Source organism: Streptomyces sparsogenes (genome assembly GCF_001704635.1).
GTDB classification, from domain to species: domain Bacteria; phylum Actinomycetota; class Actinomycetes; order Streptomycetales; family Streptomycetaceae; genus Streptomyces; species Streptomyces sparsogenes.
Genome location: NZ_MAXF01000038.1, coordinates 230,092 through 285,648 on the forward strand (window position 1 = coordinate 230,092; position 55,557 = coordinate 285,648).

A 55,557-nucleotide genomic window follows, 5' to 3' on the forward strand; every position below is an offset into this window, starting at 1 on the left:
GCCCGCGGTCCGGGACAGCGCCCCGGCGGTGGCGACCCCGGCGAGCAGCGGCAGCCACCCCCACCGCTCGGCCGGCACCCCGGCGGCGCCGGGCCGCAGCAGCACCGAGAAGAACAGCCCGGAGCGGGGCGGGGCGGTCCAGGCGCGGTCCAGCCGGCCGCGCCCGGCGGTCTGCTCCTCCGCGATGAGCACCACGCCCTCCGGGGCCCCGGCGGTCGCCCGGGCGACCAGGTCGGTGTTGGTGGAGCCGGTCGCCAGCACCACGTCCAGCTCCGTCCACAGCCCGCCGGGGCGCACCAGGGCGCGCCGCAGCGCGGCGGCGACCAGCGGGGGTCGTTCCAGGTCGGACCAGCGGCCGCCCGGGCCATTCGGGGTTCCCGGGCTCCCCGGGGTGTCAGAAGACGCCATAGGGGCCAGCCTAGGGTCAGGAGGTGTGGCCAACGACGCAGTGCCCACAGACAGTCGCGCCGATACGCTACGTGCCGGTAGCCCAGCCGGCGCACATTCCCGATCCCGCCCGGCAAGCCCCCGCTTCCGGGCCCGATTCCCAGCCCCCGAGGACGAGCAGGAGCCGCATCCCGATGTCCGAGCCTGAGATCTCCTCCGAGATTCCCAATCGTCACACCACCGCGGGCAAGCTCGCGGACCTTCAGCGCCGCATCGACGAGGCCACACACGCGGGCTCGGCGCGAGCGGTGGAGAAGCAGCACGCCAAGGGCAAGCTGACCGCGCGCGAGCGCATCGGCCTGCTCCTCGACGAGGGCTCGTTCACCGAACTCGACGAATTCGCGCGCCACCGCTCGACCAACTTCGGGATCGAGAAGAACCGCCCCTACGGCGACGGGGTGGTGACCGGCTACGGCACGGTGGACGGCCGCCCGGTCTGCGTCTACTCCCAGGACTTCACGATCTTCGGCGGCTCACTCGGCGAGGTCTACGGCGAGAAGATCGTCAAGGTCATGGACTTCGCCCTGAAGACCGGCTGCCCGATCATCGGCATCAACGACGGCGGAGGCGCCCGGATCCAGGAGGGCGTGGTCGCCCTCGGCCTGTTCGCCGAGATCTTCCGCCGCAACGTCCACGCCTCGGGCGTCGTCCCGCAGATCAGCCTGATCGTCGGACCCTGCGCGGGCGGTGCCGTCTACTCCCCCGCCATCACCGACTTCACGGTCATGGTCGACCAGACCTCCCACATGTTCATCACCGGACCCGATGTGATCAAGACGGTCACCGGCGAGGACGTGGGCTTCGAGGCCCTGGGCGGCGCCCGGACCCACAACACCACCTCCGGTGTCGCCCACTACATGGCCGCCGACGAGAAGGACGCCTTCGAATACGTCAAGGCCCTGCTGTCCTACCTCCCCTCCAACAACCTCTCCGAGCCCCCGGCCTTCCCCGACGAGGCCGACCTGGAAGTCTCGGACGAGGACCGGGAGCTGGACACCCTCATCCCGGACTCCGCCAACCAGCCGTACGACATGCACAAGGCCATCGAGCACGTGCTGGACGACGGGGAGTTCCTGGAGACCCAGCCGCTGTTCGCGCCGAACATCATCACCGGCTTCGGCCGGGTCGAGGGCCACCCGGTAGGCGTGGTCGCCAACCAGCCGCTCCAGTTCGCCGGCTGCCTGGACATCGACGCCTCCGAGAAGGCCGCCCGCTTCGTGCGCACCTGCGACGCCTTCAACATCCCGGTGCTCACCTTCGTCGACGTGCCCGGCTTCCTGCCCGGCACCGACCAGGAGTACAACGGCATCATCCGCCGCGGCGCCAAACTGATCTTCGCCTACGCGGAGGCCACCGTCCCACTGATCACGGTCATCACCCGCAAGGCCTTCGGCGGCGCCTACGACGTCATGGGCTCCAAACACCTGGGCGCCGACCTCAACCTCGCCTGGCCCACCGCACAGATCGCCGTCATGGGCGCCCAGGGCGCGGTCAACATCCTCCACCGCCGCACGATCGCGGCCGCCGAAGACCCCGAGGCCACCCGCGCCGAGCTGATCACCGACTACGAGGACACCCTCCTGAACCCCTACATCGCCGCCGAACGCGGCTACGTCGACGCGGTGATCATGCCCTCCGACACCCGCCGCCACATCGTCCGCGGCCTGCGCGCGCTCCGCAACAAGCGCGAGAGCCTCCCCCCGAAGAAGCACGGCAACATCCCGCTGTAGGGATCCGCGCGCGGCATCCCCGCGCCCTCCCACCCCTCTCCAGGAAGGGCTGTTTCCATGATCAAGATCGTACGGGGCAATCCGACCCCAGAGGAGCTGGCCGCCGCCCTGGCGGTGGTCCAAGCCCGCGCGGCGGCCGCCGCGGCCGCCGCGCAGGGCGAGGGAGCGCCACCGGAGTGGTCCGACCCGGCCCGCACCGTCCCCGCCCGCCGGGTCCCGCCCCCGGGGCCCAGAGCGTGGCGTACGACCTACTGGCCGAGCTGAGGCGCTGCCGGCCGGGCTGAGGCGCTACTGACCGGGCCGAGGCGCGCGGCGGCTTGGGTACCGGCCGAGCCGTAGCAGCCTCACCCAAGTCCCCGTTTACAGGAAAATAGTCCCTTCCGCCCGTGGCGCCTGAGTACGCGTACTCAGGCGCCACGGCCCGGGTGCGGCGCAGGATCGACCGCATGCTGTGGTCCGACCCGCCTGATGAGCCGCCCGACGAGCTGCGGCGGGCCCAGGACATGCTCCGCCGCGCGGGCACGGTGCTCGCGGTCGCGACCCTGACCCTCATGCTGCTGCTGAGCCTGCGTCCGTGACCGTCCGTGACCCGGACGCCGATGCCGCCGGCCCTGACGCCGCCGCTGAGCCCGCGTCCCTGACCTGAGCCCGCGTCCCTGACCTGCGCAAGGGTGGGGTGGGGGCCAGGCCCGCCGCCTACCCTGGGCGCATGACTGACACCCAGCGCGCACTCATCCTCGCCTCCGCCTCACCCGCCCGCCGGTCCCTGCTGCGCCAGGCCGGGCTGGCCTTCGAAGTGATCGTCAGCGGTGTGGACGAGGACGCCCTGAGCGCCGAGACGCCCGCCGAGCTGGCGCGCGTGCTGGCCGAGGCCAAGGCGGCCGCCGTGGCCGCGCTTCCGGAGGCGGCCGGGGCCCTGGTCCTCGGCTGTGACTCGGTCCTGGAACTCGACGGCCAGCCGCTCGGCAAGCCCGCCGACGCCGAGGAGGCCACCGCCCGCTGGAAGTCCATGCGCGGCCGCTCCGGCGTCCTGCGGACCGGGCACTGCCTCATCGACACGGCGACCGGCGGCCGCACCTCCGCCACCGCCTCCACCACGGTCCACTTCGGCGAGCCGAGCGACGCCGAGATCGCGGCGTACGTCGCCAGCGGCGAACCCCTGCACGTGGCGGGCGCGTTCACGCTCGACGGCCGCTCGGCGCCCTTTATCGACGGCATCGAGGGCGACGCGGGGAACGTCATCGGACTGTCCCTGCCGCTGCTGCGCCGGCTCCTGGCCGAGCTGGGCGTGGGCATCACCGACCTGTGGGCCGACGCGGGGCGCTGACCGCGGCCCGTCGGCCGATGCCGGGCGCCGGACCGGGCCCCTCAGGCCGGATGCCGGGCGCCGACCGCTGACCTGGGCCCGGAGGCCGATGGCCCCTCAGGCCGGACGCGGCGCGTCCCCGCCCTGGGCCCCCGTGGCGCCCGGGGCGGCGCCGCTCTCGGCCGCGACCGGCGACTCGTCGTACACCAGCAGGCTCCACACGATCAGGCCGAGCACCACCATCAGGACCGCGAAAGCGGTCCAGCCCACCAGGCCGACCGAGAAGGCGCCCACCAGCCCGTGCCCCACCGCGCAGGTGATCAGCAGAATGCGGGCCAGGCGCCCGGGGGCGCGGTCGCGCACGGCGGCGCGCAGCAGCACCAGGCCGCACAGCAGCAGATAGAGGCCGAAGAGCCCGCCCGCGACCCAGGTGCCGATCGACATCGCGTCCGGGTCGAGCCCGCCCAGGGACATCCGCTGCCGGTCGACCACCAGCCCCAGGATCCAGTTGAGCAGCGCGATTCCGGCCGCCTCCACGATCAGCGCCACGGCCGTCACCACGGCCACGGGTCTGCGCGCCACCCCGCCCACCCCTTCCGCTGCGCCGGCTCGGGTGCCGTTCCCCCCGAGAAGGTTCGACCTCACGAACGCTACTAACGGGTAAGCCCCCCGACAAGGGTTCGGGAACGCACTCGTACGACCGGAACGCCGCGGCAAAGTTTCCGTCCCCCGTTCGTAGGGATTCCACAAAGAAACGCGGAGGAGCGCCGCTCGGGGAACTGACCCACCCGACTGCCGCGCGATTCGCCCTCCGGCCCGAAAAACCGGGCGTACCGTGGAACGACGGGGGAGTCGGCTGTCTCTTAACGGCAGGGTTCACGCTCCGTGTGGTCAAGCTCACGCCCGAGTTGTTCTCGGCGTGCGGTGTCGCCAGTACCTAAACTCGGCTTGTTTCAAGGAGGGAGCCATCGTGCGCAAGGTGCTCATCGCCAATCGTGGCGAAATCGCGGTCCGCGTTGCCCGTGCCTGTCGGGATGCCGGGATCGCGAGTGTTGCGGTCTATGCCGATCCGGACCGGGACGCGGTGCATGTGCGCGCGGCCGACGAAGCCTACGCGCTGGGCGGTGACACACCAGCGGCCAGCTACCTCGACCAGGCCAAGGTCCTGGCCGCCGCCGCCGAGTCCGGCGCGGACGCCGTCCACCCCGGCTACGGCTTCCTGTCCGAGAACGCCGACTTCGCCCAGGCCGTCCTGGACGCGGGCCTGACCTGGATCGGCCCCCCGCCCGCCGCGATCCGCGACCTCGGGGACAAGGTCGCCGCCCGCCACATCGCCCAGCGCGCCGGCGCCCCCCTGGTCGCCGGCACCCCCGACCCCGTCTCCGGCGCCGACGAAGTCCTCGCCTTCGCCCAGCAGCACGGCCTCCCCATCGCCATCAAAGCCGCCTTCGGCGGCGGCGGCCGCGGCCTGAAAGTCGCCCGCACCCTCGAAGAAGTCCCCGAACTCTACGACTCCGCCGTCCGCGAGGCCGTCGCCGCCTTCGGCCGCGGCGAATGCTTCGTCGAGCGCTACCTCGACAAACCCCGCCACGTCGAGACCCAGTGCCTGGCGGACACCCACGGCAACGTGGTCGTCGTCTCCACCCGCGACTGCTCCCTCCAGCGCCGCCACCAAAAACTCGTCGAAGAAGCCCCCGCCCCCTTCCTCACCGACGCACAGAACGCCGAACTGCGCCGCGCCTCCAAGGCCATCCTCAAGGAAGCCGGCTACGTCGGCGCCGGCACGGTCGAGTTCCTGGTGGGTACGGACGGCACGATCTCCTTCCTGGAGGTCAACACCCGCCTCCAGGTCGAGCACCCGGTCACCGAGGAAGTCACCGGCATCGACCTGGTCCGGGAGATGTTCCGCATCGCCGACGGCGAGCCCCTCGGCTACGACGACCCGCCCATGCGCGGACACTCCATCGAGTTCCGCATCAACGGCGAGGACCCGGGCCGCAACTTCCTCCCCGCCCCCGGCACCGTCACCACCTTCGCGCCCCCCAGCGGGCCGGGGGTGCGGCTGGACGCGGGCGTGGAGTCCGGGTCGGTGATCGGTCCGGCGTGGGACTCCCTGCTGGCCAAGCTCATCGTCACCGGCGCCACCCGCGCCCAGGCCCTCCAGCGCGCGGCGCGGGCGCTGGCGGAGTTCCAGGTCGAGGGCATGGCGACCGCGATCCCCTTCCACCGGGCCGTGGTCACCGACCCCGCCTTCACCAGCGAGCCGTTCACGGTCCACACCCGCTGGATCGAGACCGAGTTCACCAACACCATCCCCCCCTACACCCCCACCGGAGGCGGGGACGAGGCCGAGGAGGCCGCCCCGCGCGAGGTGGTGGTCGTCGAGGTCGGCGGCAAGCGCCTGGAGGTCTCCCTCCCCGCCTCCCTGGGCGTCGCGGCGGCCCCCGCGGGCGGCGGCGGTGCGGGGGCGAAGAAGCCCAAGCGCAAGGCGGCCCGGAAGTCCGGCTCCGCCGCCTCGGGCGACTCCCTGGCCTCCCCCATGCAGGGCACCATCGTCAAGATCGCCGTCGCCGAGGGCGACCAGGTCGCCGAAGGCGACCTCGTAGTGGTCCTGGAAGCGATGAAGATGGAACAGCCCATCAACGCCCACCGCTCCGGCACCGTCAAGGGCCTGACCGCCGAAGTCGGCGCCTCCATCACCGCCGGCGCCGTCATCTGCGACATCAAGGACTGAAACATCCAGGGCTGACGTCCCGGCACACCCAGCCTCCCGGGCCCCGGTCGAACCCTCGACCGGGGCCCGAGGCATCCGGTGGCCGCGCGGGCCGTCCAGGCGGCAGGATGTCACCTTCTCGGCCGGGAACGGCCGAGCTTGTGTGCTCGGTCGTCCACGCTTCGTCGCGCGGACAGCGCTGCGAGGTGTAAGCCGCATCCGCCTCAAGGAACGGCACCCCGGCCTTGCGAGCCTTGTTCGAACGGCTGAGCCGCCTCCATTCCCCGCCCGCAGGTTGGCCTTCAGCGCCGCATAGGCGTTGACAACGCGGTCTCGCGGAGCCGCAGCCTCCACCGCCGTCACACTTACGCCCCGGCTCGTAATGGCATGCTTGACCCACGGGCCACGAAGCCCACACGACACCACGGGAACCGTACGACCGACAGCGCAGGGAGGACCGCGATGGCGACCGAGACAGCCCCGGCGCACACCCCACCGCGCCCCATGCGCGCCGACGCGCGCCGCAATTACGAGCGGCTGCTGACCGAGGCCAGGGCCGCGTTCGTCCAGCACGGCACCGACGCGTCGCTGGAGGACATCGCGCGCCGGGCGGGGGTCGGGATCGGCACGCTCTACCGGCACTTCCCCAACCGCACCGCGCTGATGGGCGCCGTCTTCCGGCAAGAGGTGTGCGCGCTGCTGGCGCGCGCCCGCGAGCTGGCGAAGGCGCCGCAGCCGTGCCGTGCGCTGGTCGACTGGCTGCGGGAGATCATCGATTACGCGAGCACCTACCGCGGGCTCTCGCACGCGCTGTTGGCGGCCTCCGGGGACGAGAGCTCCTCGCTGTCCCAGGGGTGCGGTCTGCCGATGCGCGAGGCGGGCAGCGCGCTGCTCGCCCGCGCCCAGCAGTCCGGGAACGTACGGTCCGACGTCGGCATAGCCGATCTGATGCAGCTGACCAACGCCATCGCGCTGGCCGTGGAACAGTCGCCGGACGACCCGGAGTTGGCCGATCGGCTGCTGGCGCTGACCTTCACCGGCCTCAAGCCGCGCTGAGCCGCGCCGAGCCGCTCAACCCTCCGCCGACTCTGCCCCCGCCGGCTAAGCCCAGCCGGCGCCGGCTACGCCCCCCGCCGACTCCGCCCCGTCCCGGCCCGGCCTCCCCGCCCTCAGCGCCGCCGTGGCGCCAGGTCCGCGACCCGGCCCCCCGGCTCGGTCAGCGGCATCGAGCCGCGCAGCGTGGCGCCGGGCCCGGCGCCCGGCTGGTGCGGGTGGTTGCGGCGCGGACCCGGGAGCGGCAGCCCGTCCTCGCCGCCGCGCGCGGCGGACGGTCCGCCGAGCCGGGGCTGCTGCCGTCCCGGCCCGGCCGGGCCGCCCTCGCCGCCCGCCGGGCCCGCGCCCGCGCCCGGCCCGGCCACCGTGATCTGCACGCCCTGGTCGGCGAGGGCCTGCAGCTCGGTGAGGGCGCGGTCGTCGTGCGGGGGCGGCTCGTCGGTCACCAGACGGGTGATGACGTCCGTCGGCACCGTCTGGAACATGGTGTCGGTGCCCAGCTTGGTGTGGTCCGCGAGCACCACCACCTCCGCCGCCGCCTGGACCAGCGCGCGGTCGACGCTGGCGGACAGCATGTTGGACGTGGACAGGCCGCGCTCGGCGGTCAGCCCGCTGCCGGACAGGAAGGCCCGGCTGACCCGGAGCCCCTGGAGGGACTGCTCGGCGCCGCTGCCGACCAGCGCGTAGTTGGAGCCGCGCAGGGTGCCGCCGGTCATGACGACCTCCACGCGGTTGGCATGCGCCAGGGCCTGCGCGACGAGCAGGGAATTGGTGACCACGGTCAGACCCGGGACGCGCGCGAGCCGGCGGGCCAGCTCCTGCGTGGTGGTCCCGGCGCCGACCACGACGGCCTCGCCCTCGTCGACGAGACCGGCCGCGAGATCGGCGATCGCCGTCTTCTCCGCGGTCGCTAGATGGGATTTCTGCGGGAAGCCGGACTCCCTGGTGAATCCGCCCGGCAGCACCGCACCGCCGTGCCGGCGGTCGAGCAGTCCTTCTGCCTCCAGCGCCCGCACATCCCGCCGTACGGTCACTTCGGAGGTCTGGACGACGCGGGCGAGCTCGCGGAGCGACACCGCTCCGTTCGCACGCACCATTTCAAGGATCAATTGGCGACGTTCTGCAGCGAACACGAAACTGACAGTAACGCCAACGACCGTCTGGTTTCAGCAGCTTGCACCAATTAACAGATGTTGTTCGTCTGCGACCCCGCGAGATGGTATGGGGCGGTATGGGAAGCGATCTCCGTCCCCGCCTCCTATGCCTCTTCCTGCGTCTTCCGCGTGTGGAGCTGCCGCGCCACCTCGGCGATCGAGCCGGACAGGGACGGGTAGACCGTGAAGGCGCTCGCGATCTGCTCCACCGTCAGGTTGTTGTCGACCGCGAGCGAAATCGGGTGGATCAGCTCACTGGCGCGCGGCGCGACCACCACGCCGCCGACCACGATGCCGGTGCCCGGGCGGCAGAAGATCTTCACGAAGCCGTCCCGGATGCCCTGCATCTTCGCGCGCGGGTTGCGCAGCAGCGGCAGCTTCACCACCCGGGCGTCGATCTTCCCGCCGTCCACATCGGCCTGCGAGTAGCCGACCGTGGCGATCTCCGGGTCGGTGAAGACGTTCGCCGAGACGGTCTTCAGGTTGAGCGGGCCGACCGCGTCGCCGAGGAAGTGGTACATCGCGATCCGGCCCTGCATGGCCGCCACCGACGCCAGCGCCAGCACCCCGGTGCAGTCGCCCGCCGCGTACACGCCGGGGGCGCTGGTCCGGGAGACCTTGTCGGTCCAGATGTGCCCGGACTCCTTGAGCCGGACCCCGGCCTCCTCCAGGCCCATGTCGGCCGTGTTCGGTATGGAGCCGACGGCCATCAGACAGTGGGTGCCCGTGATCACCCGCCCGTCCTGGAGCGTCACCTCGACCCGGTCCCCGACCCGCTTGGCGGCCTGCGCCCGCGAGCGCGCCATCACGTTCATCCCGCGCCGCCGGAAGACGTCCTCCAGCACGGCCGCCGCGTCCGGGTCCTCGCCGGGCAGCACCCGGTCCCGGCTGGAGACCAGGGTGACCTTCGACCCCAGCGCCTGGTACGCGCCCGCGAACTCGGCGCCCGTGACACCGGAGCCGACCACGATCAGCTCCTCCGGGAGCTCCTCCAGGTCGTACACCTGGGTCCAGTTCAGGATGCGCTCCCCGTCCGGCAGCGCGTCCGGGATCTCCCTGGGGTGGGCCCCGGTGGCGACCAGCACGGCGTCCGCGACCAGCGTCTGCTCGGATCCGTCCGCCGCCCGGACGATCACCTTCCGTGACCCGTCGGGCGCCTGGGACGGCTCCAGCCGCCCGCGCCCGCGCATCACCCGCGCGCCCGCGCGGGTGACCGACGCGGTGATGTCATGGGACTGGGCCAGCGCCAGACGCTTCACCCGCCGATTGACTTTGCCCAGGTCAACGCCCACCACCCGGGCCTCCTGGGCCAGCGGCGGGGTGTCATCGGCCACGATGATCCCCAACTCCTCGTACGAAGAGTCGAAGGTCGTCATCACCTCAGCGGTGGCGATCAACGTCTTGGAGGGCACACAGTCGGTGAGCACCGACGCCCCGCCCAGACCGTCGCAGTCGACGACGGTCACCTCCGCACCGAGCTGAGCGGCGACCAGCGCCGCCTCATAGCCGCCGGGTCCGCCACCAATGATCACGATCCGAGTCACATGCTCCATTGTCCCGCACCCTCATCACATCACTCCTCCGGGGGGTTCCCGGCGCCCCGGAAACCTTCCCCCCTCACTCCCGTACCCTCAGAGCCATGTCGCTCTACGCCGCGTACGCCGGCAACCTCGACGCGCGGCTGATGTCCCGCCGCGCACCGCACTCCCCGCTGCGCGGCACGGGGTGGATCAACGGCTGGCGCCTGACCTTCGGGGGCGAGCAGATGGGCTGGGAGGGCGCCCTCGCCACCATCGTCGAGGCGCCGCGCTCCCAGGTCTTCGTCGCCCTGTACGACATCGCCCCCATGGACGAGGAGTCCATGGACCGCTGGGAGGGGGTCGGCCTGGACGTCTACCGCCGGATGCGGATCCGGGTCCACACCCTGGACGGCGACGAGGCGGCCTGGCTGTACGTGCTCAACGGCTACGAGGGCGGCCTCCCCTCCGCCCGCTACCTCGGCGAGATCGCGGACGCCGCCGAGTCCGCCGGGGCCCCGCACGACTACGTCATGGAACTGCGCAAGCGCCCCTGCTGAGCGCGGCCCGCCCCGGCCCCGCCGCCGTATCGCCCGCGCAGTTCGATCGCACCTTGGCAAAGAATCGAACGCTGCGCCCGGATACGTCTACGCGCGTAGGCAATCAGCGGCTAATCTCATCCGCGTGAACGCATCAGTTACCCGTCAGGGGGACCCCTACGCCGCCGCCGACGCCGCGGCCGCGCGCCTCCGCCAGCTCACCGGCGAAGAGATCCACGACGTCGCCCTGGTCCTCGGCTCGGGCTGGGTGCCCGCCACCGACGCCCTCGGCGCCCCGGAGCACGAGTTCCCGGTCACCGAGCTGCCCTCCTTCCCGCCGCCCGCCGTCGAGGGCCACGCGGGCAAGATCCGCTCGTACAAGATCAACGACAAGCGGGCGCTGGTCTTCCTCGGCCGCACGCACTACTACGAGGGCCGCGGTGTCGCCGCCGTCGCGCACGGCGTACGGACCGCCATCGCCGCCGGCTGCAAGACCGTAGTCCTCACCAACGGCTGCGGCGGCCTCCGCGAGGGCATGCGCCCCGGCCAGCCGGTGCTGATCAGCGACCACATCAACCTCACCGCCACCTCCCCGATCGTCGGCGCGAACTTCGTCGACCTCACGGACCTCTACTCGCCCCGGCTGCGCGAGCTGTGCCGACAGATCGACCCCACCCTGGAAGAGGGCGTCTACGCGCAGTTCCCCGGCCCGCACTACGAGACGCCCGCCGAGATCCACATGACCCGCGTCCTCGGCGCCGACCTCGTGGGCATGTCCACCGCCCTGGAGGCGATCGCCGCCCGCGAGGCGGGGGCCGAGGTCCTCGGCATCTCCCTGGTCACCAACCTCGCCGCCGGCATGACGGGCGAGCCCCTCAACCACGAGGAGGTCCTCCAGGCGGGCCGCGACTCGGCCGCGCGGATGGGCAGCCTCCTGGCGCAGGTCCTCGACCGCATCTGACCCCGACCGCCGATTCAGGGCTCGGCTCTCCCCCGGCCACCGCCGGGAGATGCCCCTGCGCCGGGCCCGAGCCGGGCGTCACGGCCGTTCGCCCGGGTACTCACTGAGCAGCCCTTCTCGGCGGCCACCCGGCGACGCCGAGGCGGCGTGGCCCTCCCGGCGACGCCGAGGCGGCGGGGCGCGGGCGCGCGGCAGCGCGGCTCGGCCTCGCTCCGCAACCGATACCCGCCCGTCCCCAGCCACCCCCCAGGAGGCCGCCCATGGCGCCCACCCCCGAGTCCGACCTCATCGCCGCAGCCAGCACCTGGATGGCCGAGGACCCCGACCCCGAGACCCGCCAAGAGCTGGCCGAGCTGCTGGAGGCGGCCGACGCGGGCGAGCCGGAGGCGCTCGACCGGCTGGCCGACCGGTTCTCCGGCACCCTGCAGTTCGGCACCGCCGGCCTGCGCGGGGAGCTGGGCGCCGGCCCGATGCGGATGAACCGCGCCGTGGTCGTCCGCGCCGCCGCCGGCCTCGCCGCGTACCTGACCAAGCAGGCGGGCGCCGGGGACGAGCCCGGCCTCGTCGTCATCGGCTACGACGCCCGCTACAAGAGCGCGGACTTCGCCCGCGACACCGCCGCCGTCATGACCGGCGCGGGCCTGCGGGCCGCGCTGCTGCCGCGCCCGCTCCCCACGCCCGTGCTCGCCTTCGCCATCCGCCACCTCGGCGCGGTCGCCGGGGTGGAGGTCACCGCCAGCCACAACCCGCCCCGCGACAACGGCTACAAGGTCTACCTCGGCGACGGCTCCCAGATCGTGCCGCCCGCCGACCACGACATCGCCGCCGAGATCGCCGCGATCGGCGGCCTCGACGACGTGCCCCGCCCGGACTCCGGCTGGGAGACCCTCGGCGACGAGGTCCTGGACGCCTACCTGGCCCGTACGGACGCCGTCCTCACCCCCGGCTCCCCGCGCGACGTGCGCGTCGTCTACACCCCGCTGCACGGCGTCGGCCGCGAGACCGTCACGGCCGCCTTCGCCCGCGCGGGCTTCCCGGCCCCCACGGTGGTCGCCGAGCAGGCCGACCCGGACCCGGCCTTCCCGACCGTCGCGTTCCCCAACCCCGAGGAGCCGGGCGCGATGGACCTCGCGTTCGCCACCGCGCGCGGCCTCGGCCCCGGCGGCGCGGACATCATCATCGCGAACGACCCCGACGCGGACCGCTGCGCCGTGGCCGTGCCGGCCCCCGAGGCCGCGCCGTCCTCCCCGTCCACCCCCACCGCCACGCGGTGGCGCATGCTCCGGGGCGACGAGGTCGGCGCACTCCTCGCCACCCACCTGATCCACAAGGCGGCCCGCGGCACCTTCGCGACCTCGATCGTCTCGTCGTCCCTGCTCTCCCGCATCGCGGACGCCGCCGGCCTCCCGTACGCCGAGACCCTGACCGGCTTCAAGTGGCTCGCCCGGGCCGGTGGCCTGCGCTACGCCTACGAGGAGGCGCTCGGCTACTGCGTCGATCCCGAGGGCGTGCGCGACAAGGACGGCATCACGGCCGCGCTGCTCGTCGCCGAGCTGACGGCCGAACTCAAGGAGCAGGGCCGCACCCTCGCCGACCTGCTCGACGACATCGCGCTGGAGCACGGGCTGCACGCCACCGACCAGCTGTCCGTACGCGTCGAGGACCTGTCCCTGATCGGCCAGGCCATGAAGCGGCTGCGCGAGCAGCCGCCCACCGAGCTGGCGGGCCTGGCCGTCGCGTCCGGCGAGGACCTCACGCGCGGTACGGAGGCGCTGCCCCCGACGGACGGCCTGCGCTACCACCTCTCCGGCCGCCCCGGCACAGCCCCCGGGACCGCCGTCCGGTCGGCCCGCGTGATCGTCCGCCCGAGCGGCACCGAGCCCAAGCTGAAGTGCTACCTGGAAGTGGTGGTCGAGGTCCCGGGCGCGGACGCGCTCGCGCCGGCGCGCGCGACGGCGGAGCAGGTCCTGGCGGCCGTCAAGGCGGACCTCGCGGCGGCGGCGGGGATCTGACACCCGAGTTGCGGTGAGTATCGGACGGCGACACGCCGACGCCACGGTGTGTCGCCGTCCGATACTCACCGCAAAGCTCCACCTCCCGGTTCGGGGGCCGGGCCGGGCCGGCCGCTGGTCAGGCGGTGTCCCAGCTCGGACAGGGCCAGGGCGAGCACGGCCACCACGGCACCGATCAGGCTGATCCGCCGGGCACCGAGGGTGCCGATGCCCACCGCCCCGATGACGCCGGAGAAGGCGATGGCGAGGTAGAGGAACGCCGCGTTGAGCGAGATGAGCAGCGGGGCCGAGGCGGGGTTCAGGGCGATGAGACGGGACTGCTGGGGCGCGGTGATGCCCCAGGCCGCGATGGCGTAGACGACCGTGATGGCGAGGGCGGCGGCGAACGAGCCGGTCGCGAGCGGGAGGACGGCGAGGCTGACCGCGAGCAGCGCGACGGCGCCCCCGACCACCAGGCGCGCGCCGAACCGGTCGGCCAGCGTCCCCGCGTAGAAGTTGCCGGCCGTGCCCGTCAGGCCGAAGGCGAACATGAGCACGGCCAGCCGCGTGCCGTCGCCGCCGGTGGCGGGGGCGAACACCTCGGCCATGTAGGTGTAGACGACGTACGCGGCGGTGAAGGCGACCAGCGTGGTGGCCAGGACGACGACCACGCGCCGGTCACCCAGCGGCGCGAGGCGCCGGCGCAGCCCGCCCGGGGCCGGGACCGACACCCGGGGGACGAGGGCGAGGACACCGATCAGGCCCAGGACGGTGAGCAGGGTGATGAACCACATCGTCGCGCGCCATCCGAGCGCGCTGCCCACGACGGTGCCGATCGGCGCGCCCAGCGCGGTCGCGGCGGTCAGTCCGGTGGTGACGGCGGCGATGGCCCGGCCGCGGCGCTCGGGGCCCACCAGCGCGGAGGCGGTGACGCCGGCCGCCGGGATGTACAGGCCGGCGCCGGAGGCGGCGACGACCTGGGCGATCAGGACCCCGGGGAAGCTCGGGGCGAGCCCCGTGCCGATGACGCCCAGCAGGTAGAGCAGGACGGACAGCTTGAGCACCCGGTGGCGGGGCCAGCCGGCGGTGAGGGTGGCCAGGACCGGCGACATCACGGCACAGGTCAGCGCGAAGACGGTGACGACCTGCCCCGCGGTGGTGGTGGAGACGCCCAGCGACTCGCTGAACTCGGGCAGCACGCCGGCGAGGACGAACTCGTCGGTGCCGATCGCGAAGGTGCCGAACCCGAGCACCAGGATGCTCCGCCGGTGCGATGTGTCCGGGCCCTCTCCCGGTGTGCCGGCCGAGCCCTCTCCCGGTATGCCGGCCGAGCCCTCTCCCGGTGTGCCGGCCGACGTGTCGCCCCCGCTCTCCGGGGCGGACGTGCGCGTCATGAACCCTCCTCGGTACCGATCGGTTCCATCCTGCGGGACGGTACTGATCGGTTCCGTCTTGCGTCAAGGGTGATTACCGTGGACGCATGGCAACGAACGCACGCGATCGCCTGCTCCAGGCGGCCGAGGACCTGTTCTACGCGGAAGGCATCCACGCGGTCGGCCTGGAGCGCCTGTTGGCCGTCTCCGGCGTCGGCCGGGCCTCGCTCTACCGGCACTTCTCGGGCAAGGACGAGCTGGTGACCGCCGTCCTCCAGCGGCGCGACGAGCACTGGCGGGCCTGGCTCGAGGCGCGGGTCGAGGCCCATGGCGGCGGCCCGCTCGCCGTCTTCGACGCGCTGGCCGAGGGCGCGGAGGAAGAAGGGTTCCACGGCTGCGCGTTCATCAACGCCATGGCCGAGACCGGCGACCCCGGCAGCGAGGTCCACCGGCTCGCCGCCGCCCACAAGCGCGGCGTCACCGCCTACGTGCACGGTCTGCTCACCCGGGCCGGCCACCCCCGGGCCGACGAGCTGGCGGACGAGTTCGCGCTGCTCATGGACGGGGCGATCGTCACCTCCATGCGCGAGCGGAGCGGCGAACCCGCCCGCCGGGCGCGACGGATGGCCGAGCGGCTGATGGCCTGACGCCCATGGCGGCGGTCGGCGAACAGCACGGCGGCCCGACAGGTCACCCAGCGCCCGGGCCGGGCTGTGGGTGGCTCATGCGATTATGCGGGCGGCTCTCGATCGCACTCGTGATCGAGCCACATCGGGCCATCGGCCATCGGCCATCAGGCCATCGAACGAGAACGGGAGTGTGGTGTGGGCGGGACTGGGGGCAGGACGAGTCGTCGGTGTCCGATGAGGAGTGGGAGCGGTTCCTCCGCGAAACGGTGAGGGACACGACCGGCGCCCCCGTGGAGCCGTCGGCACGCGCCCGCGAGGTGGCGCGACGGCTCCGGGAGCATCCCGGGCAGCCGGAGGGCTGGCGTACGTACTCCCCGGCCCGGCCCCGGCGCAGGAAGGTCTGGTACGTCACCGGGCTGGTGGCGCTCGTGGCCCTCCTCGTGGCGCTCTTCCCCCAGCAGATCGTCGGCTGGTTCGGCGGCGACGACGGCGGACAGGACGGGGCCCCGCTGGCCGCCGAGTCGGAAGCCCCGCGGAAGGCGCCGGACGCCGAGCCCGACCTGCGCCCCACCCTCGCCGAACCCTTCCGGGGCTCGCCCGCCGCCCGCTGGGCCGACGGCGCGGCGGGGATCACCGTGCCACCGGCCAAGGCGACCGGCTGGATGGACGCCGCCCAGGTCGAGCGGGCCCTGAAGCAGAGCCGGGACTTCCTGGTGGCGGCGGGGCTCGACTCCGACGTGCTGCGCGGCGAGCGCCCCACGAAGGCGATCGCGCTGCTGAACCCGCACCAGCAGGACGTCCAGGACTATCTCCGCACCGCCCTGTCGTCGAAGAAGCCCGACCCCGACACCGACCCGCTGCTGTTGTTCAGCCGCTTCCGGACGGAGCAGACCCGGCTGGTCGGTGACGTGGTCAAGACGCGCGGCCGGCTCACATACCGGGAGGGGAAGCGGGGGGCGGTCGAGGTGACGGCGGACGTCACCTTCGTGTACCCGGTCACCCCGGCGGCCGACAGCGGGCGGGACGCCGAGGTCCTCCGTACGATCGTGCGGCGCAAGGTGGTGATGAGCTGGGACGACCCGGCCAAGGTCATCACCGAGCCGGGCACGATGTCCCTCGTCTCGTACGCGCTCGACATGACCAACGGCGGCTGCTCCGGCCCGACCGGCTACTTCGTGCCACCCTTCGGCACGGCCGACGAGCAGCCCACCGACGAGGACCACCTCATCGATCCGTATGACCGCAGCAAGCCGGTCGACGCGAACGACGGCACGACGTCCCCGGACAACGACTGCGCGACCGCCACGCGCTCCTAGGTCAAGGAGCCCGACCACAGCAGAACGGCCCCCGCCGGGTGGCGGGGGCCGCGCTCTTCGGTGCCGCCGGGCACGTGAGACGGCGGGGAACCCGCCGCCCTTGACGGCCGAGACGAAGGACGACCAGGCCCCCGTCGGGAAGACCAGCGCGGGGCCGTGGGGATCCTTGCTGTCGCGGACGGGGACGGTACCGGCGGACGCGCATCCGGGTGCCCACTCGACGCATGCGCCGCCGTCGCCGTTGCTGTGGCTGGACTTGACCCACTCCGCGCGGGACAAGTCCGGGGTGCTGCTCATGGCGTCAATGCCTCCATGGGGACACAACTCCTCGGCCACGCCCGCGTGCTGCTCGGTGACCGCAAAGCGGACACCGGAGAACTCCGGTTCCTGGCGAACCGCCTGTGCGAGGCGCTGCGCGATGTGCTGCGCGTGGCGGAGAGCCGAGGCAGGCGCCTGCCCGCACCCGACGGGGACGGCCCCGCCGAGCCGGCCAGGGACTCGTCATGACCGGCTGGCGGATCAAGGCCGTCCCAGGGCGGGGCCTGCGGCGCACGGGCGAGGACGGGTTCGCGCTGCCGCTCCAGATCAGCAGCGGCAGGCAGCCTCGCGCCATCGCCGACCTGGAACTGACCCCCGCCGAGGCGGAACAACTGCACGCGGCCCTCTGCTACGCGCTCGGCGGCCAGCCCCCGCCCGCCGGTGCCCCGGAATGCCGTCAGGCGGTCCACTACCCGGGCGGCCGACAGCGGTACTGAACGAAGACAGCCGTCCGCTCCACGGGAAACCACGAGCGGGTGGCGCTCAGCCGCCCGTCCGGGACTGTCTGTGGGAAGCGTCCCGGGCGGGCCCACGCGACGACCGGCCTGCGTCTGCCGCAGCGGTGACGAGGGGCAGGGGTGATCGCGACGACGCCGGGCGAAGGTGTCACCTAGGAGACACCGAGCCCTTCCTGCCGAGGCGTACCGCCGTCGCCCGCGTCATCGGATGAGCTGCTCGCGGGGCCCAGCTCGTGCCCGCGGAAGGACAGCAGGAGCATCAGGACACTGCCGCAAGAGATCGCCCAGTCGGCGAGGTTCATCACGCTGAAGTCCCGGACCGCGATGAAGTCGACCACCGCGCCCCGCAGGTCCCCGGGGGAACGGAAGAGGCGGTCCGTGAGGTTGCCCAGCGCGCCGCCCAGCAGCAGTCCCAGCGAGATCGCCCACGGTGTGCTGGCCAACCGGCGGGACACCCGGACGATGGCGACGGCGACCGCCGCCGCTATCAGGGTGAACACGATGGTCGTCGCCTCGCCGAGGCCGAAGGCCGCGCCGGGGTTGCGCTGCACGCGCAGCTCCAGCCAGGTGCCGAGGACCGGGACGGGGGCGTGGCCCTCCAGACCCGCGACCACCGCCAGCTTGCTTCCCTGGTCGATGACGTACGCGATACCGGCGACCGCCCACAGCAGCCAAAGGCACCGTCGTTTGGCGGGTGTGCCGGTGTTGGGTGCCTCGCTTGTCGTCACGCTGGTCTCCTCGCCGTCCCGGTGTCACGCCAGCCTACGGCCGCCGGGAAAACCGCGACCGCTCAGGCGATCGCCAGCACCACCGCGAGCAGCACCGCCCCCGCCACCGCCGGCGCGATGACCTCGAACGCCCAGCGCACCTCGGGGGCGCCCTGCGCGCCCTCGCGCGTGGCGTTCGTCTCCGCGAGCGAGCGGAGTTCGCCGATGGTCCGGTCGGCCTGGGCGCGCCGCTCGTCGTCGGCGTCGGCGGCGACCTGGACGGAGGTGCGGCGGAAGGGGTCCTCGGTCGCCGCGCGCGCCTGGCGGCGGGTGGCCCGCTTGCGCTGGCGCAGCGACACCGGGATGGCCCAGAGCTGGTACTTCGCGCCGCCCGCGAGCACCTCGCTGGAGTAGCCCGCGCGGACGGCCTCCACCGAGGCCCAGGGCAGGGTGATCGTGCGGAAGGGATTGCGCACCCGCAGCCGGTCCGCGCCGGCGTACACCGCGGGCCGTACGGTGAAGGCGATCACCAGCGGCACCGCGAGCAGCAGCCCGGCGAGCGCCACCCAGGGCGTCCGCCCCTCGCCCTTGATCACCGCGTCGATCCCCAGCCAGGCGCCGATCGCGAGCAGCAGCACGCCGCCCGCGATGCCGCCCACCGAGCGGTAGACGCGGTCCGCGTACTCGGTCCCCTGGTCGGCGGTCCCCTGACCGCGCTGACCGGCGGTCCCCTGGTCGGGCTCGCGCGGGGCGGAGGAGTCGTGCGAGGAGTCGTCCGGGCTCGTCATGGGGCCGATTCTGCCGCACCGGCGCGGCGGCCCGGCGCTCCGGGACCGACCGCCCTCGGGGGTGACATTTGGCTACGCGCGTAGATATGCTCCCCTGGTGACCATGCCCACCACAGTTCCCGCATACGGCGCGGAAGCGGCCGAGCGGCTCGCGTCGATGGCGGACGTGACCGCCACCGACGGCGCGCTGCGCCGCTTCCTGCACGGCCTGCCGGGCGTCGACGCGGTCGGCCTCCAGGCCCGTGCCGCCGCCCTCGGCACCCGCTCGATCAAGACCACGGCGAAGGCGTACGCCATCGACCTGGCCATCTCCATGATCGACCTGACGACCCTGGAGGGCGCGGACACCCCGGGCAAGGTCCGGGCGCTGTGCGCCAAGGGGGTCAGCCCCGATCCGACCGACCGCTCCGTCCCCAAGGTCGCGGCGATCTGCGTCTACTCCGACATGGTCGCCACCGCCAAGCGGGCGCTGGCGGAGGCGGGCGGGTCCGAGGTCCATGTGGCCTCGGTCGCGACGGCCTTCCCCTCCGGCCGGGCGGCGCTCGCCGTCAAGCTCGCCGACACCCGGGAGGCCGTGGCCGCCGGGGCCGACGAGATTGACATGGTGATCGACCGCGGCGCCTTCCTGTCCGGCCGCTACCTCCAGGTCTTCGAGGAGATCCGGCAGGTCAAGGAGGCGTGCCGGCGTACGGACGGCAGCGGCACGGCCGCCCACCTCAAGGTCATCTTCGAGACCGGCGAGCTGGAGACCTACGACAACGTGCGCCGCGCCTCGTGGCTCGCGATGCTCGCGGGCGCCGACTTCATCAAGACCTCCACCGGCAAGGTCGCGGTCAACGCGACGCCCCCCGTCACCCTCCTCATGCTGGAGGCGGTCCGCGACTTCCGTGACACGACCGGGGTCCAGGTCGGGGTGAAGCCCGCGGGCGGCATCCGCACCTCCAAGGACGCCATCAAGTACCTGGTGCTGGTCAACGAGACACTGGGCGCGGACTGGCTGACCCCCGACTGGTTCCGCTTCGGCGCCTCCAGCCTCCTCAACGACCTGCTGATGCAGCGCCAGAAGCTGAGCACCGGACGGTACTCCGGTCCCGACTACGTGACGGTGGACTGAGGCTGCCATGACGAACCCCACGAACCCCACGAATCCCGCGAACCCCTTCGAGTACGCGCCCGCGCCCGAGTCCCGCTCCGTCGTCGAGATCGCCCCCTCCTACGGGCTCTTCATCGACGGCGAGTTCGCCGAGGCCGCCGACGGCAAGGTCTTCAAGACCGTCTCCCCCGCCACCGAGGAGTCGCTGTCCGAGGTCGCCCACGCGGGCGCCGAGGACGTGGACCGCGCGGTCAGGGCGGCCCGCAAGGCCTTCGGGAAGTGGTCCGCGCTGCCCGGCGCCGAGCGCGCCAAGTACCTCTTCCGCATCGCCCGCATCGTCCAGGAGCGCTCGCGCGAGCTGGCGGTCCTGGAGTCGCTGGACAACGGCAAGCCGATCCGCGAGTCACGCGACGTGGACCTGCCCCTGGTCGCCGCGCACTTCTTCTACTACGCGGGCTGGGCCGACAAGCTCGACTACGCCGGCTACGGCAGGGACCCCCGCCCGCTGGGCGTCGCGGGCCAGGTCATCCCGTGGAACTTCCCGCTCCTGATGCTCGCGTGGAAGATCGCCCCCGCCCTCGCCGCGGGCAACACGGTCGTCCTCAAACCCGCCGAGACGACCCCCCTGTCCGCCCTGTTCTTCGCGGACGTCTGCCGTCAGGCCGGGCTCCCCAGGGGCGTCGTCAACATCGTCACCGGCGACGGCTCGACGGGCGCCGAGCTGGTGGCCCACCCCGGCATCGACAAGGTCGCCTTCACCGGCTCCACCGAGGTCGGCAAGGCGATCGCCCGCACGGTCGCCGGTACGGAGAAGAAGGTCACCCTGGAGCTGGGCGGCAAGGCGGCCAACATCGTCTTCGACGACGCCCCCATCGACCAGGCCGTCGAGGGCATCGTGAGCGGCATCTTCTTCAACCAGGGCCACGTCTGCTGCGCGGGCTCCCGCCTCCTCGTCCAGGAGTCGATCCAGGACGAGCTGCTGGACGCGCTCAAGCGCCGGATGCGCACCCTCAGGGTCGGCGACCCGCTGGACAAGAACACCGACATCGGCGCGATCAACTCGGCCGAGCAGCTGGCCCGGATCCGTACCCTCGCCGACGCGGGCGAGGCGGAGGGCGCCGAGCGCTGGGCCCCGGAGTGCGCGCTGCCGTCCTCCGGCTACTGGTTCGCGCCCACGCTGTTCACCGGCGTCACCCAGGCCCACCGCATCGCGCGCGAGGAGATCTTCGGGCCGGTGCTGTCCGTCCTCACCTTCCGCACCCCACAGGAGGCGGTCGCCAAGGCGAACAACACCCCGTACGGGCTGTCCGCCGGCATCTGGACCGAGAAGGGCTCGCGCATCCTGTGGATGGCGAGCAGGCTCCGCGCGGGTGTGGTGTGGTCCAACACCTTCAACAAGTTCGACCCGGCCTCTCCGTTCGGCGGCTACAAGGAGTCCGGATACGGCCGCGAGGGCGGCCGCCACGGCCTGGAGGCGTACCTCGATGTCTGACGACCGCACTGAGCGCCTGAGCGTGCTCAAGACCTACAAGCTGTTCGTCGGGGGCAAGTTCCCCCGGTCCGAGAGCGGGCGGGTGTACGAGGTGACCGACCATAAGGGCAGCTGGCTCGCCAACGCGCCGCTCTCCTCCCGCAAGGACGCGCGCGACGCGGTCGTCGCCGCCCGCAAGGCGTTCGGCGGCTGGTCGGGGGCCACGGCCTACAACCGCGGCCAGATCCTCTACCGCGTCGCGGAGATGCTGGAGGGCCGCCGCGAGCAGTTCGCGCGGGAGGTCGCCGACGCGGAGGGGCTCGGCAAGTCCAAGGCCGCCGCCGTCGTGGACGCCGCGGTGGACCGCTGGGTGTGGTACGCGGGCTGGTCCGACAAGGTCGCCCAGATCGCCGGGGCGGCCAACCCGGTCGCGGGCCCGTACTTCAACCTCTCCACGCCCGAGCCGACCGGCGTGGTGGCCGTCCTGGCACCCCAGGAGTCGTCCTTCCTCGGCCTGGTCTCCGTGATCGCCCCGGCGATCGTCACCGGCAACACGACCGTGGTCGTGGCGAGCGAGCGCGCCCCGCTCCCGGCCCTGTCCCTCGGCGAGGTCCTGGCCACCTCCGACCTGCCGGGCGGCGTGGTCAACATCCTCTCCGGCCGCACCGCCGAGATCGCCGCCCCGCTCGCCGCCCACCAGGACGTCAACGCGATCGACCTGGCGGGCGCGGACCCGGAGCTGGCCCGCACGCTGGAGGAGGCGGCCGCGGACAACCTCAAGCGCGTGGTCCGTCCACAGCCTGTGGACTGGTCCGCCGACCCGGGCACGGGCCGGCTGCTGGCCTTCCTGGAGACGAAGACGGTCTGGCACCCGATGGGTGTGTGACCGTTCCGCCCTGCGGCGCCGCTCGTCGAGCGGCGCCGCAGGGGGCATCGGAGGACCCGGTCCCGGACGTCCGCGACGCGTCAGGGCTCGAGGTCGGCCACTCCCCTGCCGCTCGCGATGTCGAACGGCACCGAGGCCTGGTCGTGCGCGATCAGCCAATCGCCGTCGGTCTTCCGGAAGCAGAAGGTGGCCCGGACCCACATGCCGCTTGTCGCCGTCCCGTTCTCCAGCGTGCCGCCGAGCCGGCCGAAGCAGTGCCCGAACGCCACGTCTCCGCCCACGGTGACGGCCAGGTCGCGCACCTCGTAGCGCACCTCGCGGAAGAACGTGAACGCCCTCGCCCAGTTCTTCAGCTTCGCCTCGATCCCCACGTGTTGCAGCGGCGGTTCGACGTCGAAGGACACGACGTCCTCCGCGTAGAGCTTTCTCAGGCCCTCGAGGTCCTTGGCCCGGATCCGCTCGACGATGTTGTCGATCCGCTGCCGGATCGCGGCTTCGTCCACCTCGTGTTGCGCGGTCATGGCGCCCGTCCCTTCCGTTCCGTGTGGCGTTTCGGCCTCTCACCGGTACGACAACACAGCGGCCCGGAATGTGAGGGCGGGATGTCACAGCGGTTCCCCCGGGCCCGTCATGCCTCAAACTGGTGTCCCGTGAGCATCATTCCTCCCATAGCCGCCCGCGTCGTCCTGCTGTCCGGCCCCTCCGGCTCCGGAAAGTCGTCCCTGGCGGCCCGCACCGGCCTGCCCGTGCTCAACCTCGACGACTTCTACAAGGAGGGCGACGACCCCTCGCTGCCCCAGCTCCCGGGCGGGGCGGGGGCCGACTGGGACTCGCCGCTGTCCTGGGACGCGGACGCGGCGGTCGCGGCGATCGAGGCGCTGTGCCGTACGTCACGGGCGACGGTGCCGCTGTACGACATCGCCACCAGCGCCCGCGTCGGCGCCGAGCCGCTGGACATCGGCGGCACCCCGCTGTTCGTCGCCGAGGGGATCTTCGCCGCCGACATCATCGAGCGCTGCGGCGCGCTCGGCGTCCTCGCCGACGCCCTCTGCCTGCGCGGCCGCCCCTCCACCACCTTCCGCCGCCGGCTGCTGCGGGATCTGCGGGAGGGGCGCAAGTCCGCGCCGTATCTGCTGCGGCGGGGCTGGCGGCTGATGCGCGCGGAGCGCGGGATCGTGGCGCGGCAGACGGCGCTCGGGGCGTACCCGTGCGGGAGGGACGAGGCGCTGGGCCGGATCGCGGCCGCCGCGTGGGCCGGCCGGTTCAGCGCGAGGCCCGCGGAGTCGGCGCCGCGGAGCGCCTCGACCGGCGCCCCGTGAGCCGGGTCCCCGTCACCGTGTCGGCTTCTTCGAAAAGACGCAGTCCTTCTCGTGATCGACATTGATGATGTACCTCAGCCCCAGGCCGTCCCCGTCACGGATGAACTCCACCGGGTAATGGGTCCTCTTGTGTACGAGTTCCAGTTCCTCCCGGCCGTCGAGGTCCTCGGACAGGGCCCACCGGCCGCCTCCGGACAACCGCCGGAAGTCCTTGCCGTCGATGAGCTCGTACGCGAACTCGTCGAAGCGGAAGGTGCCGTCTTCCGCCACCTCGATCGTCCCCCCGCAGTCGCCCTTCCAGTGGCCGACCAGCTGGCCTTTGGTGACGGCTCCCTCATAGGGATCCACCGGTGCGCCGCACGCCGCGACCAGGGCCGGCACGAGTGCGGCGGAGGCCACCCACGATCTTCTGCGGTCGGACCCCATCGACGCCGGCTCCTTGCTCTGTGACGGCCGCGCTTCAGCCGCGACGCGACAGAGTACTTCGCCCCCGGCGGGCAGCGCGAAGCGGGCCCGGACAGACCCCCCGGCCATCCGGACCCGCTCGCTTCCCCCGTGTTCCCCCGTTCTTCCCCCGTGTTTCCCCCGTACGACCGACGCTCCCCCGAACGCCGGCGTCTGTGATCCCTCAGGCGACGAGCTCGCCGAAGGACTCCTCCTCGTCCCGGCCGAAGCTGAGGGCCTCGTCCTCGCGCAGCCGGCGCAGTGAGCGCCAGATGCTGCTCTTGACCGTTCCGACGCTGATGTTGAGTATGTCCGCGATCTCCGGGTCCGTCCGGCCCTCGTAGTAGCGCAGCACCAGCATGGTGCGCTGCAGCTCGGGCAGGCGCGCGAGGGCCTGCCACAGCACGGCGCGCAGCTCGGTGCCGCGCATCGCGTCGTGGTCGCCGGCCGTCTCCGGCAGCTCCTCCGTCGGGTACTCGTTGAGCTTGCGCCGGCGCCAGGCGCTGATGTGCAGGTTGGTCATCGTGCGGCGCAGGTAGCCGCCGACCGCCGCCTTGTCACTGATCCGGTTCCAGGCCCGGTAGGTCGAGAACAGCGCGCTCTGGAGCAGGTCCTCGGCCTCGAACCGGTCGCCGGTCAGGTGGTAGGCGGTGGCGTACAGGGAGGCGCGGCGCTCTTGCACGTAGGCGGTGAACTCCGCCTCCGACGCCTCGCACCGCTCCCCCGATGCCTCCCTGTACGAGCTTCCCCCGTTCCCCCCGTTTCCCCCGTTTTCTCCGCGGCCCCCGTGACCCCCGTGTCCCCCCTGGTCCGCGGAGCCCCCGGGGCCCTTGGCCCCGCCGGTGACCCCCGTGTACGCGTCAATGGCCACCATGTAAGGAGGCCGCTGACGCCCGGCGCCGCGAGCGCACCCCCGCCCGCTCACGGCACCGGACTTCTCGTTGCTCCGGCCGGCGTCGTGGAGGCGCGTGCGAATGACTGCGCTGGCATTCGTGAAGTGCAGTGTGTTCATCTCGCGCCCCCCGTCGGTGGAGCCTGCTCGGTTCGCTGGCTTCCCGGGCCGTCGTTCCTCCCGGTGCCCAAAAGACTGCCGGGCCAGTTTCATGGCCCTGTCCGCCGACTGTCACAGGCTCGTCACAGGGGCGGGGGGTGAGTGAACCTCCTGACGGCCTGACGGTCGAACTACAGGCCCCTTGTAGGCCAGAATGACCAACGTGCCTTTCCTTCTGCTGATCGAGGACGACGACGCCATCCGCACGGCCCTCGAACTCTCGCTGTCCCGCCAGGGCCACCGCGTGGCGACGGCGGCGAGCGGCGAGGACGGCCTGAAACTGCTGCGCGAGCAGCGGCCGGATCTGATCGTGCTGGATGTGATGCTGCCCGGCATCGACGGCTTCGAGGTGTGCCGCCGTATCCGGCGCACCGACCAGCTGCCGATCATCCTGCTGACCGCGCGGAGCGATGACATCGACGTCGTGGTCGGGCTGGAGTCGGGCGCGGACGACTATGTGGTCAAGCCCGTGCAGGGGCGGGTGCTGGACGCCCGTATCCGCGCGGTGCTGCGCCGCGGTGAGCGGGAGGCCAATGACTCGGCGTCCTTCGGGTCCCTGGTCATCGACCGGGCGGCCATGACCGTGACCAAGAACGGCGAGGATCTGCAGCTCACCCCCACTGAGCTGCGGCTGCTGCTGGAGCTGAGCCGCAGGCCGGGGCAGGCGCTGTCGCGGCAGCAGCTGCTGCGTCTGGTGTGGGAGCACGACTACCTCGGTGACTCCCGGCTGGTGGACGCGTGCGTACAGCGACTGCGCGCGAAGGTGGAGGACGTGCCGTCGTCCCCGACCCTGATCCGTACGGTGCGCGGGGTCGGATACCGGCTGGACGCGCCGCAGTGAACCCGGCGGTAGCCGGCGGAGGGAAGCCCGGCCGGGTGCGCGGCTGGGCCGCGGGGCTGTTGCGGTGGCTCAGCCTGAGGCTGCGGCTGATGCTCGTGTTCGGGCTCGTGGCGCTGGCGGCCGCCGTGTCCGCGTCGGCGATCGCGTACTGGCTGAATCGCGACGCGGTGCTCACCCGCACCCAGGACGCGGCGCTCGACGACTTCCGCAAGTCGCTCAAGGAGGCCACCGACCCGCTGCCCGCCGTGCCGACCTGTCCCGAATTGCAGGACGCCGCGGACCGGATGGCGGACAACACCCAGAAGTACGAGGTGCTGCTGATCGCCCGGACCGAGGGTGGCGGCCCGTGCACCGCGGCCTCCGCGGACGATCTGCTGACGCCGAGGACCGTGCCGGAGTCGCTGCGCAGCGCGGTCGACAGGAAACGCGCCGTCGCGGGCTCCAATACCTCCCCCTATCACCTCTACTGGCAGCGGATCACGGTGAAGGGCACCCCGTACCTGATCGGCGGCGCCCGGGTGAACGGCGGCGGGCCGACCGGCTACATGCTGAAGTCCCTGGAGAACGAGCGCCAGGACCTGAACTCCCTGGCCTGGTCCCTGGGCATCGCCACCGCCCTGGCGCTGATCGGCTCCGCGCTGCTCGCGCAGGCCGCCGCGGCCACGGTGCTGCGGCCGGTGCAGCGGCTCGGGGAGGCGGCGCACCGGCTGGGCGAGGGTCACCTCGACACCCGTCTCGAGGTCTCCGGCACCGACGAGCTGGCCAATCTCTCCCGTACCTTCAACCGGGCCGCGGAGCGTCTCGAGAAGCGGGTGGCGGAGCTCAGCGCGCGGGAGGCGGCCAGCCGCCGCTTCGTCGCGGACATGTCGCATGAGCTGCGTACCCCGCTCACCGCGATCACGGCGGTGACGGAGGTGCTGGAAGAGGAGACCGACGCGCTCGACCCGATGATCGCCCCGGCGGTGCAGCTCGTGGTGAGCGAGACCCGGCGGCTGAACGACCTGGTGGAGAACCTGATGGAGGTGACCCGCTTCGACGCGGGCACGGCACGGCTGGTGCTCGACGACGTGGATGTCGCGGACCAGGTGACGGCGTGCATCGACGCGCGGGCGTGGCTGGACGCGGTCGAGCTGGACGCGGAGCGGGGCATCGTGGCCCGGCTGGACCCCCGGCGGCTCGACGTCATCCTCGCCAACCTGATCGGGAACGCGCTCAAGCACGGCGGCTCGCCGGTCCGGGTCTCGGTGCGGCCGGTGGACGACGAGCTGCTGATCCAGGTCCGGGACCACGGCCCGGGCATTCCGAAGGACGTGCTTCCGCATGTCTTCGACCGCTTCTACAAGGCCAGCGCCTCCCGGCCCCGGTCGGAGGGCAGCGGCCTCGGCCTGTCGATCGCGCTGGAGAACGCGCACATCCACGGCGGCGAGATCACCGCGGACAACTCTCCGGACGGCGGCGCCGTCTTCACGCTGCGCCTGCCCATGGACGCCTCGCGGCTCAGCCAGCCGGATCAGGGGCCTGGCCAGGGTTCCGGTCAGGGCGCGGGCCAGGGCGGCGGCCAGGGTGCCGCGGGCCGGAGTGACGCCCGGGGCGAGGGCGAGGGCCGGGACGCCGGTCGGCGCGGCCCTGACGAGGGGAGCGAGCGATGAGGCGGCGAGCGGCGGGCGCGCTGCTCGGGGCGGTGGCGCTGCTGACCGCCGGCTGCGGCATCCGCGGCACGTCCGTGCCGGTGGACGCCGGACCGGCCCCCTCGCGCGCGTCCTGCCAGGCGCCCGAGCCGGGGCGGTCGGCCGAGGGCGCGGGCCGGGTCACCGTACGGGTCTATCTGCTGTGCACCTCGCGGCTCCTCTCGGTGAGCCGCGGCGCGCCGGCGACGGACGACAAGACGGCCCAGCGGCCGCTGGAGCGCGCCCGGGCCCTGCTGGAACAGCTGCAGCAGCCGCCGTCGGCGGCCGAGGAGGGGGCGGGGTTCACCACCGCGGTGGAGGACTGGGTGCGCGTCTCGGGCCCGGCCCAGGACGACCCGGATCACGCGCTGCGGCTGAACCGGCTGCCGGAGGAGCTGCAGTCCTACGCGCTCGCGCAGATCGTCTGCACCTACGCGGACACCCCCGTGGCGGACTCCAGGCACCGGGTGGTGCTCGGCGGCCCGGACGCGAAGCGGGACCCGCTCAAGACTTACGAGTGCACGGAGGAGATGCGCCGGCACCCCGAGATCGCGGTGAATTCCGGCGTTCTCGTGCCCTAGGTGTATTGACCCGCAGGGTTGTTCACGCGGCTGATCGGTGGGCGGCCGCCGGCGGACTCACCGGTAACCCGTTTGCCACCAGCGCGGCCGCGGCGGAACCACGACCCCCGCACCCGGCGTCCTGAGAGGCGTGCAGGGTCATGGTTCCGGCCGCCGCAGGGCCGCCTTCCGCTTCCGCGCCGCGGGCTTCGTCCTCCTCGTCGCACACCTGTCATACGTGTGCTGGCTGACCCTGCGCCCGCTGTCCGCGCCCTGGGTGACCGCCGTGACCCTCGAACCGCTCGCCACCATCCGCGCCGACCTGGCGCTCGGCCCCTGGGAGGCCGCCCGCAGCATCGGCGGGGGACTGCTGCTGCTCGCGCCGCTGGGGGTGCTGCTGCCGCTGGCGGGGGGCCGGGTGACGGTCTACCCGCTGGCCTCGTTCGCCCGGACGGTCTTCACCGGCGCGATGATCTCCCTGGCGATCGCGCTCGTACACAGCGAGCTGACCGGCCAGATCATGAACGTCGACACGGTGCTGCTCAACACGGCGGGCGTCGCGCTCGCGCACCTCGCGGTGGTCCCGGCCGTACGGAGCCGGCTGCGCCGGCGGGCGGACCGGAAGCGGACCGCCGCCCTCATGGCGAACGAGGGCCGACCGGAGGACTGGGACGAGGGCGCCCAGACCATGACCCCGTCCCTGTCCCGGGTCGGGGTCGCGCCGTAACGGAAGGCGGCTGGAGGAGCAAGCGGCCGCGAAGCGCCACAGGGGCCCGCACCCCCTCCGGGTGTGCGAGCCCCTTCGCCCGTGGGTACGCCCGCGGGGACGCCCGTGATGACCGGGCTCAGCCCAGCAGGCCGCTCGGCAGACCGGCCGGCAGACCGCCGGGCTTCAGGGCGCTCGGCTGGAGGGGCAGGTTGCCCAGCAGGCCCTTGTCGTTGGGGCCGGGCTGGCCCGGACGCGGGGCATGACCCGGCTGCCCGGCCCCGACGCCCATGCTGTGCGCGGGCCCGGCCGGGGCGTTGCCGACCGCGGCCGCGCTGCCGCCTCCGGCCATGACGGCGACCGCGCCGAGGGCAATGGCGCCGAGGGTCTTGATGGTTCCCTGCTTCATCAGAAATCTGTCCTTGAGACGGGGGCTTGACCGGTACGGCAACGTAGCGATGGATTTCCGCTCCCCGCAAACCCGGAAAAGCACTCACCGGCTGCCCACCGGCCGTTTATCACCGTCCGCGCGATCACTTGCCCTCGGCGCCGGACCCCCTGGTCACGGGGGATGCCGAGGCCATCCGACGGAACAGCCATTCGGACTTCAATTCGGCATATCCGGGCTTGATCACGTCATTGATCATCGCCAGACGTTCATCAAAAGGAATGAACGCTGATTTCATTGCATTGACCGTAAACCATTGCATGTCGTCGAGCGTGTAGTGGAACGTCGAAACGAGGTGCGCGAATTCGTCGCTCATGCTCGTGCCGCTCATCAGACGATTATCCGTATTCACGGTCGCCCGGAATTGCAGCCGGCGGAGCAGTCCGATGGGATGCTCGGCGTACGAGCGGGCGGCCCCGGTCTGGAGGTTGGAGGTCGGGCACAGCTCCAGCGGGATGCGCTTGTCCCGGACGTACGAGGCGAGCCGGCCGAGGGTCACGCTGCCGTCGTCGGCGACCTGGATGTCGTCGATGATGCGGACGCCGTGGCCGAGCCGGTCGGCGCCGCACCACTGGAGCGCCTGCCAGATGGAGGGCAGCCCGAAGGCCTCGCCCGCGTGGATCGTGAAGTGGTTGTTCTCCCGCTTCAGATACTCGAAGGCGTCGAGGTGGCGGGTGGGCGGGTAGCCCGCCTCGGCACCCGCGATGTCGAAGCCGACGACGCCGCGGTCGCGGAAGCCGTTGGCGAGTTCGGCGATCTCCAGCGCGCGGGCCGCGTGGCGCATCGCGGTGAGCAGGGCGCCGACGCGGATGCGGTGGCCGTTCTCCCCGGCCCGCCGCTCCCCCTCGCGGAAGCCCTCGTTGACCGCCTCGACGACCTGCTCCAGCGTCAGCCCCCGGGTCAGGTGCTGCTCGGGGGCGTAGCGCACCTCGGCGTAGACGACCCCGTCCGCGGCCAGGTCCTCGGCGCACTCGGCGGCGACCCGGAACAGCGCGTCGCGGGTCTGCATGACGCCGCAGGTGTGCGCGAAGGTCTCCAGGTAGCGCTCGAGCGAACCGGAGTCGGCGGCCTCCCGGAACCAGTCGCCGAGCTTCCGCGGATCGCTCTCCGGCAGCGCGTCATAGCCCGTCTCCCGGGCGAGTTCGGCGACGGTGGCGGGGCGCAGCCCGCCGTCGAGGTGGTCGTGCAGCAGCACCTTGGGGGCTCGGCGGATCTGCTCGGGGGTGGGTCGGTCGTGGTACTCGCTCGTCATCTGCGCACCATACCCCTACGCGCGTAGATCGTGTCGCCGCGCACCTCCGCCAACTGGCCTCGATAGATATGCAACAGTGACCCGCACGAGTGGTGGAGTACACCGCTCCTTCTGCGATTGTTCTGCCATGGCTCAGCAAGCGTTGCCCGAGCGGGGCGCCCGGTTGGGGCGGCCGAGAGGCGCGGCCGCCGCGCGAGAGACCGTCCACGGCGTGGTGTTGCTGCTCCCCGGCGGCCCGGAGACCGGCACGGGGCGGCCCTCCCGGCTGTCGGTGGCGACGATGCTGCCGCTGGCCCGGCGGCTGGTCCGGGCGGGCCGCGCCGAGGGGCTGACCGCCCATGCCGTCCACTACCGCCACCGCGGCTGGAACGGCGACGCGGCCCACCCGGCCGAGGACGCCGCCTGGGCGGTGGACGAGGTGGTGCGGCGCTACGGCGATGTGCCCGTCTGCCTCATCGGCCACGGCATGGGCGCCCGCGCCGCCCTGCGCGCCGCCGGCCACGAGGCCGTCGACGCGGTGGTCGCCCTGGCCCCCTGGCTGCCGGAGCCGGACGCCCAGCTCACCCCGGAGCCGGTGAAGCAGCTGGTCGGACGGCAGGTCCTCATCGCCCACGGCACCAACGACCAGCGCACCGACCCCGAGTTGTCCTACCGGCTCGCCGAACGGGCCAAGAAGATCAACCGCGACGTGTGCCGCTTCGAGGTGCACGCCGACGGCCACGGCCTCCACCACCACCGCTCCGAAGTACAGGCCCTGGCCGCCGACTTCCTGCTCGGCTCCCTCTTCGCCCACGGCTACTCCCGCCCCGTAGCCGACGCCCTCGCCGCCCCACCCCCGCTGGGCCTGCGCATGCCCCTGGCGGCGGGCTTCGGCTCGACGCTGCCGCGCTGAGGCCGGCCCCCGGCCGGACGCGGCCGGACGGGCCTCAGCGCGGGAGGAGTTGACCGCGGCGGCTCAGGAGGAAGCGTTTGAAGGCGGCGACCGGGGCGGTGTCGGGGTGGCCGTCGAGCCAGGCGACGCCGATTTCGCGGACGGCTCGGGGGGCGGTGACGGTGAGTTCGGCGACGCCGGGGCGGGGGACGGCGGGGGGTGGGAGGAGGGCGACGCCGAGGCCGGCGGCGACCAGGCCGCGGAGGGTCTCGGCCTCCTCGCCCTCGAAGGCGATCCTGGGTTTGAAGCCCGCCTCGGCGCACAGGGCGTCGGTGATGCGCCGCAGGCCGTAGCCCGGTTCGAGGGTGACGAACAGCTCGGAGGCGGCCTCGGCCAGTCTGATGCGCTTGCGGCCGGCGAGCCGGTGGTCGTCGGGGACGACCAGGCGGAGCCGCTGTTCGTCGAGGCGGCGGGCGACCAGGTCCGGGGCGTCGGGGACGGGGGAGGTGAGGCAGAGGTCGAGGTCGCCGGCGCGCATCCGCTCGATCATCGCCTCGCCGTAGTTCTGGACGAGTTGGAAGCGCACGCGCGGGTGGTCGACGCGGAAGGCGCGGATGAGACCGGGTACGGTCTCCGAGCCGAGGGTGTGGAGAAACCCGAAGGCGATCTTGCCGGCGGCCGGGTCGGCGTCGGCCCGTACGGACTCGGCGGCGCGCTCGACCTCGGCGAGGGCCCGTTCCACGGCGCGCAGGAAGGTGCGGCCGGCGGGGGTGAGGGCGACGGTGCGGCCGCGGCGGGCGAACAGCGCGACGCCGAGGTCCGCTTCGAGGCGTACCATCGCCCGGCTGAGCGTCGACTGGGGGACGCCGAGCCACTGCGCGGCCCGGGTGACGTGCTCGTGCTGGGCCACGGCCGCGAACTGGACGAGGCGGGGGGTCAGGGCCGCGGCCCAGGAGTCGGCCTCGAACTCGGCCATCACGCGGTCGGCGGGCGGCGAGCCTGGCGGGGGTGGTGGCGGTGGTGTCGGGCGGCCGGTTGTCACGGGAATGTCTTTTTCATTGCTGAGGCGTGACAACGATCTCGCTGACCTCGGCTGATGCGGCACAGCATCGATTATGGCAATTCCGTGCATTGGACGCATCAAAATGGGAGCACATACGGTCAAGACATGCCTCCTGCTGATACCGAGGCGTCCACCGGAACCCCTGTGGACGCCTGCGCCAAGACGCCGTCGACCCCCGCCGCTCCCGATCGGTTGAGCCCCGGGGACCCGGGCTTCGGCCGGATGAGGCTCGCTCTCTTCGCCGCCGGCCTCGCGACGTTCGCCCTTCTCTACTCCTCCCAGGCACTCCTCCCCGCGATCTCCGGCGACCTCCACGTATCGGCCGACCAGGCCAGCTGGACGGTCTCCGCCGCCACGCTCGCGCTGGCCCTCGCGGTTCTCCCGCTCAGCGCCGTGTCCGAGCGCTACGGCCGGTGCCGGACGATGACCGTCTCGCTCGCGGTCGCCGTCGCCGTCGGCCTCGCGGTGCCCTTCGCCCCGGACCTCGGCTGGCTGGTCGCGCTGCGCGCCGTCCAGGGCGCGGCGATCGCCGGCATTCCCGCCTCCGCGATGGCGTACCTCTCCGAGGAGGTGCGCCCCGCCGCCCTCATCGGCACCATCGGGCTGTTCGTGGCGGGCAACAGCGTCGGCGGCATGACCGGCCGGCTGCTCACCGGCTGGGTCGCCGACGGCTGGGGCTGGCGCGTCGCACTGGGCGCGGTCGGCGTCCTGTCGCTGGTGTGCGCGATCGCCTTCCGGCTGCTGCTGCCCAAGGCGCGCCACTTCACCCCGTCCGCGGTCAGCCCGCGGGCCCTGGCCCGCACGGTCGGCGGCCACCTGTCCGACCCGCTGCTGCGCCGGCTGTACGCGATCGGCGCGCTGTTCATGACCGTCTTCGGCGGTGTCTACACCGTCATCGGCTACCGCCTGGTCGCCGAGCCCTTCAACCTCTCGCAGTCCCTCGTCGGCTCGATCTTCCTGATCTACCTGGTCGGTACGGCCTCCTCCGCGGCGGCCGGAAAGCTGGTCGGCCGGCTGGGCCGGCGCGGGGCGCTGTACGTGGCGGTCACCACGACGACGGCCGGGCTGCTGCTGAGCCTCGGCGACTCGATCGCGGCGGTGCTGGTCGGCCTGGTGCTGATCACCGCGGGCTTCTTCGCGGGCCACGCCGTGGCCTCGTCCTCGGTCAGCCGGGCCGCCAAGACCGGGCGCGCCCAGGCCTCGGCGCTCTACCAGGCCACGTACTACGTCGGCAGCAGCGTGGGCGGCACCCTCGGCGCCCTCGCCTTCCACGCGGCCGGCTGGACCGGCACCGTCCTGCTCGGTCTGGTGGCCGTGGCCGGCGCGGCGGGGATCACGCTCTACGCGACGCGCAAGGCGCTGGCCGAGCGGCGCGCGGAGATCGTGGCGCGGTCGGCGCAGCAGGCCGGGCGGCGCACACAGTCCAACGAAACCACGCAAGGCATGCGCCGGCTGGCCGCCCGGGCGTAACGTCCCAGGCCAGGCCAGGCCAGGCCAGGCCGGATCCGGCCGGGTCAAGGCCAGGCCGGACCCGGCCGGACCAGGGCCGGACCCGGTCACACCCGGCCGCCCCCGGCCACATCCCGAGAGCCCGAAGGGGCCGCCCGCCAACTGTCCCGGCGGTGCGGCCCCTTCGCCCGTTCCCTCGACTACGGCGCGCTCACGGTGCGATGCGGTCCAGGACGATCGGGTCGGCCGTGAACTCCGTCCCCGGCGGCGCGTAGCTCACCGCCCCCGCGAGCGCCTCCAGCGCGTAGTCGAACTTCTCCGGCGTGTCCGTGTGCAGCGTCAGCAGCGGCTCGCCCTGCCGTACCCGCTCCCCCGGCTTGGCATGGATCTCCACGCCCGCGCCCGCCTGCACCGGGTCCTCCTTGCGGGCGCGGCCCGCGCCGAGGCGCCAGGCGGCGAGGCCGACCGCGTACGCGTCCAGGCCGGTCAGCACGCCGGTCGACTCGGCCGTCACCACATGGCGCTCGCGGGCGACGGGCAGCGGCGCGTCCGGGTCGCCGCCCTGCGCGGCGATCATGCGGCGCCAGTGGTCCATCGCGGAGCCGTCCGCGAGCGCCTTGGCCGGGTCGGCGTCCGGCAGGCCCGCCGCGTCCAGCATCTCCCGGGCGAGGGCGAGGGTGAGTTCGACGACATCGGCCGGGCCGCCGCCCGCCAGCACCTCCACCGACTCGCGGACCTCCAGCGCGTTGCCCGCCGTGCGGCCGAGCGGGGTGGCCATGCCGGTGAGCAGGGCGACCGTACGGACCCCGTGGTCGGTGCCAAGACCCACCATCGTGGCGGCCAGCTCCCGCGCCGAGGCCAGGTCCTTCATGAAGGCCCCCGAGCCGACCTTCACGTCCAGCACCAGCGAACCGGTGCCCTCGGCGATCTTCTTCGACATGATGCTGCTCGCGATGAGCGGGATCGACTCCACGGTCCCGGTCACATCGCGCAGCGCGTACAGCTTCCGGTCGGCGGGCGCGAGCCCCTCGCCCGCCGCGCAGATGACGCAGCCGACGTCCCCGAGCACCCGCAGCATCTCCTCGCCCGAGAGCTTCGCCCGCCAGCCGGGGATGGCCTCCAGCTTGTCGAGCGTGCCGCCGGTGTGGCCGAGGCCGCGCCCGGAGAGCTGCGGCACGGCCGCCCCGCAGGCGGCCACCAGCGGCGCCAGCGGCAGCGTGATCTTGTCGCCCACCCCGCCGGTCGAGTGCTTGTCGGCGGTCGGGCGCGGCAGGGAGGAGAAGTCCATGCGCTCGCCGGAGGCGATCATCGCGGCGGTCCAGCGGGCGATCTCCGCGCGGTCCATGCCCTGGAGGAAGATCGCCATCGCGAGCGCGGACATCTGCTCGTGGGCGACCTCCCCGCGCGTGTAGGCGTCGATGATCCAGTCGATCTGGGCGTCGGTGAGACGGCCGCCGTCGCGCTTGGCGCGGATGACGGAGATGGCGTCCATGGGGGATGCGGGCCTTTCGGGGATGCGGGCGCCGAAGCGCCCAGAGCAGCTCAGCGTTCCAGGTTGTCGCGCCCGAACGCGTCCGGGAGGAGTTCGGCGAGCGGGCGGATGCCCGAGGCGGTGTCCACCTGGAGTTCGGGGCCGCCGTGCTCCCACAGCAGCTGGCGGCAGCGGCCGCAGGGCATCAGCACCGCCCCGTCGCGGTCGCAGCAGGTGAAGGCGGTCAGACGGCCGCCGCCCGAGGCGAACAGGGCGGAGACCAGGCCGCACTCGGCACACAGCGCCACGCCGTACGCCGCGTTCTCCACATTGCAGCCGGTCACCGTGCGGCCGTCGTCGACCAGCGCGGCCGCGCCCACCGGGTAGTGGGAGTACGGGGCGTAGGCCCGGGACATCACGTCCCGGGCCCGCGCGCGCAGCGCTTCCCAGTCGACCGGCGCGCTCGCGGTCGGGGTCGCGCCCGTGTTCATCATCCGCCTCCCTTGTAGTACGGCTGCCCCGCCGCCTTGGGCGCACGCAGCCGCTGCGCGGACAGCGCCAGGACCAGCAGCGTGGCGATGTACGGGGCCGCCGTCACGAACTGGCTCGGCACCTCCTCGGTCAGCGAATACCAGACCAGCAGCAGCGCCGAGAACGCCGCGCCGATGACCCCGGCCAGGTACTTCTTCCGGTACAGCTGCCACAGCGCGACCAGTGCGAGCACGAACACCAGGAACAGCAGCAGCGCGTGGACGTTCGTACCGCCGGAGCGCAGGTTGAGGCTGTCGGTGTAGCCGAACAGGCCCGCGCCCATGGCGAGGCCGCCCGGCATCCAGTTACCGAAGATCATCGCGGCCAGGCCGATGTAGCCGCGGTTCCCGGTCTGGCCCTCCTGGTAGATGTTGGAGGCCACCTCGGCCAGGAAGACGCCGCCGAGCCCGGCGAACCCGCCCGAGATGATCACCGCCAGGTACTTGTAGCGGTAGACGTTGACGCCCAGCGACTCCGCCGCCACCGGGTTCTCCCCGCAGGACCGCAGCCGCAGGCCGAACGAGGTCCGCCACAGCACCCACCAGGTGAACGGCACCAGCAGCAGCGCCACCACGGTGAGCAGCGACAGCTCCGTCACCACACCGCCGACGAACCCCGCGAGGTCGGAGACGAGGAACCAGTGTTTGCCGTTGAGGGTCTTCATCGCGTCCGACAGCCCCGGCACGGTGATGTCGGTGATCGGATCGATGGTCGGGGACTGCCGGGCGCTCTTGGAGCCCTCGGCCTCCAGGAAGGTGAAGTTGGACAGATAGCGGGTGACGCCGACGGCGAGGATGTTGATCGCCACACCGGAGACGATGTGGTTGACGCCGAACGTCACGGTGATCACGGCGTGCAGCAGCCCGCCGAGCGCGCCGCCGAGGATGCCGAGCAGCACGCCGGTCCACGGCCCCCACTGGTATCCGGCCCAGGCGCCGAACCAGGTGCCGAGGATCATCATGCCCTCAAGGCCGATGTTGACCACCCCGGCCCGCTCGGCCCACAGGCCGCCGAGCCCCGCCAGGCCGATCGGGATGGCGAGCTCCAGCGCGCCCGAGACCTGGCCCACGGAGGTGATGTCGTCGGCGCCGGTGATCATCCGGACCACCGAGGCCAGGACCACGGCGCCCGCGACGATCAGCAGGACGACGGGCAGGGACAGCTTCTGGCGCACGGGCTTGCGCGGCTGCGGCTTGCCCGCAGCGGTTTGGGTCATGGTGGCCATTACGCGGGCACCTCCTCACGGGTCGTCGTGGCGCGGGCCGCGGCGGCGAGTTCCTCGCCGACCTTCCGCTGCTGGCGGCGCAGGCCGTACCGGCGAACGGTTTCGTAGGAGACGACCACGGAGATCACGATCAGGCCCTGCATGATCGTGGCGATCTCCTTCTCGTAGCCGTTGTAGTCCAGCGTCGAGGCCGTCTTGTCGAGGAACGCGATCAGCAGCGCGCCGAAGGCGATGCCGACCGCGTTGTTGCGGCCGAGGAGGGCGATGGTGATGCCCGTGAAGCCGATGCCGGTCTGGAAGTTCAGGCTGTAGGTGTGCGAGTCGCCGAGCAGCACCGGCATGCCCGCCAGGCCCGCCACCGCGCCGGAGATCAGCATGCTGGTGAGCACCATGCGCTTGGCGTCGACACCGCTGGCGGCCGCCGCGCTCTCGCTGGCGCCGGTCGCGCGCAGGTCGAAGCCGAACCGGGTGCGGTTCAGGACCAGCCAGTACGCCACCCCGCAGCCGATCGCGACGAACACGAAGCCGTAGACGTCACCGGCCACATCGCTGACGTGGATGCCCGGGAACCAGGAGGAGGAGGGCAGGTCACCGGTGGTGAGGTTGTTGCTGCCCTTGGGCTGCACGCCGAACTGCTCGGGCAGGATCAGATACGCGATCAGGCTGGTGGCGATCGCGTTGAGCATGATCGTGGAGACGACCTCGCTGACGCCGCGGGTGGTCTTCAGGATGCCCGCGATGCCCGCCCAGAAGGCGCCCACCAGCATGGCGACGATCACGATCAGCGCGATGTTCAGCGGGCCGGGCAGACCGGCGTTCGCGCCGACCAGGGCGGCGGCCATGGCCGCGAGCCGGTACTGGCCGTCCACGCCGATGTTGAACAGGTTCATCCGGAAGCCCACGGCCACCGCGAGGGCGGCCAGGTAGTACGAGCTCGCCTGGTTGATGATCAGCACCTGGACGTCGGCGTTGGCCGCGTACTCGAACATCAGCGTGTACGGCTCGAACGGGCTCTTGCCGGACGCGAGCAGCACCACGGAGGTCAGCACGACCGCCACGACCAGCGCCAGCACCGGGCCGGCCGCGGCCAGCAGCATCCGGTCGCGGCTGAACCGCTTGCCCCCGGCGGTCGCGCCGCCGGTCGCCTTGCCCGCGCCGTCCGTCCCGCTGGTCGCCCCGGCGGTCGTGCCGCCGGTCGCCGTGTCCGGCTTCGCCTCGTCGGTCTTCTTCATCGCGCCGCCCCCTCCTCGGCGAGGTGTTCCAGATGGCCCGTGGCCGCGCCGGTCATCGCCGAGCCCAACTCCTCGGGGGTGATGGTCGCCGGGTCCGCGTCCGCGACCAGCCGGCCGCGGTAGATGACCCGCAGGGTGTCGGACAGGCCGATCAGCTCGTCCAGGTCCGCGGAGATCAGCAGGACGGCCAGGCCCTCCCGGCGCGCCTCGCGGATCTGGTCCCAGATCTGCGCCTGCGCGCCGACGTCCACGCCGCGGGTGGGGTGCGCGGCGATGAGCAGCCGCGGGTGGTGGCTCATCTCCCGCCCCACGATGAGCTTCTGCTGGTTGCCGCCGGACAGCGAGGCCGCGGTGACCTCGATGCCGGGGGTGCGCACGTCGTACTCGGTGACGATCCGCTCGGTGTCCGCCCGGGCGCCCTGGAGGTCGAGCCAGAAGCGGCCCTTGCCCTTGGTGTTGGGGCGCTCGGTGACGTGGCCGAGGATGCGGTTCTCCCACAGCGGCGATTCCAGCAGCAGGCCGTGGCGGTGCCGGTCCTCGGGGATGTAGCCGACGCCGCCCTCGCGGCGGCGGCGGGTGGTCCAGCCGGTGATGTCCTCCTCGCCGAGGAGGATGGTGCCGCTGTCGGGCTTGCGGGTGCCGACCAGCGCGTCGATCAGCTCGGTCTGGCCGTTGCCCTCGACGCCGGCCAGGCCCAGCACCTCGCCCTTGCGGATGGTGAAGGTGATGTCGTCCAGCACGGTGCGGGCGCCGTGCTCGGCGTCCTCCGTGGTCAGCGTGACCCCTTCGACCCGCAGCATCGGCACATCGGTGACGGTGGACTCGCGGGTCTCGGGCGAGGGAAGTTCGCTGCCGACCATCATCTCGGCCAGCTGCCGGGCGGTGACCTCGGAGGGGACGACGGAGCCGACCGTCGTACCGCGCCGGATGACGGTGATGTCGTCCGCGACGGACAGCACCTCGCCGAGCTTGTGGGAGATGAAGATGACGGTCAGCCCCTCCGCCTTGAGCTCGCGGAGGTTGTCGAAGAGCGCGTCGACCTCCTGCGGGACCAGCACGGCGGTCGGCTCGTCCAGGATCAGCGTCCGGGCGCCCCGGTAGAGGACCTTGAGGATCTCCACGCGCTGGCGGTCGGCCACGCCCAGGTCCTCGACGAGGACGTCGGGGCGCACCCCGAGGGCGTACGCGTCCGAGATCTCCTTGATCTTCGCGCGGGCCTTGCCGCCGATGCCGTACAGCTTCTCGGCGCCGAGCACGACGTTCTCGAGGACGGTGAGGTTGTCGGCGAGCATGAAGTGCTGGTGCACCATGCCCAGGCCCCGGGCGATGGCGTCGGCGGGGCTGTGGAAGGAGACCTCTTCGCCGTCGACCGCGATGGTCCCCTCGTCCGGCTTGTGCATGCCGTAGAGGGTCTTCATCAGGGTGGACTTGCCCGCGCCGTTCTCGCCGACGATCGCGTGCACGGTGCCCTTGCGGACGGCGATGTGGATGTCGTGGTTGGCGACGACGCCGGGGAAACGTTTGGTGATCCCGCTGAGTTCTACTGCGGGCGGACTGCTGGACGCGTTGATGGCGCACTCTCCTCGGAGAAGGAGTCTGGCGGTGATGAGGGGATCGCGGGGCGGCGGCGGGCGTCGCGAGGGGGCGTGGCGCCGGGTCGCACAGCGAGCGGGACCTGAGGTGGTGTGGCCAAAGCTCCCTCCCCAGGCCCCGCTCGACTGCTGCTCGGCGGATCGAGTACCGCCCGATCGGCGGTTCGAGTACCGCCTTACGGCGTGGTCTTGACCTTGATCTCGCCGCTGATGATCTTCTTCTTGGCGGTCTCCACCGCCTCGACCACCTTGGTCATCTTCTGGTACGCCGGGTTGGAGTCGGCCAGGCCGACGCCGCCCGTCTTCAGGCCGTAGCGCACCGTGCCGGACTGCGGCTTGCCGTCCTTGACGGACTTGATGAGGTTGAAGACCGCGTCGGAGACGCCCTTGGTCGCGGAGGCCAGGATCTTGTCCTTGACCTTGACCAGACCCGCCTGCTTGTACTGGTCCATGTCGACGCCGATGGCCCACTTGCCGCGCGCGGCCGCGGCCTCGATCACACCCGTGCCCGCCTTGCCCGCGGACTGGTAGATGACGTCCGCGCCCGCGTCGAGCTGGCCGTTGGCGGTGCTCTTGCCGAGGTCGGGCTTCTTGAAGCCGCTGTAGTCCGGCGGCTGGGTGAGGTACTGGACCTTCACCTTGACCGACTTGTCGGTGTCGTGGACGCCCTGGACGTAACCCGCCTCGAACTTCTTGATCAGCGGGTTCTCCACACCGCCGACGAAGCCCACCGTCTTGGACTTGCTCGTCAGGGCGGCCGCCACGCCCGCCAGGTAGGAGGCCTGCTCCTCGTTGAACACCATGTTGACCACGTTCTTGGCGTGGACGGTGTCGTCGTCGACGAGGCCGAAGGTGACCTTGGGGTACTTCTTGGCCACCTCCTTGACCGCCGGCGCGTAGACGAATCCGACGGCGATGACCGGGTTGTGCCCCTCGCGGGCCAGCTCGGTCAGGCGCTGCACCTTGTCGGCGTCGGACTCGCCCTCCGACGGCTCCTGGTCGTCGACCTTGACGCCGAGTTCCTTCTCGGCCTTGGCCAGGCCGGCGTACGCGGCGTCATTGAAGGACTGGTCACCACGGCCGCCGACGTCATAGGCGATGGCGGCGCCCTTGTCCTTCTTGGAGTCGGAGGAGCTGCCACCACAGGCTGTGGTGGTGAAAGCGAGAGCCGCGATGCCTATGCCCGCGACGGCGATGCTGGATACCCGGCGCACGAGGGTTCCCCTTCGGCTTGAGCGCCTCCTTCGGCGCTGGTTTCGCCGCATCGTAACGCGCGTAGATGGCAGATAAAGGCGCGTCCGGAAGCCGTTATCGGATCGTCGCGAATCTGACTTGTCCCGGGGGCCTCCGGGACATGTCGATCAGGCGAAGTCGCGTCTCGGCCGACGTCTCAGCCGAGCAGGGCCGCGGCGGTGAACAGCTCCACGCCAACCTCGATCGCTCCCTCGTCCACGTCGAAATCGCCGCGGTGCAGATCGCGCCGGGCGGTGTCGCCGACCCCGCGGACCCCCAGCCGCGCCATAGCGCCGGGGACGTGCTCCAGATACCAGGAGAAGTCCTCGCCCCCGAGGCTCTGCTCGGTGTCCTCCACCGCGTGCGGCCCGCGGCGGGTCTCCATCGCGCGGCGCAGCAGCTCGACCGAGCCGGCCTCGTTCACCACGGGCGGCACCCCGCGGACGTAAGTGATCTCCGACTTGGCGCCGTGCAGGGTCGCGATCTCGTCGACGGCGGCGTGCACCAGGTCGGGCGCCTCCCGCCAGGAGGGGAGGTCCAGGCAGCGGACCGTGCCGGACAGCTCGGCGTGCTGCGGGATGACGTTGCAGGCGTGGCCCGACTCCACCCGGCCCCAGGTGACGGCCAGGCCCGAGCGGGTGTCGACCCGGCGGGACAGCAGCGCCGGCACCTCCGTGATCACCTTCGCGGTGGCCGTCACCAGATCGGTGGTGAGGTGGGGGCGCGCGGTGTGGCCGCCCGCGCCGTCGAGGGAGACCTCCAGCCGGTCGCAGGCGGAGGTGATCGCGCCGGTGCGCAGCCCGATGCGCCCCACCTCGACCTTGGGGTCGCAGTGCAGGGCGAGGATCCGGCCGACGCCGTCCAGCACGCCCGCCTCGACCGCGTCGGTCGCGCCGCCGGGCAGCACCTCCTCCGCGGGCTGGAACAGCAGCCGTACGGGGCGCGGCAGCCGGCCCTCGCGGGCCAGCTCCGCCAGCACCAGACCGGCGCCGAGCACCACGGTGGTGTGCACGTCGTGGCCGCAGGCGTGGGCGCGGTCGGGCACGGTGGAGCGGTAGGGCACGGACTTGGTGTCCGGGATGGGCAGCCCGTCGATGTCGGCGCGCAGCGCCAGCATGGGGAGCGCGGCGCCCTCGCCGGCGCCGCTCGCCGCGCCGATGTCGCAGATCAGGCCGGTGCCGGTGGGCAGCACGCGCGGCGTGAGGCCGGCCTGCTCCAGGCGCGCCTTGATGGCGGCGGTGGTGCGGAACTCGCGGTTGCCGAGTTCGGGGTGCATATGGATGTCCCGCCGGAAGGCGATCAGTTCCGTCCGCAGGGCCTCGGGAAGCCGGCCGGGCAGCGCGAGGGCGTCCGCGGGGACGGCCTCGGGTGCGACGGCTTCGGAGGTGACAGCCTCGGCCTCGGCGACGACGGAACCGGTCTCGGGGGACATCAATTGCTTCACCCGATCAAGCGTAGAACGGCTGGTGGCACGACCGGATGTCGATCAACAAAACTTCAACCCGTACGGGGGACAGGAAACTGCCACCTCCGCGCATGATCGCCCTAGTCAGGGGGTATAACAGGCCCCTCATGCGGCGCGTGGTAGTGACGAGCGCCACATGGCGTACCGGTGAACCCCTGACAGGAAGTTGCCTCCCCCGTCTCAGGATGTGGTCGCCGTCTCCCAGCCTGGGGCCCTCGGAATGGGGGCGCCTCGCATCCCCAGCCGCGGCGTTCATCGGGTGCCACGAGATACCCGCGCACTTATGGGGCTCGGCGTTGACGGGTTCGCCCTCCCACTCCGCGGTGGCGAAGAACCAGCAGCCGACCCGGGGCCGGCCTTCGGGGTTGTGGTGGTGCATGACGTGTACGGGCCGGAGGGCGGGGGGCGATGCGGACGGCGACCTCTTCGAGTGCCTCGCGCGCGACGGCACCGATGACGTTCTCGCCGGGCTCGACCATCTGAGCCCATCGCCGTCGCCGACCGCGTCCTGACCACCGGCGACCTCTCCGCACCCCCTGGCCGACAACACCCCGCGGAATGAAGCGTCCGGCACTGGCTGCCCGGCGGTTGAGGTCTCCGACGGCCACAGCCGGTATCGATGTGGCGTTACCAGCTGCGTGCGGTGCGGTGCAGATCCTCGAAGCTCGTGTGTAGGTGATGCCCGAGCGTGCCGTACTGCGGATCGGCCAGCCACCGGGCTGCGGCGAGCTGGTATGCGGTGACGGAGACCGCGGCGGTCAGCGTGGCCGCCGGGTCGGGGATGCCCCGTGTGCGCAGTGCGGCGGTGATCGCCTCACCAAGGGCCGCCAATTTCGCCCATTCGCGTTCTCGTAGATCGGTATGTGCGTCGAGAATGTGCCTGCGGCGCTGTGCTGCCTCCCGGCGCTGGTCGAACCAGTCACTGCCGGCGATGAATGCCGCGTTGACCGCGTCGAGCGGGGACTGCTCGGCGGGTGCCGCGCCCACCGCTTCGCGGACCTTGGCGATGAACGAGTCCTGCCCGGGGAAGAGCACCTCGCGTTTGTCGGCGAAGTGGTTGTAGAAGGTGCGCTCGGTCAGGCCGGCTCGCGTCGCGATCTCGGCGACGGTCGTGCGTTCGTAGCCGCGCTCGGTGAACAACTCGATCGCGGCTTCCTGCAGTCGTTCCTGCGTGCCGCCCGGCCATCGTCCCATGACACGCAGAGTAGTGACTACAGAAACTGCAATCAAACTGTACGGTGATTGCAGAACCTGTCATCACCGTGGTGCTGCGGGACGACGGAGGCCGCAGCGGTGACGACGACGTGAGTCATGTGAAGCGGATCACGAAGGAGCTCGTGATGGACACTGCCGGAATGAGGGTCGGAGTGTTTCTGGGAGGCACGTTCGCGCAGGAACCTGGCATGACCAACCTTGTGGACCGGGCTGTGGAGTTCGCGCACGAGGTGGCCGACGCCGGGGTGCGCACCGTGTGGTTCGGGCAGGCGGCGGATTACGACGCGCCCCAGCTCGCCGGGCTGGTGGGCCGGGCGGAACCCAGGGTCTTCGTAGGTACCTCGGTCGTGCCGATGTATCCTCGCCATCCGCTGCTGCTCGCGGCTGCGGCGAAGACGGCGCAGGCGGCTGCCGCGGGGCGCTTCCGGCTCGGCGTCGGCCTCGGCGCGCGAACTGTTCTCGAGCCGCAGTTCGGCCTGCCGTATCCGCCGCAGATCCAGCACCTGCGCGAGTACCTCACCGCGCTGCGCCCGCTGCTGGACGGCGACGACGCCGCCTTCGTGGGGGAGACGCTGGCGTCGCGTCCAGTCGGCTCGACGGCCGTGGCCGGGGCTTCCCCGGCGGTCCCGGTCCTGGTGGCTGCGATGGGGCCGCGGGCCCTCGCGGCCGCGGGCGAGCTGGCCGAGGGAACGATTCCGTTCCTCGCCGGGCCTCGTACCCTCGCCGAACAGATCGTGCCGGCCATCACCGAAGCCACCGCCGCGGCCGGGCGGCCGGCCCCGCAGATCGTGGCCGGGGTGCCCGCGGTGGTCACCGACGACGCCGCAGCCGCCCGCGACCGCGTCTCGGCCGCCCTCGGCTTCTACGACAGCATCCCGTCCTACCAGAAGGTCATCACGGCCGAGGGGCTGTCGAGCGCGGCGGACCTGCTGATCGCCGGCGACGAGGACACTGTCACTGCCGGTCTGCGCCGCTACTTCGACGCCGGGGCCACCGAAGTCATGATCACCCACACCGACCTCTTCGACGTGCAAGACCGCGCTCGGACCTGGGCTATCGCCCGGCGTCTGTGACTCGGGACCGAACCGGCCGCACCGCCCCCTCCAGCTTCCCCCGCGGTGATCGCTGTGTGGTTCTCGACCGCCCGGTCCACCGCCCCCGCGGAAAGGCAGGACCACCGACCAAGCTCCGGCGGGGCCGGGCGAGCGGCGGTCTGCCCGAACATCGCCGACACGATGCCCGGCCAGATCGGGAACGGCCCCGAGGATGCCGATCCCGCCCGCAGAAGTAGGCGGGTTCGCAGATTTCTGACTGCTGGGTCGCGGGAGCCTGCGCCTTGGTGGGCGACAAGACGCTCTCGACGGACGAGTTTATGGCCGACCCGCCACTGGCGGTCTGCTGGGTGACGAGGAGGTGAGGGTTGGCGGTGCGTGGCCAACGCCGGTGGCGGTAGCGGAGCCAGGTGTGCAGCAGGGCAGCTGTGATGTCGTCGAGGTGGACGATGTGGCGGCCGTGAGGGCGACGGATCAGAAGTTGACGGCGGGTGAGCAGAACGTCGGAGAGGGTGAGGTCGGGCAGGTCGGTGCCGCTGGTCGTGTGAAGGGCGACCAAGGCCAACGAACTCCAGATCATGACCGGCCGATGCTGGACCGAGCTACGCCGACCGCTGCGCGCCGTCCCGGTTCTGGAAGACGTGCTCACTCCAGACGACGACGCTCACGCACAGGACACGAGCCTCTACTTCTCGTGGCTCGCTGACTCCTACCTTGCCCCTGGAGAGATCGAACAGGCTACGGCCATCACTGGCCGTGCTCTGGAACTCTCCGCCGGAGTGGCATCCGTCCGCCCACGCCAGCGCCTCACCCCGATCCTCCAACAGCTCAGCGCCCACCGCGAGCTTCCGACCGTGGCCGAAGTCCTGGAGAAGGCAAGGACCCGAGGGGGTCATCCTGCAGAGGCCGGATCAGTGGTCCGCTCCACCCATCGCAGGCAGGCGTCCGAACCCGCGACGATCGGCACAGCCGCAAGCCGAGCGAGCTGTCACTACCGACCCCGCCAGCTTCTCGGCTTCTTCACGGGTCTCCGTCGCCGTCGCCGCCTCAAGGAAATCAGTCATATATCGCGAGCCCAGTATCGGACGCCGCTCCCGAGCAGGCGACCGGGCTCCACCGGGCTGAAGCCTGGTACTCCCTCGCTAAATCCTGGTCGCCGCGGGCGCCGAGCGCAGCCGGTGGGCGTCCCGGGCCGTGCCCGTGACCCCGGACAGGAAGCCCTGGGCGCGCGGCGAGGCGTCGCTCCTCAGCCAGGCGGGGTCCACATCGCAGACGGCGACCTTGACCCCGGTGCCCGCGAGCGCGAGCGGAAGCGTGTGCACCACGGTCGACGGGAAGCTCACGATCGTGTGGCCGATGGGGCCGCGGCGGGCTATCAGCTCCAGCGGCAGCTCCGGTCGTACGACCTCGAGGCCGATCCCGGCCGCGACCCGGTGGAGCTTCTCGGCGCTCTCGCGGCGGTGCGCGAAGTAGCGGGTCGCCCCGTGCGTACGGGCCAGGGCCGCGACCGCCTCCAGGTAGCGCTCCAGGTCGACCACCCCGGTCTCCACCAGGGAGGTGCCGACCAGGTCGGTGCCGCGGGTGAGGCGGGGCGGGCCGAAGCGGGCCCGGGTCCAGGCGAAGGAGTTGGCCGTGACGGTCACCCCGGCGGGGGGCTCGACGGGCATCGAGCTGAACACCTCGACCCGCCGGTCGCCGCCCGGGGTGAGCCGGCGGCGCGCGGTGGCGGACACCGGTGCGAAGACCATCTCGCGCGCCCCCCGGCCGGTGCCGCGCCGGTGCCAGCGCACCAGCGGCTCCCCGCTGGCCAGTTGGGAGACGAACTCCATGGTGGCCGTGCCGTCGTCGACGACGACCAGGTCCTGGGCGCGGGTCAGCGTCAGCAGCAGCTGCACATAGCGCGAGAACGGGTCGCCGATGACGATCCGCCCGGCGCGGCGCAGCGGGCCGCGCAGCCCCCCGATCGTCTTCAGCGGCGCGCCCGCCCCGCCGCGCGCGTCCTCCCACCGCACGGTGATGCCCTCGTCCCGCGCCAGCTCCGCCATGCGGCGCAGCTGACCGCGCGTCATCGGGTCGTGCGGCGAGAGCACCACGACCGTCAGCCCGGCGGCCCCGAGCCCGGCGGCCCCGAGCCCTCCGGGTGCCCCGGGCCCTTCCGGCGCCCCGAGCCCTCCTGGCGCCCCGAGTCCTCCGGGTGCCCCGAGCCCTTCCGGCGTGCTCGGCGACGGGCGGCCCCCGGGCGCCACGCCGGCGGCCTGTTCAGGGCTCGGATCGCCTCCCCCGTCCGCATACGCCCACTCCAGGACGTTCAGCAGCTGGACCGGGCTCTCGACGAAGGCGAGGGTGGCCCCGGCTTCGGGGCCCGCGGGCCCCTCGGGACGCTTCGCGCCGTCCCGGGACAGGGCCCGGAAGCGGCGGGCGGCCACTGAGGAGTCACGGGGACCCGCCGCTTCCGGGCATGGGCCGGGCTGACCGGCCGGTGAGTTCACGGCAGACGGCTCCTTGGCCCCTCAGACCCCGACCGGTTCGCGCTCGGCGCTCTGGTCCGCGCCGGCCTCGCCCTCGGCGACGACGCCCGCGACGCGGCGCAGCTTCTTCATCGGCCCCAGCTCGCTCTCGTAGACCTTCTTGACGCCGTCGCCCAGCGACTCCTCGATGGTGCGGATGTCGCGGACCAGGCGCTGAAGGCCCTGCGGCTCGACCGAGGCGGCCTGGTCGGAGCCCCACATGGCGCGGTCCAGGGTGATGTGGCGCTCGATGAAGGTCGCGCCGAGCGCGACGGCGGCGAGGGTGGTCTGGAGACCGGTCTCGTGGCCCGAGTAGCCGATCGGCACGTTCGGGTACTCCGCCTGGAGCGTGTTGATCACGCGCAGGTTCAGCTCCTCGGCCTTGGCCGGGTACGTCGAGGTGGCGTGGCAGAGCAGGATGTTCTCGCTGCCCAGCACCTCCACCGCATGGCGGATCTGCTTGGGGGTGGACATGCCGGTCGACAGGATGATCGTGCGGCCGGTCGCGCGCAGGGCGCGCAGCAGCTCGTCGTCGGTCAGCGAGGCGGAGGCCACCTTGTGCGCGGGCACGTCGAACTTCTCCAGGAAGGCGACGGCCTCGGTGTCCCAGGGGGAGGCGAACCAGGCGATGCCGCGCTTCTCGCAGTGCTCGTCGATCGCGCGGTACTCGTCCTCGCCGAACTCGACGCGGTGCCGGTAGTCGATGTAGGTCATCCGGCCCCAGGGGGTGTCCCGCTCGATGTCCCACTGGTCACGCGGGGTGCAGATCTCCGGGGTGCGCTTCTGGAACTTGACCGCGTCACAGCCGGCGTCGGCGGCAACGTCGATCAGCTTGAACGCGTTCTCCAGGTCGCCGTTGTGGTTGATGCCGATCTCACCTGTGACGTAGACCGGGTGGCCGGGGCCGACGATCTTGTCGCCGAGCGTACGGAGGCGATTGTTGGAGCTCACTTAAGACAGTTCCTTTCCGAGAATCCACGAGGCGATCTCGCGGATCGCACCGTCCCCTCCGGGCGTGGAGGTGACCGCGCGTGCGGCGCCGCGCACGACGTCGTGCGCACCGGCGACCGCCACGGGCCAGCCGACGAGGCCGAAGCACGGGAGGTCGTTGACGTCGTTGCCGACATAGAGCACGCGCTCAGGCGCGATGCCCTGCTCCTCGCACCACTGCTTCAGCGCGAGGTCTTTCCGGTCGATGCCGTGCAGCACGGGGACCCGCAGCTTGCGGGCGCGTGCGGCGACGACCGGGTTCTGCTCCGTGGACAGGATCAGCAGCGCCAGCTCAGCGCGGCGCAGGGCGGCGATCCCGAGCCCGTCGCCGCGGTGCACGGCGACGAGTTCGCGTCCTTCGGAGTCGATCAGCACCCTGTCGTCGGTCTGGGTGCCGTCGAAGTCGAGTACCACCGCGTCGATGTCGTCGCGGGTGGGGAGTGCGCCGGGGCGCGGGGCGTCGAGGAGCGGCGCGAGGGCGCGGGCGCGCGCCAGGTCGTGCGGGTCGTCGATCTCCAGGACGCGGGCGGCGTCGGTGCGTATCAGCGCGGTGCGGCCGAAGAAGCGGTGCCGCTCGGCGCGGAACCCGTCCACCCGCATGGCGTACGCGGCGCCGGTCTCCAGCAGGTCCTGCGGGCGGTCCTGGCGGCGCGGCCGGTACGACTTGTCGTGGTTGACGCCGTACCCGCCGCCGGCCGCCTCTCCCGTCGCGCCGGCCGTGTCGGCGACGTCGGCCGTGCCCTCGTCCATCCCGACTTCGGCGTCCCGCCAGACGAAGCCGTGGAACGGGGCGACGGTCAGCGCGGTGTCCGCGCCGTCGTCCAGCACCGCCCCGGCGACGCCGTCCACGTCCTCGCGGGCGATGAACGGGCTGGTGCACTGCACCAGCAGCACGACCTCCGCGGTGATCCCGTGCGTCGCCTCGTACGCGTCGAGCGCGTGCAGCACGGCGGCCTCGCTGGTCGCGGTGTCCCCCGCGATGGCGGGCGGCCGCTGCACGACCTCCGCGCCCGCGCCGCGGGCCACGGCGGCGATGCCCGGGTCGTCCGTGGAGACCACCACGTCCGTCACCCGGCGGCTGGCCAGGCACTCCCGGACGGCGCGCGCGACCAGCGGCACGCCCCCCACGGCGGCGAGGTTCTTGGCGGGCACGCCCTTCGAGCCGCCACGGGCGGGGATCACGGCGACCACGCGCCGGTCGGAGGGGGACATGGCGGCTCCTTCAGTGCCTTCTGCGGCTTCTGCGCCTTGGGGGTTCTGGGGTGCGGGGCGGGCGGCCGCCGGCAGTGCGCCACTCACAGCTCGCCCATCCGGCGGATCACCGGCGCCACCCGCTGGACGCCGTGCCGGTAGGCGCCGCGCGCAGCCTCCCGCATGGTGTTGCGCACGACCCGCCGCAACCCGCTGACCTGCGCCGCCTCCCCGGCCGACGCGCCCGGCCGGGGCCGGCCGTCCGGCTCGAAGCCGTACCGGGCGAGCCGCGCGGGCAGATAGCCGGGCGCGGTGGTCCGCGTGTAGTAGGGGGCCAGCGGCGGCAGTTCGTCCGCCGCGGCCAGCTCGGCGACCCGCTGCCGCGCCGCGTCGAACGCCTTCTCGTACGCGCCGTCGGCCGCCACGCCCTGGCGGCTCACCCACTCGGGGTCCGGCTCGGGCAGATGGCCCGCGTCGAGCTGGTCCCAGGAGGCGAGGCAGCCGGAGCCGAGGAAGTGGTGGTTGCCCAGCACCTCGCGCACCCCGAGATCGGTGAGCACGGCGGTCGGGATGCCGCGGTGCAGGGACTCCAGGGCGGCCGTGGAGCTGACCGTGACCAGCAGGTCCGTGGTGTCCAGGACCTCGCCCATGTTCCCGTAGGCGAGGCGGAAGTTCTTCGGCACGTCGTCGCCGAGCCTGCCGACCAGCTTCTGGTACGGCAGCTCCTCGATGTGGGTGGTGTGCTCCCCGGGCTTGCTGCGCAGCTTGACCAGCACCTCGCGGTCCGGGTGTGCCCGGGCGTGCTGCACGGCGCGGCGCAGCAGGTACATCCGGTCGGCCCGGTTGTCCGGGACGGACGGCTGGACGGCGAAGACCACGGTGCCGCCGGGGTGGGCGCGCCGCTCGCGCGCCTTCTCGTCGTACGGGGCGCCGCCGAGGAACGGCAGCGCGCACTCCACGACGCTGTCCGCCGAGGCGCCGACACCGGTGTAGACGTCGCGGAACCGCTCGGCGTCATGGCGGGAGTTGGCGAGCACCACGTCCGCGCCGTGCCGCAGCAGCAGGCCGTCGGCGAGCTTCTCGTAGACCACGCCGACATAGCCGGTGACCACGACCGGGCGGCGCGCGGCGCCCTCCCAGGCGCGGGCGAGGCCGTGCAGCATGGCCTGGACGGCGCCGCCGACCAGGGAGAGCACGATCACGTCGTACCGCTCCCGGTCCACCGCCGAGACGAACTCGACGCCCGTCACCTCGCGCAGCGAGTCCGCGCGCACCCCGACCTCGGCCAGCTGGCGGACCGTGGGCGTCGCCCGGCCGCGCAGCAGGAAGCCGTCCATGCGGCGGGGGGAGGCGGAGTCCAGGTCCTCCGGTACGAGGCGGTGCGCGGTGAGCGCGCCCCATTTCCACCGGGTGTCGGAGTCCGCCAGCACGGCGACTCGCAGCGGAGAATTGGTAGGTGAGGGCACGTCGCTGACGCTAGGAAGCGATTTCGATTCGCGGCCCAACACAGGAGCAACAAAGGGTTAACAGCACATCGCCGATTGGAGAATCGGCTGCTCAGCGCGGCTGGTTAACCGTCCTGACGTTCTTCGTTCACCTTTACGTACACCCCTCGTCAAGACGAATGCCAGACGGCGACCTACCGTCACGCGAGTGGTTAAGCTCTCCGTCATCGTGCCGTTCTACAACGTGCAGACCTATGCCCCCGATACGCTGCGAAGTCTGCGCGCGAACGCGCGCGACGACTTCGAATTCATTCTCGTCGACGACTGCGCCACCGACGGGACGCCGGAGATCCTGGAGCGCGCCGAGCGCGACCTTCCGGGGGCCGTCTACGTACGGCACGAGCAGAACGGCGGGCTCGCCACCGCGCGCAACACGGGCCTGGACGCGGCCCGGGGCGAGTACCTCACCTTCCTCGACGGCGACGACTGGCTCGCGCCTGGCTACTACGAGCAACTGCTCGCCTCGATCGAGGAGTTGGACTGCGACTTCGTCCGCACCGACCACGTCCAGTGCACCGGGCGGGCGCGCTCCATCCACCGCGTGCCGCACGGCCGCCGGGGCGTCGTGATGAACCCGCGCGACGCCATCCTCCCCGCCGACCGCTCCACCTCCGTGGACTACGCCTTCGCGTGGGCGGGCATCTACCACCGCCGCCTGCTCGACCAGGGCCTGCTGCACTTCACCCACGGGCTGCGCACCGCCGAGGACCGGCCGTGGATCTGGAAGCTGCACCGGGAGGCCGGCTCCTTCGCGGTAGTCGGCCTGCTCGGCGTCTTCTACCGGCGCGGCGTCGCCTCCTCGCTGACCCAGATCGGCGACGTACGGCAACTCGACTTCATTCGCGCATTCGATCAGGTAATCGAGGAAACGGCCCGGGACCGGGACGCGGACACGCTTCTCCCGAAGGCCGTCCGCACCTATTGCGCGATCATTTCCCATCATCTCGGCAACATCGAAAGGTTCGAGCCGACCGTGGCCAGGAAACTGCGTTCCATGTCCGCGGCCGCGCTGAAGCGCATGCCACAGGACGTACTGAAAGAAGCGCTGGACTCGATGGACCACGAGCGCGCGGCCCGGCTGCGCCGGCTCAAGCGCCGCGCGGGGACGGAGGTGGCGGCCTGATGTCCGCCTTCTCCAGCCCCCGTAAGCGGACGCAGATCTTCCTTGCCTCCACGCTCTACGGCGTCGCCACGATCGCCGCCGCCCTCGACGCGGACCGCATCGGCCCGGCCGACCGCCGCCTGCTGCTGGTCAGCAACAACGCCGCCACGCCCGAGACCACGCCCTCCCTCGACGAGATGCCCGGCTTCGAGCGGCTGCGCGGCCGCTTCGACCGCGTGCTGTCCTGGAACGAGACGATCAGCCCCTTCCACCCCGGCGGCTGGTCCCCGCGCGTCGACGACGCCCCGCTGTGGGAGCGCCATCTGCGGCTGCTGTGGAACCTGGGCGACGACGACATCGAGATCGTCCTGGAGTCCATCCAGGTCAACCCGGCCATGGCGATCGCCAACGTCTTCCAGGGCGCGCCCATCGACGTCTACGCCGACGGGCTGATGAGCTACGGCCCCACCCGCAACAAGCTCGACCCGCTGATCGGCACCCGCGTCCGCCGCCTCCTCCACCTCGACCTCGTCCCCGGCCTGCGGCCGCTGCTGCTCACCGAGTTCGGTGTGGAGGCGGAGATCGTCCCGACGGACGTCTTCACCAAGGTGCTCGCCGAGATCGCCGACGCCGCCCCGCGCACCGTCGCCTCCGCCAGCGAGCGGATCGCCACCGGCGTGGGCCCGGCCCTGATGCTCGGCCAGTACCTCTCCGCGCTCGACATCCTCACCCCGCAGGAGGAGGAAGAGCTGCACGTGCGGATGTTGCGCGGCGCCGTGGCCCTCGGCCACCGCAGCGTCGTGTTCAAGCCGCACCCCACCGCGCCGGCCCGCTGGTCGCGGATGCTGGAGAAGAAGGCCGCGGAGCTGGGCGCCGAGCTGACCATCATGGACACGCCCGTCCTCGCCGAGGTGCTGTACCAGCGGATGTCCCCGGCCCTGGTCATCGGCTGCTTCTCCACCGCGCTGCTCACCGCGAGCGTCTTCTACGGGCTGCCGGTGGCCCGGATCGGCACCGAGGTGCTGCTGGAGCGGCTCACCCCTTACCAGAACAGCAACCGCATGCCGGTCACCATCGTCGACGCGCTGCTGCCCGACCTGGAGGACCACCAGGCCGTCGCCGCCTGGACCCCGCCCACGGACGAGCGCACGGGGCAGCGGCTGACCGGGCTGGTCACGGCCGTCGGCTTCGCCATGCAGGCCAAGATCTACCCGTCGCTGCGCCCCGCCGCAGAGCGCTATCTGACCTCACATCTGGACGCGAACACCTGGCGCTACTTCAAGCGGCGCCGCCTGACCGCGCTGGCCCTGCCCGGCGCGGTCCCGTCCCAGCTCGCGTTCATCCCGCGCAACGAGACCGTACGCCGCGTCGCCCGGCGGGCGCGCGCGCTCAAGCGGTCGGCGCTGAAGCGGGCCGCCACGGGGTGAGCCGGGGGCGGGGACACATCGGACGGCTTTTGAGCGAGCGACGAGTGCGAAGGAACGGGAACGGCGCGATGACCACGGGCAGAGAGCTGGGCCGAATACGCCCACCGCGGCGAATACCCCGGGAGGGCGACGGGGCGATACGGAACGGGGAGACGCGGAACGGGGTGGGCGCATGACCGCGACCGCCGGCGCGCCGGCCACCCCGTCCGCCGCCCCGTCCGCCACCCCGCCCACCGGCCCGGCGACCGGCCCCGGCAGCGGCCCGAGCGGGCACCCCGGCGGCGGCCCGGCCGACGCGGTGGGTGACATGGTGGGCGACGCGGGCCCGATACCCTCCGCGCCCCCAGCCTCCTCCGCGTCCCCCGCACCCCCCGCGCCCCCCACCGTCGCTGTCCCCCTGCCCCCCGCCCTCCCCCAGACCCCCGCGTCCCCGTCCGCCTCCGTCACCGCCTCGGCCCCCGCCGCCGAGGGCTCGCGCCCCGCCCGGCGCGGGCCCGTACGCCTCCGCGCGCTGGACGGGCTGCGGCTGCTCGCCGCGCTCATGGTCGCCGCGTACCACTACGGCGGCCGGGACGGGGAGATCAGCCAGGCCTGGGGCACCTCGCCCCGCGAGCAGTTCCCCACCGCCTCCAGCTACTTCGCGTACGGCTGCCTCGGCGTCCAGATCTTCTTCGTCATCAGCGGCTTCGTGATCTGCATGAGCGGCTGGGGGCGCCCGCTGCGCTCCTTCTTCGCCTCCCGCGTCTCCCGGCTCTACCCCGCCTACTGGGCCGCGATCCTCATCATCACCGCCGTCTTCGCGCTGCCCTGGGTCGCGTACAAGTCGGTCTCGCCCAGCGACACCCTGGTCAACCTCACCATGCTCCAGCAGCCCCTCGGCGCGGACCGGGTCCTGGGCGTGTGCTGGACGCTGTGGGCCGAGCTGCGCTTCTACGCCCTCTTCGCGCTCTTCGTCGTCCTCCCGGGCGCCAACCGTCAGCGCGTCGTGCTCTTCTGCGCCGTGTGGACCCTCGGCGCGGCCCTCGCGGAGGCCGCGAACCAGCCGCTGCTCGACCTGGTGCTGATGCCCGAGTACGCCCCGTACTTCATCGGCGGCATCGGCCTCTACCTGATCCACCGCTACGGCCACGACGCACTCGCCTGGGGCATCGTCGGCATCAGCTTCCTCATCGGCCAGCACTACGCGGTGGCCCGGCTGTGGCACGCGCCGAATCCTTCCTTCTTCTCCTACCGCCCGGCGATCGGCATCGTGGCCGTCGTGGCCTTCGGCTATCTGGCCGTCGCCCTGATCGCCCTGGGGAAGTTCCAGTGGGCCAACTGGCGCTGGCTGACGCTGGCGGGCGCGCTCACCTACCCCTTCTACCTGGTCCATGAGCACCTCGGCTGGGTGGTCGTGGGAGTGCTCCACCGCGAGCTTGGGCTCCCCTCGTACGCCACCCTGGCCCTCACGATCCTGCTGATGCTGGGGCTCGCCTGGCTGCTCTACCGCTTCGTGGAGCAACGGCTCACGCCCGTCATCAAGAAGTCGCTGACGGCGGTCCGGGTGCGCTGACCCGCGAGGCGTCCCCGGGCCCGGCGTCCCGGGCCCGGGCGTTCCCGGCCTCGGCGTCCCGGCGTACGACTCCGGCCCGTACGACTCCGGCCCGCGCGACCCCGGCCCGCGCGACCCCGCCCGTACGACCCCGCCCGTACGACCCC

At 72.4% G+C, this 55,557-nt stretch carries 52 protein-coding genes and 1 pseudogene (1 of these 53 only partly in view); 27 read left to right on the forward strand and 26 right to left on the reverse strand.

Annotation, left to right across the window (positions count from 1 at the left end; genetic code table 11):
* Nucleotides 1-408: the 5' end (the start) of a biotin--[acetyl-CoA-carboxylase] ligase gene (locus BBH68_RS09050; protein WP_065960485.1), read on the reverse strand. Its footprint begins 480 nt before the window's first position; the window shows 408 of its 888 coding nt (coding positions 1-408); its start codon is at nt 406-408; its stop codon lies off the left edge, out of view.
* A gap of 173 nt (nt 409-581) precedes the next feature.
* On the opposite strand from BBH68_RS09050, the gene BBH68_RS09055 reads away from it, so the two are divergent.
* The 4 genes from BBH68_RS09055 to BBH68_RS09070 all read left to right on the forward strand — a co-directional run bounded on the left by BBH68_RS09055 (nt 582) and on the right by BBH68_RS09070 (nt 3,504).
* Complete coding sequence (locus tag BBH68_RS09055; RefSeq protein WP_065960489.1) at nt 582-2,177, forward strand: acyl-CoA carboxylase subunit beta; 1,596 nt, start codon at nt 582-584, stop codon at nt 2,175-2,177.
* A 57-nt stretch (nt 2,178-2,234) separates the two neighbouring features.
* On the forward strand, nt 2,235-2,441 hold the full coding sequence (locus BBH68_RS09060; protein WP_065960490.1) for an acyl-CoA carboxylase epsilon subunit: 207 nt from the start codon (nt 2,235-2,237) through the stop codon (nt 2,439-2,441).
* Between the two features lie 182 nt (nt 2,442-2,623).
* A complete protein-coding gene (gene mmpB / locus BBH68_RS09065) occupies nt 2,624-2,755 on the forward strand; it encodes a morphogenic membrane protein MmpB (RefSeq protein ID WP_352142935.1) in 132 nt (43 codons plus the stop codon).
* 131 nt (nt 2,756-2,886) lie between these two features.
* Nucleotides 2,887-3,504 (forward strand): Maf family protein, encoded by a 618-nt coding sequence (locus BBH68_RS09070; RefSeq protein ID WP_065960493.1) that lies wholly within the window; start codon nt 2,887-2,889, stop codon nt 3,502-3,504.
* Nucleotides 3,505-3,600: 96 nt separating this feature from the next.
* On the opposite strand, the gene BBH68_RS09075 is transcribed toward BBH68_RS09070, so the two are convergent.
* Complete coding sequence (locus BBH68_RS09075; RefSeq protein ID WP_065960615.1) at nt 3,601-4,065, reverse strand: hypothetical protein; 465 nt, start codon at nt 4,063-4,065, stop codon at nt 3,601-3,603.
* Nucleotides 4,066-4,453: 388 nt separating this feature from the next.
* On the opposite strand from BBH68_RS09075, the gene BBH68_RS09080 reads away from it, so the two are divergent.
* Nucleotides 4,454-6,217: an acetyl/propionyl/methylcrotonyl-CoA carboxylase subunit alpha gene (locus tag BBH68_RS09080; RefSeq protein ID WP_065960495.1), complete on the forward strand. Its 1,764-nt coding sequence runs from the start codon at nt 4,454-4,456 to the stop codon at nt 6,215-6,217.
* 441 nt (nt 6,218-6,658) lie between these two features.
* Nucleotides 6,659-7,252, forward strand: a complete 594-nt coding sequence (locus BBH68_RS09085) for a TetR/AcrR family transcriptional regulator (RefSeq protein ID WP_065960497.1) — start codon at nt 6,659-6,661, stop codon at nt 7,250-7,252.
* A gap of 113 nt (nt 7,253-7,365) precedes the next feature.
* Here BBH68_RS09085 and BBH68_RS09090 read toward each other — a convergent pair whose 3' ends face one another.
* The gene (locus BBH68_RS09090) at nt 7,366-8,346 is read right to left on the reverse strand and encodes a DeoR/GlpR family DNA-binding transcription regulator (protein WP_065960499.1); all 981 of its coding nucleotides are present in this window, start codon (nt 8,344-8,346) and stop codon (nt 7,366-7,368) included.
* 161 nt (nt 8,347-8,507) lie between these two features.
* Nucleotides 8,508-9,956: an NAD(P)H-quinone dehydrogenase gene (locus tag BBH68_RS09095; RefSeq protein WP_065960500.1), complete on the reverse strand. Its 1,449-nt coding sequence runs from the start codon at nt 9,954-9,956 to the stop codon at nt 8,508-8,510.
* Nucleotides 9,957-10,042: 86 nt separating this feature from the next.
* On the opposite strand from BBH68_RS09095, the gene BBH68_RS09100 reads away from it, so the two are divergent.
* The 3 genes from BBH68_RS09100 to BBH68_RS09110 all read left to right on the forward strand — a co-directional run bounded on the left by BBH68_RS09100 (nt 10,043) and on the right by BBH68_RS09110 (nt 13,432).
* On the forward strand, nt 10,043-10,480 hold the full coding sequence (locus BBH68_RS09100) for a gamma-glutamylcyclotransferase family protein (RefSeq protein ID WP_065960503.1): 438 nt from the start codon (nt 10,043-10,045) through the stop codon (nt 10,478-10,480).
* A gap of 118 nt (nt 10,481-10,598) precedes the next feature.
* Nucleotides 10,599-11,420 (forward strand): purine-nucleoside phosphorylase, encoded by an 822-nt coding sequence (locus BBH68_RS09105; RefSeq protein ID WP_425428793.1) that lies wholly within the window; start codon nt 10,599-10,601, stop codon nt 11,418-11,420.
* Nucleotides 11,421-11,680: 260 nt separating this feature from the next.
* Nucleotides 11,681-13,432 (forward strand): phospho-sugar mutase, encoded by a 1,752-nt coding sequence (locus BBH68_RS09110; RefSeq protein WP_065960505.1) that lies wholly within the window; start codon nt 11,681-11,683, stop codon nt 13,430-13,432.
* Between the two features lie 65 nt (nt 13,433-13,497).
* Here BBH68_RS09110 and BBH68_RS09115 read toward each other — a convergent pair whose 3' ends face one another.
* The gene (locus BBH68_RS09115; protein WP_079150885.1) at nt 13,498-14,805 is read right to left on the reverse strand and encodes an MFS transporter; all 1,308 of its coding nucleotides are present in this window, start codon (nt 14,803-14,805) and stop codon (nt 13,498-13,500) included.
* Nucleotides 14,806-14,891: 86 nt separating this feature from the next.
* Here BBH68_RS09115 and BBH68_RS09120 point away from each other — a divergent pair, with 86 nt between their 5' ends.
* Together BBH68_RS09120 and BBH68_RS09125 are read left to right on the forward strand one after the other, a co-directional pair.
* Nucleotides 14,892-15,431 (forward strand): TetR/AcrR family transcriptional regulator, encoded by a 540-nt coding sequence (locus BBH68_RS09120; RefSeq protein ID WP_065960506.1) that lies wholly within the window; start codon nt 14,892-14,894, stop codon nt 15,429-15,431.
* Nucleotides 15,432-15,640: 209 nt separating this feature from the next.
* Entirely contained in the window at nt 15,641-16,729 is a 1,089-nt protein-coding gene (locus BBH68_RS09125) for a hypothetical protein (RefSeq protein WP_065960507.1), read from the forward strand.
* Between the two features lie 87 nt (nt 16,730-16,816).
* Here the strand turns inward: BBH68_RS09125 and BBH68_RS39055 are convergent.
* A pseudogene (locus tag BBH68_RS39055) lies at nt 16,817-17,026 on the reverse strand (DUF397 domain-containing protein); the annotation flags it as partial.
* Between the two features lie 15 nt (nt 17,027-17,041).
* On the opposite strand from BBH68_RS39055, the gene BBH68_RS09130 reads away from it, so the two are divergent.
* On the forward strand, nt 17,042-17,236 hold the full coding sequence (locus tag BBH68_RS09130; RefSeq protein ID WP_065960508.1) for a hypothetical protein: 195 nt from the start codon (nt 17,042-17,044) through the stop codon (nt 17,234-17,236).
* Nucleotides 17,233-17,484, forward strand: a complete 252-nt coding sequence (locus tag BBH68_RS09135; protein ID WP_065960511.1) for a hypothetical protein — start codon at nt 17,233-17,235, stop codon at nt 17,482-17,484. Before BBH68_RS09130 ends, BBH68_RS09135 begins: the two co-directional genes overlap by 4 nt.
* A gap of 173 nt (nt 17,485-17,657) precedes the next feature.
* Here BBH68_RS09135 and lspA read toward each other — a convergent pair whose 3' ends face one another.
* Nucleotides 17,658-18,233: a signal peptidase II gene (lspA, locus tag BBH68_RS09140; protein ID WP_065960512.1), complete on the reverse strand. Its 576-nt coding sequence runs from the start codon at nt 18,231-18,233 to the stop codon at nt 17,658-17,660.
* A gap of 62 nt (nt 18,234-18,295) precedes the next feature.
* A complete protein-coding gene (locus tag BBH68_RS09145) occupies nt 18,296-19,000 on the reverse strand; it encodes a PH domain-containing protein (protein ID WP_065960513.1) in 705 nt (234 codons plus the stop codon).
* Nucleotides 19,001-19,103: 103 nt separating this feature from the next.
* On the opposite strand from BBH68_RS09145, the gene deoC reads away from it, so the two are divergent.
* Genes deoC through BBH68_RS09160 form a run of 3 tightly spaced genes read left to right on the forward strand, consistent with a single transcriptional unit; the run spans nt 19,104 to nt 22,450 of the window.
* Nucleotides 19,104-20,114 (forward strand): deoxyribose-phosphate aldolase, encoded by a 1,011-nt coding sequence (gene deoC, locus BBH68_RS09150; protein ID WP_170066549.1) that lies wholly within the window; start codon nt 19,104-19,106, stop codon nt 20,112-20,114.
* Nucleotides 20,115-20,121: 7 nt separating this feature from the next.
* Nucleotides 20,122-21,585: an aldehyde dehydrogenase family protein gene (locus tag BBH68_RS09155; protein WP_065960516.1), complete on the forward strand. Its 1,464-nt coding sequence runs from the start codon at nt 20,122-20,124 to the stop codon at nt 21,583-21,585.
* The gene (locus tag BBH68_RS09160) at nt 21,578-22,450 is read left to right on the forward strand and encodes an aldehyde dehydrogenase family protein (RefSeq protein ID WP_065960518.1); all 873 of its coding nucleotides are present in this window, start codon (nt 21,578-21,580) and stop codon (nt 22,448-22,450) included. The genes BBH68_RS09155 and BBH68_RS09160 overlap by 8 nt, the downstream gene beginning before the upstream one ends.
* Before the next feature lie 80 nt (nt 22,451-22,530).
* On the opposite strand, the gene BBH68_RS09165 is transcribed toward BBH68_RS09160, so the two are convergent.
* The gene (locus BBH68_RS09165) at nt 22,531-22,971 is read right to left on the reverse strand and encodes a YybH family protein (protein WP_065960519.1); all 441 of its coding nucleotides are present in this window, start codon (nt 22,969-22,971) and stop codon (nt 22,531-22,533) included.
* Nucleotides 22,972-23,052: 81 nt separating this feature from the next.
* On the opposite strand from BBH68_RS09165, the gene BBH68_RS09170 reads away from it, so the two are divergent.
* A complete protein-coding gene (locus tag BBH68_RS09170) occupies nt 23,053-23,769 on the forward strand; it encodes an ATP-binding protein (protein ID WP_065960520.1) in 717 nt (238 codons plus the stop codon).
* A 12-nt stretch (nt 23,770-23,781) separates the two neighbouring features.
* On the opposite strand, the gene BBH68_RS09175 is transcribed toward BBH68_RS09170, so the two are convergent.
* Together BBH68_RS09175 and BBH68_RS39060 are read right to left on the reverse strand one after the other, a co-directional pair.
* Complete coding sequence (locus BBH68_RS09175) at nt 23,782-24,195, reverse strand: hypothetical protein (protein WP_065960521.1); 414 nt, start codon at nt 24,193-24,195, stop codon at nt 23,782-23,784.
* Between the two features lie 202 nt (nt 24,196-24,397).
* The gene (locus BBH68_RS39060; protein WP_076972200.1) at nt 24,398-25,225 is read right to left on the reverse strand and encodes a SigE family RNA polymerase sigma factor; all 828 of its coding nucleotides are present in this window, start codon (nt 25,223-25,225) and stop codon (nt 24,398-24,400) included.
* 202 nt (nt 25,226-25,427) lie between these two features.
* Between BBH68_RS39060 and afsQ1 the strand changes: the two genes are divergently transcribed.
* From afsQ1 to BBH68_RS09200, 4 genes are all read left to right on the forward strand, one after another.
* Entirely contained in the window at nt 25,428-26,105 is a 678-nt protein-coding gene (gene afsQ1, locus BBH68_RS09185; RefSeq protein ID WP_174588994.1) for a two-component system response regulator AfsQ1, read from the forward strand.
* A 59-nt stretch (nt 26,106-26,164) separates the two neighbouring features.
* A complete protein-coding gene (locus BBH68_RS09190) occupies nt 26,165-27,754 on the forward strand; it encodes an ATP-binding protein (RefSeq protein WP_065960620.1) in 1,590 nt (529 codons plus the stop codon).
* Nucleotides 27,751-28,353, forward strand: coding sequence for a hypothetical protein (locus BBH68_RS09195; protein WP_065960526.1), 603 nt, complete (start codon nt 27,751-27,753; stop codon nt 28,351-28,353). The genes BBH68_RS09190 and BBH68_RS09195 overlap by 4 nt, the downstream gene beginning before the upstream one ends.
* A gap of 130 nt (nt 28,354-28,483) precedes the next feature.
* Nucleotides 28,484-29,059: a VanZ family protein gene (locus BBH68_RS09200; RefSeq protein WP_065960528.1), complete on the forward strand. Its 576-nt coding sequence runs from the start codon at nt 28,484-28,486 to the stop codon at nt 29,057-29,059.
* 118 nt (nt 29,060-29,177) lie between these two features.
* Here BBH68_RS09200 and BBH68_RS09205 read toward each other — a convergent pair whose 3' ends face one another.
* Both BBH68_RS09205 and BBH68_RS09210 read right to left on the reverse strand, forming a co-directional pair.
* Nucleotides 29,178-29,447 carry a hypothetical protein gene (locus BBH68_RS09205; RefSeq protein ID WP_065960529.1) on the reverse strand — a complete coding sequence of 90 codons (270 nt, stop codon included), beginning with the start codon at nt 29,445-29,447 and terminating at the stop codon, nt 29,178-29,180.
* Nucleotides 29,448-29,571: 124 nt separating this feature from the next.
* Nucleotides 29,572-30,738 carry an adenosine deaminase gene (locus tag BBH68_RS09210; protein ID WP_065960531.1) on the reverse strand — a complete coding sequence of 389 codons (1,167 nt, stop codon included), beginning with the start codon at nt 30,736-30,738 and terminating at the stop codon, nt 29,572-29,574.
* Between the two features lie 127 nt (nt 30,739-30,865).
* Here BBH68_RS09210 and BBH68_RS09215 point away from each other — a divergent pair, with 127 nt between their 5' ends.
* Nucleotides 30,866-31,630: an alpha/beta hydrolase gene (locus BBH68_RS09215; protein ID WP_076972203.1), complete on the forward strand. Its 765-nt coding sequence runs from the start codon at nt 30,866-30,868 to the stop codon at nt 31,628-31,630.
* Between the two features lie 34 nt (nt 31,631-31,664).
* On the opposite strand, the gene BBH68_RS09220 is transcribed toward BBH68_RS09215, so the two are convergent.
* On the reverse strand, nt 31,665-32,585 hold the full coding sequence (locus BBH68_RS09220) for a LysR family transcriptional regulator (protein WP_065960533.1): 921 nt from the start codon (nt 32,583-32,585) through the stop codon (nt 31,665-31,667).
* A gap of 192 nt (nt 32,586-32,777) precedes the next feature.
* Here BBH68_RS09220 and BBH68_RS09225 point away from each other — a divergent pair, with 192 nt between their 5' ends.
* Nucleotides 32,778-34,142, forward strand: coding sequence for an MFS transporter (locus BBH68_RS09225; RefSeq protein WP_245737967.1), 1,365 nt, complete (start codon nt 32,778-32,780; stop codon nt 34,140-34,142).
* Nucleotides 34,143-34,332: 190 nt separating this feature from the next.
* Here BBH68_RS09225 and BBH68_RS09230 read toward each other — a convergent pair whose 3' ends face one another.
* From BBH68_RS09230 to BBH68_RS09270, 8 genes are all read right to left on the reverse strand, one after another.
* Nucleotides 34,333-35,613, reverse strand: a complete 1,281-nt coding sequence (locus BBH68_RS09230) for a thymidine phosphorylase (protein ID WP_065960536.1) — start codon at nt 35,611-35,613, stop codon at nt 34,333-34,335.
* 50 nt (nt 35,614-35,663) lie between these two features.
* Nucleotides 35,664-36,083, reverse strand: a complete 420-nt coding sequence (locus tag BBH68_RS09235; RefSeq protein ID WP_065960537.1) for a cytidine deaminase — start codon at nt 36,081-36,083, stop codon at nt 35,664-35,666.
* Nucleotides 36,083-37,348: an ABC transporter permease gene (locus BBH68_RS09240; protein WP_065960539.1), complete on the reverse strand. Its 1,266-nt coding sequence runs from the start codon at nt 37,346-37,348 to the stop codon at nt 36,083-36,085. Before BBH68_RS09240 ends, BBH68_RS09235 begins: the two co-directional genes overlap by 1 nt.
* A complete protein-coding gene (locus tag BBH68_RS09245) occupies nt 37,348-38,445 on the reverse strand; it encodes an ABC transporter permease (RefSeq protein ID WP_065960624.1) in 1,098 nt (365 codons plus the stop codon). Before BBH68_RS09245 ends, BBH68_RS09240 begins: the two co-directional genes overlap by 1 nt.
* A 131-nt stretch (nt 38,446-38,576) precedes the next feature.
* Nucleotides 38,577-40,151: an ABC transporter ATP-binding protein gene (locus tag BBH68_RS09250; RefSeq protein WP_065960626.1), complete on the reverse strand. Its 1,575-nt coding sequence runs from the start codon at nt 40,149-40,151 to the stop codon at nt 38,577-38,579.
* Nucleotides 40,152-40,348: 197 nt separating this feature from the next.
* Complete coding sequence (locus tag BBH68_RS09255) at nt 40,349-41,386, reverse strand: BMP family lipoprotein (RefSeq protein ID WP_065960540.1); 1,038 nt, start codon at nt 41,384-41,386, stop codon at nt 40,349-40,351.
* 176 nt (nt 41,387-41,562) lie between these two features.
* The gene (locus BBH68_RS09260; protein ID WP_065960543.1) at nt 41,563-42,837 is read right to left on the reverse strand and encodes an amidohydrolase; all 1,275 of its coding nucleotides are present in this window, start codon (nt 42,835-42,837) and stop codon (nt 41,563-41,565) included.
* A 660-nt stretch (nt 42,838-43,497) separates the two neighbouring features.
* Nucleotides 43,498-44,064 carry a TetR/AcrR family transcriptional regulator gene (locus tag BBH68_RS09270; RefSeq protein ID WP_065960547.1) on the reverse strand — a complete coding sequence of 189 codons (567 nt, stop codon included), beginning with the start codon at nt 44,062-44,064 and terminating at the stop codon, nt 43,498-43,500.
* Between the two features lie 161 nt (nt 44,065-44,225).
* Here BBH68_RS09270 and BBH68_RS09275 point away from each other — a divergent pair, with 161 nt between their 5' ends.
* Nucleotides 44,226-45,158 (forward strand): TIGR03564 family F420-dependent LLM class oxidoreductase, encoded by a 933-nt coding sequence (locus BBH68_RS09275; protein WP_174588998.1) that lies wholly within the window; start codon nt 44,226-44,228, stop codon nt 45,156-45,158.
* 1,121 nt (nt 45,159-46,279) lie between these two features.
* On the opposite strand, the gene BBH68_RS09285 is transcribed toward BBH68_RS09275, so the two are convergent.
* The 4 genes from BBH68_RS09285 to BBH68_RS09300 form a co-directional block, all read right to left on the reverse strand.
* On the reverse strand, nt 46,280-47,539 hold the full coding sequence (locus tag BBH68_RS09285) for a hypothetical protein (RefSeq protein ID WP_065960628.1): 1,260 nt from the start codon (nt 47,537-47,539) through the stop codon (nt 46,280-46,282).
* Nucleotides 47,540-47,647: 108 nt separating this feature from the next.
* Nucleotides 47,648-48,595, reverse strand: a complete 948-nt coding sequence (locus BBH68_RS09290) for an N-acetylneuraminate synthase family protein (RefSeq protein ID WP_065960549.1) — start codon at nt 48,593-48,595, stop codon at nt 47,648-47,650.
* The gene (locus tag BBH68_RS09295; protein WP_065960550.1) at nt 48,596-49,846 is read right to left on the reverse strand and encodes an acylneuraminate cytidylyltransferase; all 1,251 of its coding nucleotides are present in this window, start codon (nt 49,844-49,846) and stop codon (nt 48,596-48,598) included. It lies immediately after the preceding gene.
* Nucleotides 49,847-49,929: 83 nt separating this feature from the next.
* Entirely contained in the window at nt 49,930-51,291 is a 1,362-nt protein-coding gene (locus tag BBH68_RS09300; RefSeq protein ID WP_065960551.1) for a DUF6716 putative glycosyltransferase, read from the reverse strand.
* Between the two features lie 187 nt (nt 51,292-51,478).
* Between BBH68_RS09300 and BBH68_RS09305 the strand changes: the two genes are divergently transcribed.
* From BBH68_RS09305 to BBH68_RS09315, 3 genes are all read left to right on the forward strand, one after another.
* The gene (locus tag BBH68_RS09305) at nt 51,479-52,453 is read left to right on the forward strand and encodes a glycosyltransferase family 2 protein (protein WP_065960553.1); all 975 of its coding nucleotides are present in this window, start codon (nt 51,479-51,481) and stop codon (nt 52,451-52,453) included.
* The gene (locus tag BBH68_RS09310) at nt 52,453-53,859 is read left to right on the forward strand and encodes a polysialyltransferase family glycosyltransferase (protein WP_065960554.1); all 1,407 of its coding nucleotides are present in this window, start codon (nt 52,453-52,455) and stop codon (nt 53,857-53,859) included. Before BBH68_RS09305 ends, BBH68_RS09310 begins: the two co-directional genes overlap by 1 nt.
* A gap of 172 nt (nt 53,860-54,031) precedes the next feature.
* Nucleotides 54,032-55,411 carry an acyltransferase family protein gene (locus BBH68_RS09315; protein WP_245737968.1) on the forward strand — a complete coding sequence of 460 codons (1,380 nt, stop codon included), beginning with the start codon at nt 54,032-54,034 and terminating at the stop codon, nt 55,409-55,411.
* The last annotated feature ends 146 nt before the right edge of the window (nt 55,412-55,557 follow it).

Excerpts from the sequence above, each read along its gene's own strand:
- BBH68_RS09135 (WP_065960511.1), top strand. The coding sequence starts at position 17,233 with ATGACCGGCTGGCGGATCAAGGCCGTCCCAGGGCGGGGCCTGCGGCGC.
- BBH68_RS09225 (WP_245737967.1), top strand. The coding sequence starts at position 32,778 with ATGCCTCCTGCTGATACCGAGGCGTCCACCGGAACCCCTGTGGACGCC.
- BBH68_RS09070 (WP_065960493.1), top strand. The coding sequence starts at position 2,887 with ATGACTGACACCCAGCGCGCACTCATCCTCGCCTCCGCCTCACCCGCC.
- mmpB (WP_352142935.1), top strand. The coding sequence starts at position 2,624 with ATGCTGTGGTCCGACCCGCCTGATGAGCCGCCCGACGAGCTGCGGCGG.
- BBH68_RS39060 (WP_076972200.1), bottom strand. The coding sequence starts at position 25,225 with ATGAACACACTGCACTTCACGAATGCCAGCGCAGTCATTCGCACGCGC.
- BBH68_RS09145 (WP_065960513.1), bottom strand. The coding sequence starts at position 19,000 with ATGACGAGCCCGGACGACTCCTCGCACGACTCCTCCGCCCCGCGCGAG.
- BBH68_RS09175 (WP_065960521.1), bottom strand. The coding sequence starts at position 24,195 with ATGGGGTCCGACCGCAGAAGATCGTGGGTGGCCTCCGCCGCACTCGTG.
- BBH68_RS09090 (WP_065960499.1), bottom strand. The coding sequence starts at position 8,346 with ATGGTGCGTGCGAACGGAGCGGTGTCGCTCCGCGAGCTCGCCCGCGTC.
- BBH68_RS09220 (WP_065960533.1), bottom strand. The coding sequence starts at position 32,585 with ATGGCCGAGTTCGAGGCCGACTCCTGGGCCGCGGCCCTGACCCCCCGC.
- BBH68_RS09115 (WP_079150885.1), bottom strand. The coding sequence starts at position 14,805 with ATGACGCGCACGTCCGCCCCGGAGAGCGGGGGCGACACGTCGGCCGGC.
- BBH68_RS09170 (WP_065960520.1), top strand. The coding sequence starts at position 23,053 with ATGTCACAGCGGTTCCCCCGGGCCCGTCATGCCTCAAACTGGTGTCCC.
- BBH68_RS09155 (WP_065960516.1), top strand. The coding sequence starts at position 20,122 with ATGACGAACCCCACGAACCCCACGAATCCCGCGAACCCCTTCGAGTAC.
- deoC (WP_170066549.1), top strand. The coding sequence starts at position 19,104 with ATGCCCACCACAGTTCCCGCATACGGCGCGGAAGCGGCCGAGCGGCTC.
- BBH68_RS09215 (WP_076972203.1), top strand. The coding sequence starts at position 30,866 with ATGGCTCAGCAAGCGTTGCCCGAGCGGGGCGCCCGGTTGGGGCGGCCG.
- BBH68_RS09205 (WP_065960529.1), bottom strand. The coding sequence starts at position 29,447 with ATGAAGCAGGGAACCATCAAGACCCTCGGCGCCATTGCCCTCGGCGCG.
- BBH68_RS09095 (WP_065960500.1), bottom strand. The coding sequence starts at position 9,956 with ATGGAGCATGTGACTCGGATCGTGATCATTGGTGGCGGACCCGGCGGC.
- BBH68_RS09130 (WP_065960508.1), top strand. The coding sequence starts at position 17,042 with ATGGGGACACAACTCCTCGGCCACGCCCGCGTGCTGCTCGGTGACCGC.
- BBH68_RS09230 (WP_065960536.1), bottom strand. The coding sequence starts at position 35,613 with ATGGACGCCATCTCCGTCATCCGCGCCAAGCGCGACGGCGGCCGTCTC.
- BBH68_RS09235 (WP_065960537.1), bottom strand. The coding sequence starts at position 36,083 with ATGAACACGGGCGCGACCCCGACCGCGAGCGCGCCGGTCGACTGGGAA.
- BBH68_RS09120 (WP_065960506.1), top strand. The coding sequence starts at position 14,892 with ATGGCAACGAACGCACGCGATCGCCTGCTCCAGGCGGCCGAGGACCTG.
- BBH68_RS09055 (WP_065960489.1), top strand. The coding sequence starts at position 582 with ATGTCCGAGCCTGAGATCTCCTCCGAGATTCCCAATCGTCACACCACC.
- BBH68_RS09110 (WP_065960505.1), top strand. The coding sequence starts at position 11,681 with ATGGCGCCCACCCCCGAGTCCGACCTCATCGCCGCAGCCAGCACCTGG.
- BBH68_RS09100 (WP_065960503.1), top strand. The coding sequence starts at position 10,043 with ATGTCGCTCTACGCCGCGTACGCCGGCAACCTCGACGCGCGGCTGATG.
- BBH68_RS09315 (WP_245737968.1), top strand. The coding sequence starts at position 54,032 with ATGACCGCGACCGCCGGCGCGCCGGCCACCCCGTCCGCCGCCCCGTCC.
- BBH68_RS09240 (WP_065960539.1), bottom strand. The coding sequence starts at position 37,348 with ATGGCCACCATGACCCAAACCGCTGCGGGCAAGCCGCAGCCGCGCAAG.
- BBH68_RS09165 (WP_065960519.1), bottom strand. The coding sequence starts at position 22,971 with ATGACCGCGCAACACGAGGTGGACGAAGCCGCGATCCGGCAGCGGATC.
- BBH68_RS09060 (WP_065960490.1), top strand. The coding sequence starts at position 2,235 with ATGATCAAGATCGTACGGGGCAATCCGACCCCAGAGGAGCTGGCCGCC.
- BBH68_RS09260 (WP_065960543.1), bottom strand. The coding sequence starts at position 42,837 with ATGTCCCCCGAGACCGGTTCCGTCGTCGCCGAGGCCGAGGCTGTCACC.
- BBH68_RS09160 (WP_065960518.1), top strand. The coding sequence starts at position 21,578 with ATGTCTGACGACCGCACTGAGCGCCTGAGCGTGCTCAAGACCTACAAG.
- BBH68_RS09195 (WP_065960526.1), top strand. The coding sequence starts at position 27,751 with ATGAGGCGGCGAGCGGCGGGCGCGCTGCTCGGGGCGGTGGCGCTGCTG.
- BBH68_RS09245 (WP_065960624.1), bottom strand. The coding sequence starts at position 38,445 with ATGCTGCTGGCCGCGGCCGGCCCGGTGCTGGCGCTGGTCGTGGCGGTC.
- BBH68_RS09270 (WP_065960547.1), bottom strand. The coding sequence starts at position 44,064 with ATGGGACGATGGCCGGGCGGCACGCAGGAACGACTGCAGGAAGCCGCG.
- BBH68_RS09275 (WP_174588998.1), top strand. The coding sequence starts at position 44,226 with ATGAGGGTCGGAGTGTTTCTGGGAGGCACGTTCGCGCAGGAACCTGGC.
- BBH68_RS09295 (WP_065960550.1), bottom strand. The coding sequence starts at position 49,846 with ATGTCCCCCTCCGACCGGCGCGTGGTCGCCGTGATCCCCGCCCGTGGC.
- BBH68_RS09085 (WP_065960497.1), top strand. The coding sequence starts at position 6,659 with ATGGCGACCGAGACAGCCCCGGCGCACACCCCACCGCGCCCCATGCGC.
- BBH68_RS09210 (WP_065960531.1), bottom strand. The coding sequence starts at position 30,738 with ATGACGAGCGAGTACCACGACCGACCCACCCCCGAGCAGATCCGCCGA.
- BBH68_RS09310 (WP_065960554.1), top strand. The coding sequence starts at position 52,453 with ATGTCCGCCTTCTCCAGCCCCCGTAAGCGGACGCAGATCTTCCTTGCC.